Below are 57,671 nucleotides of genomic sequence, written 5' to 3'. Positions count from 1 at the left end.
GATTATGTCACAATCGGCCAATACCTACAGCCATCCAAATCACATGCGCCAATTCATCGTTTTGTTACATTGCAAGAGTTTAAACATTATCAAACTCATGGAGAGCACTTAGAGTTTAAGAATATTTGGAGTGCACCATTAGTGCGATCGAGTTATTTTGCTGACCGCCAGTATTATGGTGAGGCTGTACCTGTGCCCTACGTGCGTGAATGACATTTTCATCATTTAAAGGATCCTATTTATCAACATAATGGTTACTTTTATTAACACTTCAGATAAAAATAGTCATTTCCAGTCCATAACAACAATTTTAAAGTAGCTAAAAGGCTGGTAAAACCCAAAAAAGGTTATTTAACGAATCCAAGAAAAAATGATTTGGTACACGTAAGAAAAGATTGAATGAGTATAGATCTGGAAACTGATTTCTGAAGTTTAAAGATATTACAGTCTAATCATAAAGGAATATGATATGAACCTGTTCAATACAGCACCAGCAAAAAAGCTGCAAACAACACATTTAATTAATCAGCACATTGTTCAGGCTGCACCCGTTTTGGCTTTGCCTCAAGAAGATCAGACTTCCCTATTCCGCCGCTCTATTCAGCATAATTATGCCGATTTATTAAGAATTGCTGATGATTCCGATATGGCAATTGGTCTTACAGATCACCATGGTACTCTGTTATGGACCTGGAGTAGTTCCGCGATGCTTTCTTCTGCTGAACAGGTACATTTTATTGAAGGTGGCCATTGGTCAACGCAGGCGGTTGGGACCAATGCGATTGGTATGACATTAAATAGTCAAACATCAAGTTGTGTATATTCTCATGAAAACCAAATGGACAGCGTTCGTGATTGGGTCTGTTATGCAGCACCTATCTGGGATCCGACTTCAGGTCAATTTCATGGCATTATCAATCTTTCCACAAAATATAAAAAACATACCCCTCTAGGCATTCTTGCTGTGGAGCGCTGTGCAGACTTAATACAGCGAGCAATAAAATTTGAACAGAAAAATTTTTTATACATTAAAGCGCTAGGTTCGCCCTGGGTTCAATTTAATGGGCATACTTTGAACTTGACTCACCGTCAAATTGAAATACTTTGCATTTTAGCTTTGTATCCGTACGGGATTGGTTTAGAAGAGTTACACTATGCCCTTTATGGTGAGCGTAATGTGAGCCTAAAAACCTTAAAGGCTGAGCTTTCACAACTTCGTAGCCTATTACCTCATTCAATTGAGGCTCGCATTTATAGGCTTACCTGTGAAGTCCAATGTGATTTTTTACGTGCTGAACAATCATTAAATGCAAATCTTATTTCGAGTACATTCTCGCTATATAAAGGTAGCTTTTTATCTAAATCAGAAAGCCCTTTACTCAGTACTTGGAGACATTGTTTTGATGCCCGTTTAAGCCAGTTGATTTATCAAATAAAGGATACCGATCAATTATTACGGATTATTGGGCAAACACATGATCGTATTGATGCGGTACAGCGTTTATTAGAATTATTACCACAGGACAGCAACTACCGTAATTATTTTTCAAATCTGATTTAAATTTGATTTGTTGCTTCAACTCTAAAGTTTTATTGTGTAGCAGATAGAAATTGCTCATCTAAAGGTCTTTATCATGTTTGAATTGGCGAGTTTGAAATAATGGCTCACTGAAAGCCCTGACTGACCACCATCGACAATAATGATATTAAAATGTGATTTTAAGCATCTTGATTTAAATTTGCGTAGTAAGTTCAGGAATTTAGTACAATAAAAAATCCAGAATGATTTGAATAATATTTTGAAAATATTAGAAATTATTTATAAATAAAATTATGAAGTGAGCTTTAAGTGAACATAAGTTAAATACAAGGTTTTTAGTAAAAATCTGGTTATTTTTATAAACGCAGATTCAAATTACAAGTGTGACAAATTTGTAGTTAGTTGAAAACTTTAGGTATATCCATAGAATCATTAGAGCCTATCCAGTATTAATTTCACTCTTTTTTAGCAATTGAAAAAATAATTTGTTAAATTCCCCTCATGAGAAAACCATATCCAGCAACATTAGTCGAGAAGCTTTTAAAGAAATTGAACCGCCACGATTGAGCGGAAGAAAACAAACACGTCCAAGAGTCATTGATGTCTATGAAGTATTTTGCGCATTGCTCTATATTCTAATAAGTGGATGCTAATGGAGTATGCTTCCTCGAGACTTCCCATCTAAAAGCACTGTGCATTATTACTTCTCGATTTGGAATAAAAAGTCTTCAGAAACTGAACCTAGCATACTTGAGCAAGCTTTAAAAAAATGTGGTTGGCGAGGCCCGTATCAGCAATGGATGGAAAGAACAAACTGGCTTTATCATGATTGATTCACAAAGTGTAAAAAACACAGATACTGCACGTGATAAAGGTTATGACGATGGTAAAAAAGTTTCAGGCATTAAAAGACATATTATTGTTGATACTGAAGGTCTCCCGCATGGAATATTGGCTACGACAGCAGATAAAACAGATCGTCAAGGTGCGTTAGATACTATAACTTTGCTTAAAGATAGCTTACAAAATGTAGAGGTTGTACTTGTTGATGACGGTTATACAGGCGAACCCTTTTCTTTGGCTGTTAATAATTTAATCGGATCCCGATTTGATGTAGCTAAACGAAGTGAATTGCATAAATTTGCAGCCATTCCACAACGCTGGGTTGTGGAAAGATCATTTGCCTGGTTAGAAAAATGTAGAAGGCTCTGGAAAAACTGTGAAAAGTACCTAAATACGAACCTTCAGTTCATTAATTTAGCCTTTTTAAAGCTACTTTTGCATAGAAAATATTCTGGATAGGTTCTAAGTGATCACCTTTAAATTTATGAAAAGCAATTACACAAAATTATTTACAGGCTCTGCAGTTGCATTAGCTTGAAGCCTGTATATATATATTTGGCTACCTTTATCGGGTAAATTCTATACTTGAAATGTCAACAGCCCCAATACAAAATCTGAGAAATATATGAGTGCAGAAGCCATATCTATCAGCCTTTTATCCCCTGTCATATTGCTCACGGCTGCAGTGATCGCAGTCCCCTTAATCAAGCGCCTAGGATTAAGCTCGGTATTGGGATATTTAATTGCAGGATTAATTATTGGTCCATTTGGACTGGCATTTTTCTACGATTCTGCGTCTATTTTGCATATCGCTGAGCTTGGTATTGTGATGTATCTGTTTGTGATTGGACTAGAAATGCGTCCATTGTATTTATGGAGTTTAAGAAAAGAAATTTTTGGATTAGGTACATTACAAATTAGTGCCTGTTCATTGGGGTTAACGGCGGTAGGCTTGATCTATGGCTATTCTTGGCAAGTGAGTTTTGTATGTGCTGCAGGCTTTGTACTCACCTCGACTGCAATTGTGATGCAACTTTTGGGAGATCGTGGAGACATTGCTCAACCACGAGGACAAAAAATTATCTCGATCCTGCTGTTTGAAGATTTATTGATTGTCCCTTTATTGGCAATTGTCGCTTTTATCGCACCGAATCATGTTGTTGAAAGTACTTCTACGCGTTTGCAGAGCATCGGAATTGGTTTAATTTCAATTGCAGGTTTAATCGCTGCAGGCTATTGGTTGCTTAATCCTTTATTTCGCTTATTAGCCGCAGCCAAAGCCCGTGAAGTCATGACTGCAGCAGCACTCTTGGTGGTGCTCGGCGCAGCATTACTGATGCAAGTCACTGGCTTATCGATGGCAATGGGGGCATTCATTGCAGGGGTATTACTCTCCGAATCCACTTTTCGCCATCAGATTGAAGCAGATATTGAACCGTTTCGTGGCATATTGCTCGGATTATTTTTTCTAGGTGTAGGCATGTCACTAGACCTTAACGTCGTAAAAAATAACTGGGTGTTAATCTTAAGTGCTGTACTTCTGCTGATGTTTGTCAAAGCATCCATGATTTACCTAATTGCACGCATGACCAAAAGTTCACACTCCGAAGCACTCGATCGCGCATTACTGATGGCTCAAGGAGGTGAGTTTGCTTTTGTACTCTTTACTGCCGCCATGAGTGCTCAAGTCATTAGTGCTGTTGAACGCTCAAACCTGACTGCGATTGTAGTCTTGTCGATGATTTTGACCCCGATTATTGGCTTTTTATTTAAACGTTTTACCCAAACTACAGAACAAACTTCTTTAGAAAATATCCGTATTGCCGAAGGACTTTCTGGAAAAGTATTGATGATTGGTTTCGGTCGTTTTGGACAAGTCTCCAGTCAATTACTGCTTGCTCGAGGGATTGATGTGACCATCATTGATAATGATATCGACATGATTCAAAATGCTGAAAGATTTGGATTTAAAATTTACTATGGCGATGGTTCTCGTTTAGATATTTTACATGCCTCGGGAGCAGATACGGCTGAAGCAATTGTTGTTTGCGTAGACCACAAAGAAACGACGAATAAGATTGTAGAGTTGGTGCAACATGAATTTCCTTTAACCAAGTTACTGGTTCGCTCTTATGACCGTGAGCATGCGCTGCATTTAGCAAAACAAAATGTGGATTATATGATTCGAGAAACCTTCGAGTCGGCAATGCTATTTGGCGGTGCGATTTTAGAAGAATTGGGTGTTGACCAGAGTGATGTTGAAGAAATTAGCCAAGAAATCCGAGAACGAGACAAAGAACGTTTTGAAACCGAAGTTGCAGCAGATGATGTCTATGCGGGTATCGGCTTGCAATACACAGGACCGCGTCCGACTGCACCTTTAATTACACCAAAGCACACAGGGCAAATTCTGAATGAAGATGACACTAAGCAATAATTTCACGTATTAAACCCAAATAAAAAAGAGGTCTGTGTAGATCTCTTTTTCGGTAAGCATCCGCTGAACCCCACTTTTCTTATTTTCTCAATATCCCAAACCAAACTAAAATTTCTCAAACAATTTCATCACATCATTTTCCGTCAGTTTCGCTTCTCCCTCATGATCTGTGCTTAGAATAGACTGTGCCAGTTCTGCTTTATTCTGCTGCAAGGCAATAATTTTTTCTTCTATGCTTTTATTGGTAATCAGCTTATACACAAATACCGGCTTGTCCTGTCCAATCCGCCATGCACGATCTGAAGCTTGATCTTCAGCAGCAGGGTTCCACCATGGATCATAGTGAATGACCGTATCTGCGGCAGTTAGATTCAGACCTACCCCTCCTGCTTTCAGACTGATTAAAAATACCGGCACTTGTCCAGACTGAAATGCTGTAATGACTTCATCTCGCTTTTTGGTCTTTCCAGTCAGCTTCACATAGCCAATTTCTGCGTGATAGAGCTGTTGTTCAATCAGTTCCAACATTGAGGTAAACTGAGAGAAAATAAGAATTTTTCGTCCCTCTTCTACCATTGGAACAACCATATCCATCAACTGTTCAAGTTTGGCAGAATACGCCTGCCCGGTTTTAACTGAATCCAGTTTCAGCAAGCTAGGATGACAACAGACCTGACGCAGCTTCAGCAAGGCATCTAAAATTTGGATTTGACTACGCTTAAAGCCTTTTTCTGCCACAATTTTCTGAATATTTGCCTGCATCGTGGCGCGAACAGCCTCGTATAGCTTGGATTGCTGCTCATTCATGTCAATATTGACTTCAATCGTGGTTTTTTCAGGCAATTCCTTGGCAACGTCAGTTTTCAAACGACGTAAAATAAAGGGTTTAATGCGGTTTACCAACTTTTGCCTTAGCTGCTGATCACCGCGTTTTTCAATAGGATAGCGGTACTTTTTATTAAAGATTTCTTGTGAATATAAAAATCCTGGCATTAGAAAATAAAATAGTGCCCACAGCTCACCCAAATGATTTTCCATAGGTGTACCAGTTAGACATAGACGATGTCGCGCTGTTAATTGCCGTACTACCTGTGCAGCTTTGGCACGCGGATTTTTAATATTCTGCGCTTCATCCAGAATGAGTTGATGATATTCATATTGCTTCAGTTGCTCTTCATCTCTCGCCAAGAGCGGGTAGGTGGTTAACACAATGTCATAGTGTGAAATCTGCTCAAAATACTGATGGCGGTCGGGGCCTTGTAGCAGCAGTACCTTGAGCTCAGGGGTAAATTTTTCCGCTTCTTTGAACCAGTTATGCATCAGCGATGTGGGTGCAACAATTAAGGCGGGTCTGTCCTGCAAATGACCAGCCTGCTTTTCCATGAGTAAGTGGGCTAAAGTTTGTGCTGTTTTACCCAAACCCATATCATCCGCCAGAATCCCGCCATGCTGGGTTTCCCTTAAAAACTGTAACCAGCCTAGGCCCTGCTGCTGGTATGGACGTAATTCCCCCTGAAAACCTTGTGGTGTCGGCAGTTGTTGCTGATAGCCTTGTTTGAATTTCTGCGCAAATTGCTGCAGGCGATTACTGACCTGCCCCACCATCCCCAGATGATGCTGTAATTCTAATAGTTGACTCGCATCATAGCGATCAATACTGCGCTCTTCTTGCTGTAAAATGCTCTGCAGATGCAACAATACCGGCTTAATGTCCTTTGCGGATAAAGCCAAATCTGGTTGATCCGCTGCAGTTTTCAGGGTGAAAATGTAACTGTCATTCAGATGACCAAAAATCCGTGGATCAAGTAAATCAGGCTGTTCTTTCACCAAAGCCACAAGTGCATCGAGTAAATCATAGCTATTGCCTGCACTGTCCTGAACGGTCGCCCCGATATTGAACCAGTCTTGTTGGCTTTCAGATTCAGTGATGGAAATATTTAAATTTTCAACATATTGCAGCTTAAATGGGCTGTGTTCCAGATGCTCTATCTGCCATCCAATCAATTCAATTTGATTGATGGGCATCAGCTGTTTGATCCAGTCTCCATAGAACGCAAAAACCATAGAATCAAGACGTTGTTTATCCAGTTTTAATTGCTGGTAATAATTAAGATCTTTCACCCACTTCAGTGATTCGACCAATAGCTGTAAACGCTGGATTGACTGTTGTTCCTGAACGAAGTCCCGAAGCTGTCGCACCATTTTGCCATGCTGCTCACCAATAAAACTGTCACCTGATGTACCTGCTTTTATTCGTCCGCCTACATAGGAGAATTCAATTTCGGCACAAACAGACTCTTCCCATTTCCAATCAAATTTATCTAAAACACCGAAGCGTAAAATTGGCTGGGGACTTCCCTCAAGGACATCAATATGCTGAATAAACTCGGGCTGAGGCAGATTTTTCACGTCTGAATATTGATGAGTCAGTTTCTCAAACTCTGGCAAGAGCATAGATGGAAGATCAGGCATCTGTAAAAAATGGTACAGAAGATTTGCCGTATATTCACCATATAACTGGCCCACCGTGTTCTGTTGAATATCCACATAACATGGGGGATGGCTCGCGAGAATCTGAATATGTGGATTTGATTTCAAATCGAGTCGAATATCACCATTGACCAATTCAATGTTTAAATGCTCTGTCTGTTTGTTTACACCTTGTTGCCAGATCAGTTCGATGTGATAGCCTTGTTCTGACCATTGAAGTGCAGTATGGCTCTTTTTTTGCCAGTACACATCGCCACTTTGAATAAAAGATTTGAAATGCTCCAATAAAATTCTGGAGATATCAAGATTGCTTTGATAAAAGCGTTCGTCACTGTTTATTTTGGCATAATAATAAATCTGGTTAAATAATTGTCGTTTTTGTTCAGGTAAAGTCAGATGCTTTCTGGTGATATTTTCATATTGGGTATAATAACTTTCCCCCGCAATTGAGCCGTTTTTATTGCGTCTGGCCTTCTGAACGTCAACTGTCAATTTCTTTAAGCTGACCGACTGATCTAGCAGGTAAATTAAATAATTGTTTGTTTTGACAGATTGCTCTGGTTCAGTCTGTTGTAAATACCGTTTAAAATCATTCAACCAGCGCTGCGCCTGATCATCCCCCCGTTGACGTTTTGTGATTCCCTGCGGGGATTGAGAGTCAGCATAACGCTGCTGAAATTCCTGGCGATATTCCTGAAAGAATAACCGCGCTAAAGCAGCAGCATGTTTACAGTTATATCCAACCGGACAAGTGCAGTCGTCATCGATTAAACGGTCTTTTTGGGGATTATAGGTAATTGCGGTATCGTAATAATCTGTTCCTTCAATTTGGGCATACATCGTAACCCCGTCTTTTTCCTCAAAGAACTCAATCGTTTCCCTATCAATGTGTTTAGCATAGCTCAGACTGCGCTGAAGAGTTGCAGTACTAAAGCGAGATAGAAAATTGATCAATGAGGACATAATTACCAGAAACCAAAAATGTTTATACAATAATAACGGACAAAGCTGTCATTTCAGAACAGTAGGGATCGCTAACGTATCAGAAGGAAATAAATCCATGCTCAAAAACTTAATGTTTACTACAATGGATGGGGTGAATATTGGCTTTGGGGTACATTGGTCTCCTCAACCGCAATCACAGGTCGGCCATTAATCGCCTTTGAATACAGTGCAGAAGCGATCAGTAAAGGTTTAGAACTTTCCTGCACATCAAATGGATATCATGGGTGAGGCACTGGATATTCCTCGACAAGCTCTTGTGAAACTTGGTACTCAGGAAGCGGAACTTTGTGTCCAAGAAGTCGATGAAATTATTGGCTCGATTTGTAAGGTTGCAATCCGATTCAGCAATATCGCTCATGACCTATTACCTGGACAAATTCAAGCAGAGACTCTCCAACTGATCCAAAATAGGATTGAGCATAATATTCATTTATTGCACTAAATAGCCTTCACAAAGCTTCTATGAAGGGCTTATTCTAACCGTTGTTTTATCACGGCATAAGCTACACCAGTCACCACACTTCCAATCGCAATCGCCAATAAATATTTTAATGGATAATTCATCGCATTCGGGATGATCAGTACCATTACACCGCCATGCGGAGTGACTAGTTCACATTTAAATAATGCAACCAAAGCCCCTGTTACAGCACCACCTGCGATCGCGCATGGAAGCACTCGAATCGGGTCTTTGGCAGCAAACGGAATAGCCCCTTCCGAAATGAAACATAGGCCCAGAACTACAGCAGCCTTCCCTGCATCTTGCTCAGGTTTGGCAAATTTATGCTTTGCCAGAAAAGTTGCAATTGCCATACCCAATGGCGGTACCATACCCGCAGCCATGGTAATCGCCATCGGTCCGTATGTTTGTGACGTAAGTAAGCCCACCGTAAAGGCATAAGCCGCTTTATTTATTGGCCCCCCAACATCAATACACATCATACTCCCAAGGATAATCCCCATGATCATGGCATTGGTCGTCCCCATATTGGCAAGGAAGTGTGTGAGTAATTCAAACAATTGTGCAACAGGCTGTCCAACCACATAAATCATGATTAAACCAACAGCTAAACTGGCCAATAGTGGAATAATCAAAATTGGTTTTAATGCTTCTAGGCTACTTGGGAGTTTAAGCTGTTTCGATAAAAATAACGCAATATAACCTGCAATAAAACCTGCAACTAATCCACCGAGAAAGCCTGCCTCTAATTGTGTTGCAAGTAAACCGCCAATCAAACCTGGAGTTAAACCCGGACGATCCGCAATAGAATAAGCAATGTAACCTGCCAGCATAGGTACCATAAGAGTAAATGCTGCAGCACCTATTTGCTTTAAGGATGCGGCAAAGCTTCCTTCAACAGGATTGAGGCCAAACATAAACGAGATGGCAATGATCAAACCGCCCGCCACCACCATCGGCAGCATGAAAGACACCCCTGTTAAAAGGTGTTTATAAATTCCAGTTTTTTCTTTGTTTTCATTTTCTGTCTTAGTGGCTGTTTGCTTACCCGTTTCAAGCACTTTGGCTTCAGCAATTGCGTTTGCAAAAGTCTTATCCGTTTGCTTAAGGGCAAATCCTGTACTGCAGCGATATACACGTTTGCCTACAAAGCGATCTGTATTGACCTCAATATCCGTTGCTAAGATCACGACATCTGCTTTGGCAATACTTTCTGCCGATAAAACATTTTTAGCCCCAACCGATCCTTGGGTTTCAACATCAATCTGATAACCGTGCTTTACTGCACCTTGTTGTAAGGCTTCGGCCGCCATAAACGTATGCGCAACGCCAGTTGGACATGCTGTAATGGCGACAAACCGTGTAACTCCTACATTGGCTGCAATAGTTTCATCTAAAGCATCTGAATGCTCAAGAACTTGTTGCAAAAGCATGATCGCATCGTGTTGTGCGTTATTCAAACCAATGACTTTCACAACCTTGTCACGCAGTTGATCTGCATCTGCCGACTTCTGTCCAACAAAAACAACCGTATCAATAACATTTGATAAATCAAGATGCTCGACTGATGTCGCCACATCATTGGAAATACCAAGTGCTGTTGCTGCTTTGGACAGTTTTTTAGCCAAAATCACTGCATTAATCGGCTGCTCGGGACTATGTGGCACAAATAAAATATGTTTTATCTCTTGCATCGTATTAACTCAATGATTGGACTGAGATTTGCGATTTCAAATCTTCAATAACAGCAAAGTCTGGAAGGGCAAACCCAATTTGGGTCACAGCGTTGCTCGCAATTGCGGTTGCTGTTTTTAATGTTTCTTCTGGGGAAGTTGAACTCAACAAGCCATGAATCATACCTGCCAGCAAGGAATCTCCCGCACCCACCGTACTTTGGACGGTGACTTTCGGTGCAGTAGCATGCAGGGGTTGCGTGCGGTGAAGCCAGTTCACTCCGTTTTCACCCATCGAGACCACAATATGTTCGATCTGACTATTTAAACTGGCAAAAAGATACTGCTGTTCTGCAAACTTTTCTGCCGGCAAATGGTAGGTTTCAGTCAACTCATCTGTATTAGGCTTAATCAACCAAGGATGGGCAGCAATTGCTGCTTTCAACGCAACACCACTGGTATCTACTGCGACTTTTTTACCCACAGACTGTAACCATAGAATCAGTGTTGAAAGCTCTTCTGCAGAAAAACCTTGTGGCAAACTACCTGCAATCACAATCACATCAATCCCTAAAATCAGTTGAGATAGGCGTTGACGTAGTTGTTGTTTTGCTGAGGTATCTACAAAAAAGCCCTTACCATTGATGTCAGTCATTCGACCAGAAGCTTCTGCAACTTTAATGTTTTGTCGTGTTTCACCTGCAACATAAATAAATTGGTTATCAAATTGCTCTTGCTGGATATGATGGTCAAAAATTTGACGGTTTTCTTGCCCCAAAAAGCCACTCACAATCAGTTCATGACCCAAATCCTTAAGGACCTGAGCCACGTTTAAGCCTTTACCGGCTGCATGGCTTTGGGCCGTTAACTGACGATTGACCTCGCCAACTTTTAGTTGATCCAATTGCACGGTGAGGTCAATTGCAGGATTCAGAGTAATGCTTAATATCTTAGCCATTCGGTAATTACTCCACCAATGCACGTACGGCAGTTGCACTGTCACAACTTAAGGCTTGCTGTGCAACCTGTTGGCAATTTATATAGTTCAAACTACGAATTTGCGCCTTCACCAATGGAATACTGGTACTCGACATACTCAACTCATCCACGCCCAAGCCCATCAATACAGGCACAGCTTTTGGATCAGCAGCCAATTCACCACAAATGCCCACCCATTTACCATGCTGATGTGCTGCCCGAACCGTTTGATCAATCAATAACAAAATACTCGGATGTAAGCCATCAGCTTCGGCAGACAACAGTGGATGACCACGGTCAATCGCCAGAGTATATTGAGTCAAGTCATTGGTTCCAATACTAAAAAAATCAACTTCTTGAGCAAGAATTGGAGCCAACAATGCTGCCGCAGGAACCTCAATCATAATACCGACTTGTAAGTTTTCACATGGATGCTGTATGCGAACCTCATCCAAAATTGCTTTTGCTGCTCGCCATTCTTCAACCCGCCCAATCATAGGAAACATAATTCTTAATGGGCGATTATCTGCTGCTTTAAGTAAAGCAACCAATTGCTGACGTAATAACTCTGGCTTACGTAAAGTCAGACGAATACCACGTAAGCCCAAGAATGGATTTTCTTCCTTTTCAATCGGCAAATACGGCAAAGGTTTGTCCCCGCCCACATCAAGTGTACGTACCACCAATGGACGACCCGCCAAAGCATCTAACACCACCCGATAATCGGCTTCTTGTGTAGCCTCATCAGGGGCACTGCTGTGTGACATAAAGACCAATTCTGTGCGTAGCAAACCAATTGCTTCTGCCCCATCGGCCACAGCCTGTATCGTAGCGCCCACTTTGCCAATATTGGCTGCGATTTCAACTTGATGTTGATCCAGTGTGATGGCGGGTTCTAAACAATGCTGTTCCGCTTGTTCTCGTAACTCGCGCTGGCGTTGGCGCTCTGCAATGGCATGATCAATCTGACTTTGCTCGGGTGAGACCACATACTCACCAGTATCTCCATTAATTAGCACGGTGGCATGGTTCTCAATATTTAAAACAGCTACACCCGCACCTACGACTGCTGGAATAGCCAGAGCACGTGCCACAATAGCACTATGGGCACTCGCTCCACCAACCGCGGTCAAAATGCCTGCAACACGATCCTTATTGAGACGCGCTACATCACTCGGACCAACATCATGCATAATTAAGATATAAGGTTGCTCGGGTTCTGTGACATCGGCCACACCGCACAAAGCAGCCAAAACACGCTCGCCAATATCCCTTAAATCAGCCGCACGCTCTGCCAGTAAACGATCGCTAAGTGCAGCCTGTGCGGTAGCAGCCACTTCAATATGATCATGCCAAGCTGCAGCAGCAGACAACCCTTGTTTTAAACCGCGTTGTACACTTTGGAGGAGGTCTGGATCATCCAGCATTTCCAAATGTGCCATGAATATCTGCTTAATGGCAGTAGATTCAGTATGTGCAATGAATTGACGTAAGCTATTTTTCACCTGATGAAGCGCAATTTCAAGCTTTTCATTCTCAGCTTTAAAACTCTGTCCGCGACGTTCATAACTAAATTCACGTGGCTTCACCACATGTGCAGGACCAAAAGCAAGGCCAGTTGATGCCGCAATACCGCAGCTACCCGTATCGCCATGTGATTCAAAAGGCATTAATTCCAAAGTATTTACGACTGGGTCACTACTGCTGTGCTGATGAGATACAAGGTCAACAGCTTCAACCTCTTCTCCTAAGCCCTGTTGAACTGCATCAATAATCTGTTCTAAGCCTGCTACAGCATCGGTATCAGGTTGTGCAATAAAAGTCAGAGTTTGACCACGACGACATCCCATGGCTAATAATTTGGTTAAACTTTTTGCCGAAACGTAAGCCCCCTCATCTACAGCAACGAGAATATCCCCTGCAAATTTCTTGGTCATATTGACCAAGTGTGTTGCGGGACGCGCATGTAGACCATGAGCGTTAGCTAAGACAATACGACGAGATGGCCAATCAGGAATCAGTTCAGCACCAATTAACTGCGCCAACTGGTGACTATCTTGTTCTTGGTTAAGGGTATGAACTTGTTCAGTATCAAACAAAATATCCATTAACCGTTGAAACCGTTGCATATCCAGTTGCTCATTACTGGCAATACACACCAAAGTCTTGAGCATTTCCTGCTGATGGCTTAAAACCTGTTCCGCTTTTACCAAACTTACAGCTGGGCTCAAAACATGCTGGTTAGAAGTGATCGACCACACTCCCTCCCCTAAATGAATCATGCTGTTTAGGTTTAAACCCGACAGAAAACCACACTCCACCATTTTTTGCTGTTTCAGCAACTGTGTTGCCTGCCAAATCAAATCTTCTACATCAAGTGCGGGAACTTGAGTGGCGATTAAATTTTCATGCAATGCCAAAGATGCGGGTTGGGCTTGTAATAATGCAATAATTTGCTCTGCGGATTGAGCCTGTTTCACTTGATCAGCGACATCATTAATTAAAGCCCGCGTCAAAATTTGTAAGACTTGCAAATGCTCATCTGATTTCGCAGCAATCACTACTGCTAAATAAATTTTATTTTCACCGTCCCAAACAACTCCTTCAGGAAAGTGCGCCAGACGAATACCAGTTTTTAAAATAGATTGGCGAGACTGAGGCGTCCCATGCGGAATGGCAATTCCTTGCCCTAAATACGTTGCACTTTGTTGTTCGCGCCCGGTCAACCCATGAATATAATCAGGTGTAACCAATTGGTCTTCGACCAAGATATCGACTAGACATTGCAACGCTTGTGCTTTATCAGTGGCGTGTTGTTTCATTCGAATATGTTGTATATCTAGCGCGAGCATAAAGCGTCCTTGCAAAATAGCATAGTGAAAAGCTATGCCTTTTTACTGGAGAAAAAATAAAAGTCGAATTCTACTCAGGATTTACACAAAAATCTGTATATTTTGATTTTATCTTGATAATCATTATTACGACGCAATTAAGAAACGACGAGATTCTCCAAAGCCCAGTGTTGCGATAGTTGGGTTTAGTTCTAATTGAACCGTACCGGGTTTGTCGGAGACCAACTTTCCTGAGATGAGAAGTATCGCTTCGCAAGGGAACATCGAGCAAAACGAGATCTGCATGACCTGCATCATGCTGAGCAAATCAAACGAATTTGGAAAGAAAGTTCGGGGCGGTATGGCGTTCGTAAAGTCTGGCAAAAACTGAAACGTGAAGGTTATATTATTGCACGCTGTACAGTTGCTCGATTGATGCAGAAGCTAGGTATACAAGGTGTTTGGTGTGGTAAGAATAAACAAACCACCCGTAGCCGAGATGATCAAAAAAGAGCAGATGATTTAGTGAAACGTAATTTTAGTGCTGATCATCCAGATCAGCTGTGGGTCGCTAACTTTACGTATATTCAAACTCAGGCTGGTGGGTCTATACCGCCTTTATTATTGCTGTATTTTCACGAGCAATTGTTGGCTAGAAAGTATCGACACGTAAGAATACAGATATGGTGCTTGATACACTGGCTGAAACGGTGAATGGCTGATACAAAACAGAGGTGATTGAATATTTAAATGCAGATTGGCAAGGTTTAGTAGATGTACAACTTATGACATTAAATTGGGTGGATTGGTTTAATAAAGAACGTGTACCTAGTGCGCTAGGTTATGTGCCACCTTTTGAGTTTGAAACAATGTTCGATGATAAGATTAACCTGTTAGGTCAGGTGGCTTAACTTAAATAAAAAGTCTCCGACAAACCCGGTACGGTTCAAGTTGAAATGATCCCTGTTTGTTACACGATTAATTAAGCAGGTTGCATCGCATCTACAGCCAATTCTTTAGCTGTTTTCTTGGCAGCTTCAGCTTTTAAGCCTAATTTAGCAAACAAGGCTTTGTCTTTACCTTCACCACTATTCGGGGCAGTAAGCAATTTATCACCTGAAAATAATGAGTTAGCTCCAGCCATAAATGCCAGTGCCTGATCAGAGTCAGAGAGAGATTCACGACCTGCCGACAAGCGGATATAACTCTTCGGCATAATAATCCGTGCTACCGCAATAGTACGAATCCAGTCAATCACATCCAGTTTTTCAACATCGGCCAGTGGTGTGCCTTCAATAGGAACCAGCATATTTATGGGCACCGAACCCGGGTGAATCGGCATAGTCGCTAGTTCAAATAACAAACCGACTCGGTCTTGTACGCCTTCGCCCAAGCCGACAATACCGCCACTACAGACATTAATTCCGGCATTACGCACATGATCAAGCGTATTTAAGCGGTCATCAAAGCTACGTGTACTGATGACATTGGCATAATATTCACGTGAGGTATCAAGGTTGTGGTTGTAATAATCTAGCCCTGCATCTTTCAGACGTTCCGCTTGTGAGGCATTCAGCATCCCTAGGGTCATACAGGTTTCCATGCCCAGTTTCTTGATTTCCTGCACCAATTCCAGCACATACGGCATATCGCGTTCATGCGGGTTACGCCATGCTGCGCCCATGCAAAAACGGGTCGAACCGGAAGCTTTGGCCTGTTTGGCTTCAGCAATCGCCTTTTGTACTTCTACGCGTTTTTCAATTTCCAGATCAGTATCATAATGTGCAGATTGCGAACAGTATTTACAATCTTCCGGACAACGGCCCGTTTTAATTGAAAGCAGAGTACTGACCTGAACAGTATTCGGTTCAAAGTTTTGGCGATGAATTTGCTGTGCCTGAAACAGTAAATCCATTAAAGGCAAGTCATAAATTTCTTGTATTTCGGCACGTGACCAATCATTACGGATCATCTTGTCTGCATCATCTAAAATTCCATTGAGTAAATCATACGCTGTTTTTTTTATTTTTCTTTAGCGTTTTCTTTCATATTCATTGCCTGCTTAAAATAGCTTTAGTGTATCAAGCTATTTTGAAAGCTTATTTAACTCGAATCCTGCTTAAGCCGATGATTCCTTAATTTGAATTGTTGGCTTATTTTGATGAGTGAGTTGATATGCACATAGTGAGGCGTAAATTCCACTCAGAAACCCATGAAGACTACGTGCTTTACTCGTCACTAAATTGTATTGCCCCTTCAATAAACTGAATAATGTTTCTATCTTATTGCGTTGTCTTAGGTGATATTCATCTGATGCACAAAGTTGAATAGCCTGCATATTCTTTCGACGATAAATAATTAAATCAATACCTTGATATTTCAATCTAATTTTTAATTCTTGGCTGATGTAACCTCGATCCCCGTAAAGTTTTGCTTCTATACCAGCAACCAATTGCTCAACCATTTTCATGTCAGCAACATGTCCATTCGATAAAGCAGAACAGGCAATTTCACCAAACTGATTCATCGCAATATGTAATTTACAGCCATAAAACCAGCCCATTGAGCTTCTACCACGTGATGCAATTTGGACTAATGATTTATGACGCTGAATACGTTGATTTTTACAAACTGGCAGAGTTGTTGAATCAATCCATAAATATTGTGTACCTTGGCCTTTCATCAGTGCCACATGTAAAGCGTGTAGAGCTAATTCATGCATATTGATCAGATGAATCATCCTTTGATAGCAAGGCAAGTACTTAAATAAATGGCTTTTATCTTCTTTTAGCCAGGTGAAAAAGGCTTTGAAATTATTGAAATGAGAGCATTTGTACTAAATGGCAATAAAGCAGATTTCTGAAATTGTAAGTTGAGCAGTTCTGATTCTTAAGGAACCACGGTTTTGTTTGAGAAACTCCCAATAAGTTGATTCAAATTTAAGAAAAAATCATCAATTACGCTGAATAATTCGGTACTATTGAACATCAGGACTAGAGTTGTGAGTTTGGTGTGGTAACTCAACTGGTGGCTCTAGTCCTCTTATTTTTCAAGTCAATTTCTTATCCGCGATTCGGGTTAATTAAGGATGCATAAGCTTCCTTTTTTATAGACAAATGTACAAGAAACAATACTATAACTTTACACTAGTTCTATCTACGAACTTTTAATCTATACTAGCGGGATAACATCACCGGCTTTAAATCAGTTTAGCGACTTTATGAACTCAAAGAAAAATAAAAGACAGCTTGTCTGGGGGTTAAATTTGCTTGCATCGATGATGTATGGCAGCTTTGCTCATGCGCAGAGCATCAGCTTTCAGGACGCTGAACGTCATTTGTTGCAAAATTCTTATAGCAGCCAAGCCTATCAAAGTCTGGAACAGGCCTCAAAACTTGAAGCTGAAGCAGTGAAAGGTATAGGCCTGCCGAGAGTCGATCTGAATGTTCGTGCTTATGCCTTTCATAATGAACTCGATCTGCCTTTAGGTGCATTAAAAAATAATTTAGAGCAATCCTTAACGAATGGTGTCAATAATAGAATTGATGAACTGAACTTAGGTGATCTGGCTGACCCGCTAAAAAATAGTTTAAGACAACCTATTCAAAATGGAGTTGGCTTAATTCCTGATAGTTCGCATGTCGTGCTGGATGATCAGGTCATTCGCCCGACGGTTTCAGTCATGATGCCGCTTTATACCGGTGGACTGACAAGCAACGCTAAAGAAATCGCCAATATTCAGGTCGGTCGTAGTCAGCTCAGCAACAAACAGCAGCAAGACACGCAGCGTTTTGAACTGATTCAAAGTTATTTTAATGTACAGCTCCAAAAGCAACTGCATGCAGCTGCGCTGTTTAATCTGAATGCCATGCAGCAGCATTATCGCAATGCCTTAAAGATGGAACAGCAAGGTTTTATCAGTAAAGGCCACCGCATGCAGTTTGAAGTGGCACGCAATAATGCCGAGCGCAGCCAGCAAAATACGCAGGCCAATTTGAATGCTGCCCTGTTCCAGCTCAATAATCTGCTTCAGGAAAGTAGCATCACCGAACTTTCGACGCCTTTATTTGTCAATAAAACCGAGCCACAGGCCTTAAATCATCTGCTGAAAACCTTTAGTCAGAACTCTGCGCTGATTCAAAAAATGCAGCTGGATACTCAATTAGCTCAAGCCAATGTCAAAGCCCAGCAAGCAGCGAAAAAACCGAATGTTTTTGCTTTTGGCGAATATAGTCTGGATCAAAATGAAAACTGGATTGTCGGGATTGCCGCACGCTATAACCTGTTTTCCGGGATCGATAAAAACAAAAATATTCAGGCTGCCGAACTCAAACGCTCTGCCACAGAACTTCTCACTGCACGCACCCAGCAGGAAATTGAAAATCTGATTTATAAATCTTATAGCGAAGCACTCAGTGCACAGCAAAGTGATGCGCTTCTGGCACAAAACTTGAAAGCCGCACAGGAAAATTTACGCATCCAAGAATTGTCCTTTAAAGAAGATATGGGCACCGCCATACAGGTCATCGATGCACAAAATATGCTGAGCGGACTACGAGCCGAAACTGCCTTGAATGCTTACAAATATGTGATGTCACTGGCCACACTATTACAAAGCCATGGCTCGATTGCAGAATTTCCGAACTACATCCAACATACCAACACTCACTATATTCGCTAATGGAGCCGAACATGAACGAAGATCAAAAGCCCAATGATCCTGTGAATGAAGCGGCTTCATCCAGCGATACAGAAAAATCGCCTGCGCAACAGGTAGAAACAAAAACTGAAATAGAAAACAACGCGACGACTTCGACCGAGCAACAACAAGCTCCTGAAATCGCTAAAAAGAAAAAATATTTATTGCTCGCCCTGATTCCAGTTCTGCTGGCAGTCATCGCATTTGGATTATGGAAAAGCTACCAACCGGCTCCGCTGGAATTGCAGGGTCGTGTAGAAGCTGAAACGGTTCAGGTAGCGACCAAAGTGCCAAGCCGTATTGAAGAAATTTATGTAGAAGAAGGTCAGCAGGTCAAAAAAGGTGATGTACTGGTGCGCTTAAACAGCCCGGAGATTCAAGCAAAAAAACAGCAAGCCGTAGCGGCTTTACAATCTGCGCTGGCCTTACAATCGACTGCTGAACGTGGCTCGCAGGAAGAAAATATCGCCAGTCTGTATGCCAACTGGCAATCGCTGAAAGCACAGCAAAATTTAGCCAAAGTTTCTTATGAGCGTGGTGCAAATTTATTTAAGGAAGGTGTGATTTCACGCCAGCGCCGTGATGAATTGTATGCAGCCAGTCAATCAGCGGCGCAAATGACAGAGGCGGCGTATCAGCAATATGCACGTGCCAAACGTGGCAGCACTTCGCAGCAAAAGAGTTCTGCCGATGCACAAGTAGATATTGCCCAGGCTGCGCTGGATGAAGCCAATGCATTAGAGGCAGAAACCCAATTAGTAGCACCTGTAAACGGAACGGTGTCTAAAACCTATGGCAAAGTCTCGGAGCTGGTAGCCACCGCAGTCCCTGTGGTCAGCCTGATTGAAGATCAAATGTGGGTGAGCCTGAATATTCGTGAAGACCAATATGCCCCATTTCAGAAAATGAGCAGTATTGAAGGTTATATTCCCGCCCTAGATAAAACCGCCACTTTTCAAATTAGACAGATCAGTGCTGAAGGTGAATTTGCCACCATTAAGACCACACGTCAAACCGGCGGTTATGATGTGCGCAGTTTTAAGCTGCATCTTGTACCCACACCAGCGATTTCTGAACTGAAAGTCGGGATGAGCGTGTTATTTAAACTGAAAGAGACCCGATAATGTGGACGGGTATATGGCGCGAACTGCGCTATCTGCTCCGCGAAAAATGGGATCTGTGTCTGGTCACGCTGGCACCTGCACTGGTGATTATTTTATTCAGCAGCATGTTTGCTCAAGGGAAACCGGATCATTTACCGATTGCGATTATTGATCAAGACCAGAGTGCGCTGAGTCAAAGCATTTATCAGCATGTGGCGCTGAATCATACTCTTAAAATTGCTACGGTGTCGGAACAAACAGCTGAAATTGAGCGCCTGTTAAATCAAAATAAAATTTGGGGTTATATCCATATTCCCAGCGGTGCCGAGCAACGTCTGGTTCGTGCCCGGGATGCTGACATCAGTATTGCCTTTAACCAGAGTTATTTCAGTATCGGAAATACCATTTCCTCTGCCATGCTGGTCAGTACCCTGCAAGCACTGGCTGAATTTAGCGGACAGCAATATCTGGGCAACCGGCTGCCTTCTCTCGAAGCACCGTCACCGCATATCAAAATATCGCCGCTGTATAATCCGCAGCTGAATTATGAATTCTATCTGGAACTCTATGTCATTCCGGCAATTCTGCATTTACTGCTGTGTTGTTGTGTGGCATTTTCCGTCGGTCAGGAACTGAAGCGGCAGACCTTAACAAGCTGGATTAGCAACTCATCCATCTGGATGGCATTGCTGTCTAAGAACCTGGTCTATGTGGCTATTTTTAGTCTATGGACCTGGATCTGGATGTTCTGGCTGATTGAAATTCGCGGCTGGTTTGTTGCCGGCTCGCTCGCTCTGATTCTATCGGCACAATTTCTGCTATATAGCGCTTATGCATTTTTAAGCAGTGCAGTGGTTCTGGCAACCAAAGATTTAAGTAAATCTTTTGGCATCATTGCGGTCTATGGTGGTTCATCTTTAAGTTTTGCCGGTGTGACTTTACCTTTAAATAATGCGCCCCTATTCACCCAATTTTGGTCCAATATTATTCCGTTCACGCCCTATGCCAAATTACAAACTGAACAATGGGTGATTGGTAGTCCATTGCATATTTCATTGCAAGCTGGATTAATGCTGCTGATCTATGCCCTAGTCTACGCTCTGCTGGCTTATCTGTTTCTTAAAAAAATCGCCAAAGGAGCAACACCATGAAATCCCTTTGGTTTTACTATCTACAAAGCTTTAAAGATATCGTCAGTCACGGCACGATCTTTACCACGCTGATTCTATCCGTCTTGTTTTACAGCTTTTTTTATCCAACCGCTTATCAGGCACAGCAGGCTGAAGCCTTACCGATTATTATTGTCGATGAAGAACAAAGTAGCTTAAGTACCCGCATTATTGGTCAGGTGGCACAAAGCCCCAATGTCGAAATTCAGGCGATTACCGGAAATTTTGCCGAAGCCAAACAATGGATGGAATCTCAAAAAGCCGATGGTATCTTGTTACTACCGGACAATTTATCGCAAAGCTTAAGGCATGGTGAAACAGGCGGAATTGGACTGTATTTAAGCACGGCCAACTTTTTAGTGACCAAACAAATTGGTCTGGGCTTAGCTACATCAGTTGAGCAAACTTTGGCAGATTATACTGAACGCTTTGGCAAGGTCTCGGATTTTTCACCTGCCCTTTCTGTGCATCAAATTCCTTTATTTAATCCGCTGTCCGGCTATGGCAGCTATGTCTTTCCTGCGGTTGCACCTTTAATTATTCACCAAACCATTCTTTTGGGTTTGAGTATGCTGATTTTGGTATATCGGGAAAGAAAAGTAGAATTAAACGCAAATGCATTGATTGGGATGTGTTTAGCGGTCTTTACTATTGGCTGTCTGGGATGTTTCTATTTATTCGGTTTTAGCTTCTGGCTATTTGATTATCCGCGCGGTGGCAACCTGCTTGGGATGCTGCTGGCTGTTCCGGTTTTTATCTATACAATAATTGGCATGACCTGCCTATTCGCCAGTTTTCTGGATCTGCCGGAACGTGCGGGGCATGTTATTGTATTCACTTCCATTCCACTATTCTTTTTATCTGGTGCGGCCTGGCCGCATGCCGCCATGCCCACCTGGATGCAAGTCGTTGGCGAAATCCTGCCTTCCACCCAAATTGTGCAGATGTTTATTCAACTCAATCAGATGGGTGTGCCTACAACACTGATCTTGCCTAAACTGCTCTATCTTGGAATGATCGGTAGCTTGTGCTTTTTTTTGGCTTATCGACGTTTAATTTCAAACTGTGGAACTTTCTAGCTAGATGTTTAGTCCCAGATTTTAATAGTGCAACATTCTTAGAGAAATGGAAGGAAGCACTATGGGACAAGTTCTACACAGCAGCGTCACAACGACACAGACAGTGCGTCGAGCAATACAAAATAGTCAAGAGAGCTTAAGAACGCTAGCCAAGCGTTACCGCATCAATCAAAAAACCGTCGCAAAATGGAAGAAACGTACTTCAGTAGATGATCTTACAACGGGGCCAAAGAATCCTCGCTCAAGCGTGTTATCGCCTGAAGATGAGGCGGCAATTGTTGCTTTTCAAAAACGCACCTTGTTGCCGCTAGACGATTGCCTTTATGCATTGCAGCCGAGTATTCCTTATCTGACACGCTCGTCGTTACACCGCTGCTTGCAGCGGCATGGTATTTCATGACTGCCTAAGGTACAAGGTGATCGCCCTGTCAGGAAGCGCTTCAATGGTTACTTTCATATCGACATCGCTGAGATGCAAACAGCACAGGATAAGCTTTATCTCTTCGTGGCGTTATTGCATAAATATTTTGCAAAATACTGATTTTTAAGGGTTTTATAAAATTTTAATAAAAAATAAATATAATAAAATCATAGTGTTAGGTATTCGTGCAGCAAAGCCGTTCAGGAGCACAAAGGTAAGGTAATAACATCTTTTTAATAGTGATATTTATTACTCCCTATCCTTACATTAAAGTTTTATTTGGAGATTTACCTATCATTAACCCATTTTTCATTCATATTTCCTGTTATATTGAGATTGCTTTAAGAGATATTAAACAATAACATTACTGATAATTATTATCATTTACATTAACTAAAATGTTTTATACCGTTCCTCCATCATTTAAGCTTTCTCTTCTTAGTCTTGCAATTTTAGTGTCCCAGCAAAGTTTTGCCGATGATACTCAGCAATTACCGACGATTACAGTTACAGCGGAATCAGAACAGAGTGAGCTCAGCTCTGAACAGAGTAAAGCCTATATCATCCAAAACTCGTCAACCGCCTCAAAACTGAATATTCCACTTAAGGAAACGCCGCAAACAGTCAATGTCCTTACCCGCCAGCAACTGGATGACTTTGCCTTGGATAATACCCGGGACGTACTGCGCAATACCCCTGGCATTATCGTCAGCAATCAGGAAACGGAACGGACCTCCTACCTTGCCCGAGGTTTCGAGATTTCAAATGTTTTAGTCGATGGCGTTGGTATTCCACTCGAAGGCTATAATTATAATAATGATAATCCAGACAGTTTTTTGTTTGACCGTGTAGAAGTGGTCAAAGGCGCGAATGCCTTAAATAATGGAATTGGCGATCCCGGCGCAACTATTAATATGATTCGCAAACGCCCGACATCCGACCTTCAAACAGCCTTTAATGCCAGTTATGGCTCATGGAATACGCAGCGCTATGAAGTAGATGTATCCTCTCCTCTCACCCAAGATGGAAAAGTCAGAGGTCGTGTATTTGGCTATCAACAAACAGGCGACAGTTATCTGGATCGTTATGAACTGGAAAAAAACGGCATAGGTGCTGTTGTGGAGGCAGATATTACTGACACAACTCTATTGACTGCTGGCTATACCGAAACCAATCACAAGCCGAATGGTGTCAATTGGGGTTCTAATCCACTGATCAATACTGAAGGCGAGCAGCTCAGTTACTCACGGAATTATAATTACAGTCCAAGCTGGGCCCACTGGGATAGCAATATTAAAAGTTACTTTGCCGAGCTTGAACAAAAACTGGGTGGCGACTGGACAGCCAAACTGACCTATGATGAAAAACGTACACAACGCGATTCAAAGCTCTTGTTTCTGTCCGGCAAACCTGGCGCAAATGGCACTTCAGGCATCTTCCTCTACCCAGGCATGTATATTGATGACAATAAAGAACAACAAGCCAGCCTGAGTTTTAGCGGCACCTATCCGCTTTGGGGACAACGCCATGAAGCCTCATTGGGCTATGTCTGGGCCAAAAATCGTCTGGATGAATTGGGTTATGCTGGCAGCTTTGTCAATCCGCTGACCACAGATTTAGCCAGCTTTACACCCGAAGAACCAAGCTGGGATATGTCGAAAACCAGTGGTGAAATGCATATCCGGCAGAAGAACCAGAGCCTTTATGCTGCGACCCGACTGCATCTGAATGATGATCTGAAACTGCTTTTAGGTGCGAACTACGTTCAGGCTGAAAGCAGTGGCAGTAGTTATGGAAAAGATACTGTTTATGATGAAGATAAAGTTTTACCCTATGCCGGTCTGACCTATAACTTTAGCCCTGAATATACAGGCTATCTGAGTTATACCTCGATTTTCCGTCCGCAAACCACCAAAGCAGATGATGGCAGCATTAACAAACCGATCGAAGGTGAAAGCTATGAAGTCGGAGTCAAAGGTTCTTGGCTAGATGACAAGCTTACCGCCACCATGGCTGTGTTCAGAACGGAGCAAAGTAATTATCCGCTTCGTGATTCTGATGGTATCCCGACTTTACGCACAACTCAGGTCAGTGACCTGCGTTCCCAAGGCTACGAGTTTGGCTTGGCGGGACAACTGACCGACCATTTTAACTTAAGCTTTGGTTATACCCAGTTTAGCCTGAAAGATCTGATCAATGGCGGTGATGCGCGTACCTTCAATCCAACCCAGTCTTTTAATCTTTTAACGACCTATCAGGTGCCACAACTTCCAAAACTGAAACTGGGCCTTGGTGTGCAGTGGCAAGATCAGACCTATCTAGATGTGCCTGAAGCAACCGCCAATGGAGTGATTGCCCAGAAAGCTGGAATCATTGAGCAGGATGCTTATGCGCTCGTGAACTTAATGGCCAGCTATGAGCTGAATGAGCATATGACCTTGCAAGCCAATGGTAATAACCTGACCAATGAAAAATATCTGTTCAATTTCCCCAATCAGCAAGGTTTTTATGGTGCACCAGCGAATTACAGCGTTGCCGTGAAATTTAAATACTGATTTTCAAGCTTAGCCTTAATGACATGTTCAGGGCTAAATCATCACTACATACACAAAAATAGGTAAAACAAATGAAAAAAATGATCGCTTTGACCCTTGGACTGTCTATGACACTTTCAGCTCAGGCGCATATGCTTTGGCTGGAACGTGGCACAAATCAGCAGACTCATGCGTTCTTTGGTGAATATAGTGAACAGCTCAAAGAAACGCAGCAAGGTGCCCTCAAGTCTTTCAATCAGGCAAAGGCTGTTCAGGCCAAAAAAACATTTAGTCCTCAAATGCAACAGGATCATTTGCTCTATGCAACCCAAGGCCAGACCGATGTCCAGCTCAGTCATGAATTGATCTATGGAGAATCATTGCTGAGCTATCATGCCAAATCCGGCAGACAAAACTTGAAAGCAGAGTCCGAACTGGATATTGTCCCGACCCAGATCAACAGCAATACATTTACGGTACTGTATCAGGGTAAAGCTGCTGCGGATGTTGAAGTCACAGTCTTTTCCCCGCAATTCTGGCTAAAAAAATACACCACCAACGGCCAAGGCCAGATTACCATTGCCACGCCATGGAAAGGTCAATATGTCATTGAAGTTGGCAAAGAAGCAGACAAGGCCGGAAAATTGAATCAGCAGGCCTATAAAAAACAGTATCTGGTAACGACTTTAAGTTTTATTTATTAAGTTTTTAGATTTTCATCAGTATAGATTTATTCAAGGCCAAATATGATGTCTGTTGTAGTGCAGCCACTCGCCATTTTCTATCGCTTAGGCATGAGCTTTGGGATGGGCTACTTGTGCAGTTATTTGATCGCACTCGATCTGGCTTACTTTCTACAGGCTTTTCTGCCCAAAGCAGAATCCGTCTATTTGGCCGCCGTTATTGCCCTGATTTTTTATGTCTGTTTTGTGATTGGCATCTTCTGTATACAGAGTTTAAAAAAGCTTTCGGTCTATAGCCTGCTTCCTTTCCTTAGCTTATTTACCATCTCCCGCTTCATAGGTTAAACCATGTATAAATCTGTCCGTCAATCTATGGCATGGCTACATTCATGGTTAGGTTTAAGCTTTGGCTGGTTACTCTTCGCGATCTTTTTAACAGGCGCGGTCACCTATTACCGATCTGAAATCAGTATATGGATGCAGCCTGAATTTGCCACAATGCAAGTCAATCAGGAAACTGCCTTAAAATCTGCTTACAGCTATTTACAGCAGCATGCACCGGACGCCCAAAACTGGTATATCGGAGTCGCCAATCAAGACTCACCTGTGAATAAAGTCTACTGGCAAAAAGCGGATGGTGGCTATGAAGTCAAAACCCTGGATGCTTCGACAGGAAAAGAATTAAACCTCTCGGCCACCCAAGGGGGAGATTTTTTCTATAATTTTCATTTTCAGCTCTATGGTATGCCCTACACCATTGGTCGGCTGATTGTGACGATTGCTGCCTTTATCATGTTATTGACTCTGATTTCAGGAATTATTACCCATAAAAAAATCCTGACAGACTTTTTTACCCTAAGAGCCTTTAAAGGACAGCGATCTTATCTGGATTTTCATAATGTCAGTTCAGTGATTGCCCTGCCGTTCTTTTTGACCATGACATTTACCGGGCTGGCGATTTTCTTTTATATCGTGCTGCCTTCCGGCATGAAAAAACTCTATCCAGACAATCCCTTTCAGTATTTTGAAGAAATTCGCACAGTCAATATATTGGCCAACTCTGTGGTTCCGGTAAAAACCGAGATGCTGCCAATTCAACATTTTATTAGCACGGCGCAGCAACACTGGGGACATGCGGAATTTGACAATATCACGGTCAAGCAGCCCAATACCCAGCTGGCACACATAACCTTAACTCAGCTCCAAGATCATTCCATTACCAGAAATCAGGCACAGCTCATTTTAAATGCTGCTACCGGAAAATTGCTTGAAAATACACGCAATGAAAGTGCAATTGCCACACTCAATGCCGGCATGTATGGTTTGCATATGGCACGTTTTGCTGAACCTGCTTTACGTTTAGGATTGTTTTTCTCTGGCATATTGGGCTGCGCCATGATTGCCTCCGGTCTGCTGCTGTGGAGTCTGAAACGCCAGATGCAGAAAAAATCAGCGCGGTTTCATCTCGGACATTATTTGGTGAACCGCTTGAATATCACCATGATACTTGGCTTGCCGATTGCCATGCTGGCTTATCTCTATGCGAATCGTTTTATCAGCATCCCTGTAGGTGCACCAAATTATGAGATTTATAGTTTTTTCTCTATCTGGCTTGGCAGTTTTATCCTGGCATGTGTAACCCCACAGCAAGATATATGGAGAATGCAGCTTAAACTTCTGATTTGTGCTGCCTTCATACTTCCCCTGATTGATATTTATTATTTAGTTTCTCAGCAATATGTTGATTCTTTTGCGACTTATTGGCCTTTTTTGCGTATTGATCTGATGTTATGGACCTTGGCACTTCTCGCCCTATTGTTACACCAGAAAATTACCCCTATTCAGCAAAAGGCGGTCAATAAAATTCACGCCAAACTAAAAATTACGCAACAGGAATCATCAACATGATATGGATTGCAGTGATCGGTCTGCTTTGGCTGAGCTGTTTTGGTTTTTATGTGGTAAGTACAAAGCAGATCCTAAAAACCCGAAAATCTCGGTACGCTTTTTTAGCGAATTTTCCTACGTACACTAAATTCGCAGCAGGTATTTTCTTATTCGTCGCAATGGTTCTATTAGGGACCCGGTTTAGCTACAGTATCAGCTTTGTGGCTCTATGGGTATTTCTAAGCCCTGTACTGTTTATCTTTATCTTAAAAATGAATAAAGCATTTTAGTATTTATTTAAAATCAGAAAGTAGCAAACAGCCTAGTGCGCTACTTACATGCCCTCTATTGAACCAATCTACCCAGTATCTGCTAAACCTTGCCAACCTACTTTTAAATATTTCAGATTCATTATTTTGGCTAGAATCAAAAATTTAAATTGGTAGGTATTTGGTAGGTAGGATTCTTTTTAACTTCATCCAATACTCATATTACGGTGAGGGTCACCGATAAAATAATCAATGAATGGTAGAAGGAATCACGCCATGGCTTTTAAAAATATTTCAGATCAAACTAACGGTTTTTATATTCCCTGTGTTTCACTTTTTGGTCCGGGCTGTGCTAAAGAAATCGGGATAAAAGCACAAAATTTAGGTGCCAAGAAAGCGCTGATTGTAACTGATGCGGGGCTGTTTAAATTTGGTGTTGCAGATGATATTGCCAATTATTTGAAAGAGGCAGGTGTTGACAGTTATATTTTCCCAGGCGCGGAACCCAATCCAACTGATATTAACGTGCATCATGGAGTTACAGCTTATAATGAAAATGCCTGTGATTTTATTGTATCGTTAGGTGGGGGTTCATCACATGACTGTGCCAAAGGCATTGGCCTAGTCACTGCAGGTGGCGGACATATCCGTGATTATGAAGGGATTGATAAAAGTACCGTCCCGATGACACCACTGATTGCAATCAATACTACGGCAGGGACAGCTTCGGAGATGACACGTTTCTGTATCATTACCAATACCGATACCCATGTGAAAATGGCGATTGTAGATTGGCGTTGTACACCACTCATTGCGATTGATGACCCTAAACTTATGTTGGCCAAACCTGCAGGGCTGACTGCGGCAACAGGTATGGATGCCTTGACGCATGCAGTAGAAGCTTATGTGTCTACGGCAGCAAATCCAATCACTGATGCCTGTGCAGAAAAGGCGATTACCATGATCAGCGAATGGCTTAGCCCGGCAGTGGCGAATGGGGATAATTTAGAAGCACGGGATGCCATGAGCTATGCCCAATATCTTGCCGGAATGGCCTTTAACAACGCCTCTTTAGGATATGTGCATGCGATGGCACATCAGCTCGGAGGCTTCTACAACTTGCCGCATGGTGTTTGTAATGCAATTCTGCTCCCCCATGTTTGTGAATTTAACCTGATTGCTTGTCCTGAACGTTATGCCAAAATTGCCCAATTGATGGGGGTGAATACAGAAGGCTTAACCGTAATTGAAGCAGCTTATGAAGCGATTGGCGCCATTCGTCAGCTTTCGGCTTCAATTGGTATTCCATCTGGGCTGACGGAATTGAATGTAAAAGAAGCTGACTTGGCCATCATGGCGGAAAATGCACAAAAAGATGCCTGCATGCTGACCAATCCACGTAAAGCCAGCCATGCCCAAGTGGTAGATATTTTTAAAGCGGCGATGTAGTGCCTCAATGTAAGTCTTCTCTCCAAGCATCTGACTTACATTTTTAACAGCCCCTGTTTCACTTTCTGAGGAAGTGTGCCAAGAGCAGACATGCATTTTCTTGTTCCTGGCTGATCCTTTTGCCTTCATAAGAGGATAAAAACGGGGGGGTGTTTCTTTTTTATCAAGCCCCTTTCATTATGAATATCGTCATTAATCCCATGGTAGAAAAATGCCAAGATTTTTTTAGCCCGTTTCAGCCACAAATAAAATTTCATAGCGTATTATCTTACGATTATATTTGATCCCTGAGGAATAAACTGCGCGTCCTTCAAATGACATGAAGGTGAGCGTAGCTGATTTTAATGAAGAGCATCCCATCAAGCAGCTAGGCAAACTGGGTAGCCACTGATAAAAATTTTAGGATCAGGTTCAGTCTAAATTAATAAGTAAACCCACAGTAAGCAAGGATAATACTTAATATTCCAGAATTTTCCTATTTTAACTGTTTAGCTTTGTACCGACAGTTACATCAGCTTTAAAGATTTTTATATTTTAACAGAGTCTGATGAACGGGATGGTTTTTGGGCATCAGTTCGATCAGGCGTTCTATAGCATCAATCGCTTCAGGAAAATGTGCTACATGTTTTAGCAGGACATCGATTTCATTAGCCTTGAAAATGGCATCGCTCAGGCGTGATTCCAGACAATCTCTCCAAGCGCATAGAAATGGACTTTCTGTTCTAGCCAGAAATACGCCGGTACATAATTTCAAGGCTGAATCAATATATCCAGCATCTAGGGATTGCTCCATCATTAAAAAGTCAGCCTCTACATCCGCCAATAAACGATAGGGTCTGGAACCCAGCATACCACCTAGTACATCGCGTAACTGTGACATTTCTGCTTTTAAAGTCCCCATACTGACCTTGCGTTCGCCATATAAGGCCTGATGCAAGGTATCTAGACTCAGGCCCTGCGGACATAAGGCCAGAATGGCTAGAATTTCAATCTGTCGAGGGGTCAGAACTAGCACCTTGCCATTAAACAGCACTTGAGGTACTGAAAAAGCCCGAATAAACAGGCGCTGCTTCTGGCATTCTAGTAGAGCCGACTGGATGATCGTAGCACAGCGCTCCGCAGCTAGTAGTGCTAAACTGTTATGCTTTGGCCAGGTAGTTGACAGATCAATGACACCTAAGACCTGTTTTGAATAGGGATCAATAATCGGAGCAGCGTAACAAACCCAATCATGAATAGAGGACATGTAATGTTCACTGGAAAAGACACAGCTGGATTGTTGAGTTTTTAAGGATAATGCCAATGCATTGGTTCCGACTAGCTCTTCGCGCCATTGTCCACCTTCAATAAAATGTACACTTTCTGCGGCACTTTGCATTTGCGGGCTGGACGCTGTCCAGATGATGGTGCTGCCTATATCACCGACTGCCAACACCATCGATGACTGCTCTGCAATATGTTTCAAGTCTTGTGCACAATGGCGTAGAGCATAGGCTAAAGTTAAAGAAGAAGTGGTCTTTTTTATATCTGTCAGCGGTGCTGCTAAACGATTCTTAGGGATTTCAGCCGAGGATGAGCGCTGCCAAGAGCTGGCAATACTCTGTCCCAGCTGTTCTGCATGCAGGGGAGATAAACTGCTACTTTGCCGAAGCTGATCGATATTGTGCCTTTTTTGCGCCAAATCTTGTTTTGTCATCATTCCTTATTCTCACAACAATTCATGATTTACATCCATTGTAATCTTTATTCTTTTAAGACAGATCGAAAAGAGTGTAAACCTGCTTAGCTCCAACCTTTCTCCAACCTTATACCAGTTATGTTAATTAAATAGCGTACAGAAGTACCTTATACCAAAGCTGTAGAAGCAGTTTAGTCACACGAAAATAAGCAAAGGAAATACATATGCGTTACGTCGATCCTAATCAACCTGATTCAAAAGTTCATTTTAAAGCACAATACGATAATTTCATTGGTGGCGAATGGGTCACTCCGGTCAAAGGTGAATACTTTGACAACATCTCTCCGGTAGATGGCAAAGTCTTTACCAAGGTTCCGCGTTCTTCTGTAGAAGACATTGAATTAGCCCTGGATGCAGCGCACAAAGCCAAAGAACAATGGAACAGAGCATCGCCGACCACCCGCTCCAATATTCTGTTGAAAATTGCCGACCGTCTGGAACAAAATCTGGAAATGTTGGCGGTGGCAGAAACCTGGGACAATGGAAAACCGATCCGTGAAACGCTGGCTGCCGATATTCCACTGGCCATTGACCATTTCCGTTATTTTGCCGGCTGTATCCGGGCTCAGGAAGGTAGCATTTCCGAAATTGATGAAGATACCATTGCCTACCATTTCCATGAACCGCTTGGTGTAGTCGGACAAATCATTCCCTGGAATTTCCCGATTCTGATGGCCGCCTGGAAACTGGCACCCGCCCTGGCTGCGGGCAACTGCATTGTGTTGAAACCTGCAGAACAGACTCCGGTCAGCATTCTGGTGCTGGCTGAACTGATTCAGGATATTTTACCACCGGGCGTATTGAATATCGTCAATGGCTATGGGGTCGAAGTCGGCCGTCCACTGGCGACCAACCCACGCATTGCCAAGATTGCCTTTACCGGTTCAACCGCAGTGGGTCAGCTGATCATGCAATATGCGACTGAAAATATTATTCCGGTGACGCTGGAACTTGGCGGTAAATCACCAAACTTGTTCTTTGCCGACATTATGGATCAGGAAGACGATTATCTGGACAAAGCTCTGGAAGGCTTTGCCATGTTTGCCCTGAACCAGGGTGAAATCTGTACCTGCCCTTCCCGGGCCTTGGTACAGGAAAGTATTGCCGATGAGTTTTTAGCGCGTGCAGTAGAACGGGTACAACGCATTAAAACCGGTCATCCACTGGATACTGATACTATGATTGGCGCGCAAGCTTCTCAGGAACAGCAGGACAAGATTCTGGGCTGTATTGCCACTGGCCGTGAAGAAGGTGCACAGATCCTGACCGGTGGTGAAGCACGTCAGGAGGTGGGTCAAGGTTTCTATATTGAACCGACCATCTTTAAAGGCACCAATGACATGAAGACCTTCCAGGAAGAAATCTTCGGGCCTGTACTGGCCGTAACCACCTTTAAAGACTTTGATGATGCGATCAAGATCGCCAACGATACGATTTACGGACTCGGTGCCGGTGTCTGGTCACGCTCAGCGCATACTTCCTATCGTGCTGGCCGTGCCATTCAGGCCGGTCGGGTCTGGACCAACTGTTATCACATCTACCCTGCCCATGCGGCTTTCGGTGGTTATAAAAAATCAGGTATTGGTCGTGAAAATCACAAGATGATGCTGGATCATTATCAGCAGACTAAAAACTTGCTAGTCAGCTATTCGACCAAACCAGCCGGGTTCTTTTAAGAAGTGAAATCCATTCAAAGCGAACTTCGGTTCGCTTTGAATGGATAGTTGCTAGCTTTCACAAAATATCAGCAACATCTTCAAGCTGCAGCCAATTCAAATAAAGTTTTTAGTCTATAAACACTTTTTTTAAAGGAAAGAGCATCACCTCAAATTTCTATTTGCAATAGTGTCATTTCAAGATAATTTCACTCTATAAAGATTTCGCCACATTCTCCAGCCATTCAGCGCTAAGAGAATAAAGAGAAAATAGAGCACGGCGGTTAAATACAGTGACTTATAGCTATACATGCCAACATAAATCATATCTAAAACACACCACAAGCCCCAGCTTTCAATATATTTTTTTGCCGCCCAATAACTTGCCACCAAGCTAAAAGAAGCCAACATGGAATCCAACCAAGGGAGTGATGCTGTGGTGAAATGAGCAAATAAGGCGCCAATCACCAGACCGGCGACAATACCCACAATCAGGCTATATACCCAGATTTTTTTATTCAAATAGCCAATCTGCACGGTGATAGCCTGGTCATGATTTTTCTTCGACCAGCTATACCAGCCATACAGTTGCATCAAGATAAATACGGCTTGTAATGCTGCGTCTGCAAATAAATTGACACGATAAAAAATAATCATATATAAAAATACAGCGACAATATTCACCAACCAGCAGACTTTATATTGTTTGGAGGTCAACCAGACACCTAAAACGTTTAAAATGAACGCTGCAATTTCTATATTTTCCATAGCAATATAACCTGATTAAGCAGCCAATTTAGAAGTTCAGATTGAATGACAAGGTTGCTGTACGCGGCGAACCCAAGAATAAATAATCGTCACCCAAAAATTCACCTGCATCACGCCAGTATTTCTTGTTGAACAGATTATTAATATTCAAGCGCAGCAATGCATCGGTCGTATTTAGCTTAAATTGATAAGCAGCGCCTAAATCAACCACACTATAACCTGCAACTTTCGCAGCACCCTCTTTGTTGGCATATTTGCTGGAACTGTATTGACCACCTGCCAGAATAGTGAAACCTGCAATGCTCGGTACGTTATAGTGAAGATGTGTTGCGAAACGAGCTTTTGGCACGTTTTGCGCCTGATGATTACCATATTCAACCGCTTCTACATTTTCTAAACGGGCTTTAGTCAAGGCAAAAGATGAAGTTAAGGCCAGATGATCGGTTAATGCACCATTCAGTCCGAGCTCCAGACCCTGACTATGTTGTTCGCCTTCCGCAACAAAATAGCGAAGTCCTGAAATCGGCTTGCTATATTGGTTGTCTTGGCGTAAATCAAATAGCGAGGCAGTCAATAAAAACTGCTTGATCTGTTGTTTGAAACCAACTTCATATTGCTCTGAGTAGATCGGTGCTAGGGTTTCAGCAGCATTCTCTGCAAACCAAGGTGCTGATTTTCCATCTGACAAGCCTTTGGCATACGAGGCATAGACGGTAGTCGATTCCAAGGGGCTATAGCTGATTGCGAATTGCGGTAAAAATTTAGCTAAATCGGTATCGCGGACTTTTATTACCTGCTTACCCTCTGCATCATAAGCATGTGCTTGCTCATCAAGCTCGATCCATTTTCCGCCAATTAAAGTGGTCCAATGTTCATTCCATTCAATACGGTCTAATGCTGTAAATGCAGTTTTTTTACTTTTAAGTGCTTGATATTTTGGTCCAGCATTCGCTGTTACTGGGGAAAAATCTATGGTTTCTGTATAAATATTACCTACACCAATCCATTCATTGACACCAGCAAAACGATCTCGCGATTTATTGGTTTGTGTAATATCAAAATTTAGATAATGTTGCGCCCAATTGGTATCAATCACCCCATCTAGTTTGACTTTAAATTGGTTGGTTTTAAAGGTTTCATCTGGATTCTGATAATCGTAAATATCATACTCGCCAGCTTTACCAAACGTGTTACAGGAATACGCTTCCAGACAGCCTTCCCGATAATAACCATAAGCAAAGCTTGAATAGTCATCAACTCTGGATTTACTGTGTGCTGCAACGAGTCCCAGATTCCAGTCACTATTCAAAGCATAGCTATATTTTAAACTGCTATTCAGACTATCGATCGTGACCGGTTTGCCCCAAGTCTGGTAACCCAGCAATCGATCCCATTTCACATTTTCTGGGACTTTGCCATCGAGTAATTGATAGCCTGGCACTGATCTTTGTTCGGAACGCTGTGCTTCAAGATCAAATTCCAATTTAGATTGCTCAGATGTTTTCCAATCTAAGGCCAATGCCGCTAAATAGCGTTCACCATCCACATGATCGACATAAGACTCAATCTGTTCATTCACCAGATTGATGCGATATCCGAATTGTTGCTCATCACCCCAAAAACCACCTAGATCAGTTGCCACTGAAAACTGTCCATGTTGATCAGCAGAGAATGTCAGGGCCTGGATATCTTTAGGTCGCTTGGTGACATAATTGACCACACCACCCGGGGTCGACATACCACTTTGAATCGCGGAAATGCCTTTTAAAATTTCCACACGTTCTTTGTTTTCAAGTGCAACATTTTGTTCACCACGAATCACATTGCCATTAATGAGGTAGCTTGATGCCAAATCGAGTGCAAAGCCACGCGAGACAAAGTTTGGATAATAGCCAATTGCAGCATAGCCCTCACCGATGGCTGCATCATTTTTTACCACATCGCTCAGCACACGAGCATGTTGTTCAGCAATGAGATCGGCAGTCAAGATAGAGACCGATGCAGGGAGTTTTTGCAGACTGTTCGTAGCAAATCCTTCAACATTCACTTTGGCACTCGAGTAAGGAATGCTTTGATCGGCGGTGATAACAATCGTGTCAAGCTGTTGCACAGCGTCTTCAGCATAAGTCAGCGGGGCTAAACACAGCTGCGACAGAATGATCATATTTAAAGATCGAGTTAATACATTCTGTTTGAGTTGACGAGTGTTCATACGAAACCTTATGTCTGTGAAGTGGGTGATGATGCTGGGTTTAGAGAGAGCATTGAGAAGCTTGCAATTCATGTTGAATGAGCCGAGTTAAAGTCTGGGTAAATTGTTGACCTTGTTCGCCAAAGAACCAGTCCACATGACCGATAATCCAGTCGTAATAAGCCGCATCTGCATGGTTTAGGTTGTGGGTAATACCCACAAAATACTCAAGCTCTGAAAAAGCGAAATCCAGATGCACGATTTTCAGTAGTTCTGGCAAAATACTAAAATCTTCTTGTGGATGTACTTCAGAAAAATAAGCATGTAGAAAGGCGGTTAAACCAGCTTCATCAATCTGAATATGTGGGCTCTGCTCTAATTCCAACCAATCAATAAAATTACGTTCAATCGTCACAGCCAGATCATAAAGTGCAGAGTTTCGGTCAGATAAACCAAAATCAATTACGGCAGTAATTTCAGCTTTGGCATCCGGCGCTGACCAAAACAGATTAGAAGCGTGTAAATCGTTATGGGTCCAAATTTTGCTTGCCTGTTGCAATACAGGCTGAATACGCTGGTGAACCTGTAAGATTCGATCTAAAAAGTAAGGATCTAAATTTTTGTCGGCAAAATAACGGCTTAATTCTGGACTGTTTACAATGCGCCGTTGAATGGCTGTAACGATATTTTCACTGTCTAAAAGCTGCTGATTGGACAATAAATAAGATGCTGATCGACCTTGCTGCTCAGGAAAATCCTGCATGGCCATATGTAACCTTGCCAGTAATTGCCCCGCTTTCGCAGCATGTTCAGCATAGAAAAAAGGTTTCCAGGATTGCTGATCTGCATACAGATCTAAGCCGACTGCTTTTGCATAGACTTCATAGGTCCAGTCACCTAGCTCTAAAGCAGTCAAACCTTGATTTGAGCTAATCAATGCTGCAACAGGAACTTCTTTGCTAGCTAAATGCTGAAGAACAGCATGCTCCTGTAAAATATCGCGGGCACGACGAAAGGAACAATGGCTGCGCTTAATCAAATACTGATGCGCGACTGCTTCATCCCTGATCACAAAATCCTGCTCCACCTTGACCAGAGCCGCAGATGAAAATGGCCGGGGACTATACCACAAAATCTCAAAATGACCTTGTAAACAGGAATATTGCTGCTGCAGGCTTTGTAATTCTGGATCAGAAATATGTGCCCAGTCTTTATTTTCCCAGGCATTGCCCATACCATGACCTAAATCATTGGTAATTATGGTCATCATCACTATTCCTGAGCTAGATCATTATCTAATAATGGAAAATCATCGTTTAGGCGAACATGCAAACAGTATTTTTAAATACATTTAATATTGAAGACACGCCCTAAAATTAAGTGGTACATACCAGTATTAAATTGAAGGCAAGTTTAGCCTTATAAATATAAAAATAGAATAGATCTCTCGCATAAATCAAAAAATGATCTTCTTTTTGGTTAATATTCGAACTCCAGATTTCTTAGCATTCGCGCATAATCTGCGGATGAAATATATCGATTCAAACAAGCTTTCTTATCCTCAGTTCAAGCGATAACGTAGTTTTGAAATGTACCGTAATTCATTTTCATGACTTCACTAAGTAGCTCTTTAAATCCCTGTTTATCAGCAGCAAATTCTACCAGTGATTCATTGTTCAGATCAGTAACACATGCCATGGTCGAAATGACCTGTACACTATGAGCGTTGAATTCGCCCAGGTATATTTTGTTGAATTACGTTTTTTTTATTAAGATATTTAAGGGAAAATTCTCACGGAAAAAATGTTTTTTATCACTGAACCATATACAAGTAGCTAAATTATCCTGCAATTTTTCAACCATCATTGGATGACTACCGTAAACTAGGTAAACAATATCACCAATATAGATATTATTCATCTTTGTATAAAATCAAAATTCTGAAACTTCTGATAAATAAATTAATGCCATCAATTGAGGACTTTTTTTAAACTGAGAAAGCGTTTATAAAGTCCAATTAAGTCCTTGTCCCATTTCATAAATAATGAGTATTAATGCAATTACCATTAGTAAAATCACAATGGCTTCGACCTTGGTGAGCATCTTAAATTATCCACCTTTTATCTTTTATATAATAAACAAAGTGAACAATAAATAACAATAAGGTTACAAGAAATTACTAGATGTTACAGAAACAGGGCTGGTAAAGAAAAATATCTCAGAGGAGGTGTTAATTCTTTTCAAACTTAACCTTATGTACTGGGCGATGTCCTGTATAAGACTCATGACATACTGCGATTAATCAACACCACCTTCTTCTTCTAAACTTAATAAGAAAGTATGGACACCCTGCATGTCATTTAACTCAATATTATTGCCGATCCATTTCATCGTAGTTGGTTTCATATTGTTTATGTCTTCTTGGATTTTATTGTAGGGGGGATTACCGCAGTTGACCATTGCTATGCTCTTTTTATAATTTGCCATTAAATTATCTTCCCTATATGCGTATTCTTATTTTAATGAACACTAAATCTCGCAGAGAAGTGAACAAGATTCCTATCTTACTTGGACGCTTTAGAGTTGGCATAACAACCATTAAGTTAAATGGTATCAATATTCGAGAAATTTTCTTTTATACTAAATGAAAATTTATGATATTTAACTCAACTTATGAATCCAACAATAGATACGATTTTAAGAAAAGTAGATGGTTTAAAGCTTACCCAAGATTTCTTCTTTATTATGAATAAAACCATTCATTTAAGGTATGCAATTGTTTATGAAACAGATGGAGTAGGATTCAGAAATCTAGGAAATGCTGAAGATATATTTCAAGAAATACATGATCTTATGGATAATGATGAATTAGATAATGGCATCTACAGTTATTATTCTATTGATAAAAAAATAATCCACCACACCAACTACAATCCTGAATTATTTTGGGATGATGCAATGGAGTTGATTCTATATCAAACTTATGGGGTAACACCATTTGATACAGAACGACAAGCTCAATTAAAAGATAGTCTTTTACAAGAAAAAATCAAGAAAACGCTTGTATATGCTTGCCATCTTAATTTAATAGATCAGATAGATTTTTTATTATCAAAAAAAATAAGTAAAGGTGAGTTAAATAGAGGTCTTAAAGGTGTAGGAACTCCTTTAGGATTGAGCATTCAAGAAAATAATACTGATTTAGCTAAGAAGTTATTAGAACTTGGTGCAGACCCAAAGAAAAAATCGTTTGCTTATACACCACTTGAATTGGCATTTAGATATTCAGATGAAATGGTTTTTTATTTTTTTGAGAATTTTAAAGAGTATTTTATTAAGACTGTGACACAAAAAGGGTTGGCTATTGCTGGACTCAATCAGAATGCTGAAATTTATAAATTACTAATAGATTTAGGTTGTGATCCATTAGGTAAAGACCCAGTTTTCCAAATGCCCCATGTTTTCGTAGATTATAATAATTTATACGGATTACAATTTTTAGCTGAATATGGAATAGATATGAAGCATAAAAATAAATACAAGGAAACAGCATTTGAAAGAGCACAAAAACAAGGGAAAACCGAATTAATGAACTATTTAGAAGCATTTAATTAGTTTTCTAAAATTAACATAATACACCTTATACGAAACTATATTTGTTTCCTTTTCTAAATCATAATTTTACCGTATAACAAAAAGCTCAATCATCACAGATTGGGCTTTTTTTATGATTCCCCTTGTTTCACGCCCAATAAATAAGCAATGTTCCACGATTTTATGTAGTCTAATTTAACCCTAAAGCAGAAAAAAATGTCCAAATGAAATAAGAATCGCTGTCCAAGTAGTTATTGATTTTGCACTATAAAAGATTTTCAAGAAAATCGGTCTGTATTTGGCCAGTCAATGCTACAAAAAAACTCATCCGATAAGTATTCTTACATAAACCCGAGGTTCTATAACTTGGATCCTGAATATCTTACATATGCAGACATAGCTCATACATCGGAATTTAAACTTACCCTCTACACTGAAATTAAGTTTTAGAAACGCAGAGGAAATTCAGATGGAAAAGTATTCAAAGATTCTAATCCTGAGCTTATTTGGATTTACTGGAACAGTAGCTATTGCAGATGAATCCATCCCAATAGAAGCAACTGCCGCCGCCGAAGCGCAACAGGCTGCTTTAGATTATGGAAATGAGAAAGACAAAAAATCTGAATCATCTGAAAGCCCTTAATTAAAGTGATGCCGGTCAGTTAAGAAATTGACTGGCATTTTCTTGGGTATTTCTGTGGTGTTCCTTTCACAACTCGTGGGCAACTCCTCACTCCCCTCTCAGGCAAAACATATCTCTTAGATTTTTCCAGTAAACTTTCTAAATGTTTAGGTAAATTACCTGCGGAGTCTAAAGAGTCGAATCTTAATATATTCAGAATGCCAATAGATGCAATATGAAAGCTGATTCTCAAAGGACTGACTTTTGCACGTTGAGCCATATGTTTCATTTGTCTTCTTAGAATATTGTAGGCAATAAAGCCCCCCATAATTATTGACAAACTAAATCAGGTTGCTTGTTCCTCAAATGCTTGCCCTCCTGTAAATCACTTTTGATTTCTGGGTAACACATTTCTATTTCCCAGCGCTGAGCATAAAGCTTCGCCAAGCCTATCAGTGGCTGTGTCTTTGGGTTCATTAATGAAGTGATATAACGTCTAATTTTCCCTTTCTGCTCAACTTCAATCAAACGCACTTCCCAATACCCCCTAATGTTGGATTAAGTTTCTTGGCATTTGCTGATATTGGCATCCTGATATGAAAGTCATGCTGAGAATTCCGCTTGATTTAGAATTGTTCAAACACAATTTAAACCAGATCCCTTCAGGAACCTTTGTTCTTACAGATAGAGGTTATTAAAGGATTTATACTTTGTATCCCAATACCCTGTTGCCATTAGAGGCCAAAAGCCGCTGTAAACTGGATCCTGAACTAAAAATCTATAATCAGGAAATCAATAAAGAAGAATAGAAATTAAGTATGTATTTGGCAGTCTAAAAACTTTCAAAATGCTTTCAGAACGTTATCGCAATAGAGCTAAAAGCCCCCCTCTTTTGAGATTCAATCTAGTTGCTGGAATTTATAATTTGCAACTGAGTAAGAATGATTTATGAAGGAGGTCTAATCTAAGAAAATAAAAAAAATCCTAAAACCATTTAACTTCTTAGGATTTGAATAGGCAGGATATAAATATAAGCTTATGCTTGAATATCTAAGGTCATTTCAATTTTGTCCTGTGACCAGATTTCGATGTCATATTCAATCACTAGATCATCTGATTTTGAAATACGTTCAATATAAGTGGCGGTTTGACTTAAAGGAATACCTAAGTGCTGGCTCTCAAAATGAGACACACCGGTATTTTTAATTTTTAACTGACTACTCGTGTAATTATAATGAAAGTGATTTTTAATGACGTCTTGGACCGAAGTAATCACATTATAATTCAGCACATCTAGAAACAGCGCAACAGGTAAATAATTATATTCTAGAAGTACTGGTACATCATCAGCATAACGTAAACGGATAATTTCAATAAAGCCCAATTTACGATTTTCTTCACTAAAAAGATGACTGTGATCAAATCGCTCCAGCTGTCTGGTCGAGATTAGTTCAGTTTTGGCATTAAAACCCTGTGCCTTCATATAAGAACGAAAATTTTCAATTGAGTTTGGATAGTATTGAATTTTTTTATTACTCACAAACCAGCCGAGATTTTGCCGTTTGAAAATTTTATCTTCGGCACGAAGCTGTTCATAGGCCTTACGCACTGTTTCCCTTGAACAGTCAAACTTTAATGCCAAGTACCGTTCGGATGGAATCATTTGATTAGAACTGTAATTTTTTAATTCAGCCTCAATCAAATCTCTGATTTCCATATACTTCATTTAAGGAATCCAGTGAGTGCTTATAAGTGATACAGATAATACTAAATTAAAGAGTAGAGAAAAACTAAAAACAAGGTACAGATCAGTAAAAAGATGCACTCACCTGTCTTAATGAGAAGCTTTAGCAGCATGATTGATACGTGATTCTGAGAGAATATCGTTGTCCATTCATAATGTTATCATTTATGCAAAAAGAATAGACTAAATTTGTCTAGAAGAGTGGTAACGGTTCAATCTAATTAAAAGGCATCTACAAAACGGCGGCTATTCGTAATAGTCGACTGAGAAAATCATGTACCTTGATTCTAAGCAGTATTGCCCACTTCTATACTAGCACGTTTCCTATCTGTACACTTGAATGTCTTTGACTATCTAAAGGTGATCTTTAAGAAAATGGCCTTTATAGGGCAATATACTAAGATCTCTAGACTGTTGAATCCGGCAAGCTCACTGAGTGTGGTTCCGTAACGTGACACTAGGTAACGTCTTGGGCTGCTGTCTGTAGACAAAAATTAAAGCTGTAGTTTAAGGCTGGCATCCTTTAAGATTTATTTTAATTTACCACTGATGTCTGGATTTTTAGCTAATTATACCATATCCAAAAAACATCTATTTACTAATAATTGCTTAGGCTATTTATTATAAAAAACAACCATACATCATTGATATATGAAAATTTATTTCTATTTTTTCATAGACATAAATTAATTAATTTTTTAGGCCCCCATACACTATAGCTAAATTCCAAATAAGTTACTGCAATGTTCTTTGAATAATAAATCTATATCCTTAATTCTAAGTCTTTTCCTAACTGATTTTATTTGAGCCTACATTTTTTCTATAAGATTTAAGTCAGGGCTATATTTGGGTAACCATACAAGGTAATGGCCTGCCTCTTGGATTAATTTTTTAAGACTTTTACCTTTATGGAACGTCGCATTATCCATGATGAGAACACTTTTCTCTTTTAATTTCGGCAATAGATCATGCTCAATCCAACCCTCAAATACTTCTGTCGTGATAGAGCAGTTGAATAAACTCACAGTCAGTAACTTATTTTTAATCAAGGCTCCAATGGCATTACAACTGTTCTTAATTTGCCAATTAAATGTACCTTCTGCTCGTGTACCTTTATGACTATAGCTGTGGGAGCGGGTATCATCACTCTGAAACCCACTTTCATCAATATAAGTTAAGGGAAGTTCAGGTTCTAAATCTTCAATTAAATTTTTAAATTGTTCTCGTTAACGAGCATCTGATTTTGGAGGAGTTAACGTCTTTTTTACGTGATATTCCTGCTTTATGTAATGCATTAAATACAGCATGAGTACTTACTCCCAAACGTTCAGCTCGTTCATACTGATAATCATCAGGATATTTTTCAATATCTGCCAATATTTGTGCTTCAATAATTTTAGCTGGACGCCCAGGAATAGGTTTTCGCTCTGTGGACTTTTGCCACAGTTGGATCGTACGTGTAGAAACACTGAAATGCTGTGCTGTTTTTCGCACAGACATTTTATCTCTAGTCATAATCTCAATGACTTTGTCTTTAAAATCTTTTGAATATCCCATAGTTTGCATTGTAGTTAATATTTTAGAACTTGGCTATATAAGCCAGCATTTCATTTACTGCGATTTGTTCGCTACTAAAAAGTGTAGCAAGTTGCTACACTTTTTAATTCCTATATTGATTTAAATGAATAGGTAGTGTTCCAAAAAGTATGCTGAGATTAAATGAAGCCATTATTGATATAAAATAAGGTTAAGTCGAAAGCTTTAAAGTGGTTTTCAAGCTTTTTTGAAAAATTACAACTTCTCCTAAAGCAACATCTAATCTGATGCCTTATTTTGCAATTATTTCCTTCAATACCTACAGTGAAAAAACTTACCAATACTTTACTCACAATCTTTAAATGCAGTGATAAAACTATCCCATTGATCACTTGAAATTCGGGTATAATGAATACCTAACTGCTTCCACTTTTCCTTCAGTCGTTGGACTGTAGCTAGATCTCTTTATCCCAAAAATAAGTCACAATCTCTCCTGTTTCTCTATGGTAAGCGTAAATAAGTAATTATTTATTCTTTTATTCCCTACAAAAGTCCAAAACTCATCAACTTCCAGACATTCATAATATTTTTGCTCAAGAGGAATTTGATAAGTGGATTTACTCAATGCCTACAATATGCCTTAAACCACTACCTCTAACTATCAGGTGTAGTATTTTATTTGTTATACCAGAATGACAACCTCGATAACTAAGAGCATGATCACCAATAAAGTGACGCTTGCAGTTTTTGCATTGATATTTTTGCTTACCATATAGTTTGAGGCCATTTTTCTTTATACTGTCACTTAGACAGGTTGGACATTTGATTTCTAGTGTTATTTGTATCTCACTATCTTATCAAAAGCTAACCTGTTTTTTTCAGCATAATTTTTGAGACACCACCAAATGAATATAAGGATTGAACTTTAATCAAAGAAAAATTATTTAATTCATTCGAACTTACCAGCTAAATGAACTAAAACCTGAACTTCAACAACTATATATTATTAGTTGCTATTTTATTCTCATTAAATCTCTAGCCGAATTTAAAGTGGATTCAAGCCATCTTTCTTATCAAATTTACTACGACTCGATCCTGTAAGCTTTTTCCGGGTAGTCTGTTATCTAACATGGTTCTTGGCTTAACTGGTCCTCCAGCTGACATTAATAACTTAAATTTAAAGACCTCCATCAAGCGAATTTAAATTATTTGTGTTCGACCAGCATATAAATTTATCCATCAAAAACCTGATATTGATTGATCATTCTCATATAAAAACGTGAAAGTAGGGAGTGAATATGTAGGATATAAAAACATTTCCGGATAACTATAAAATTAAAATTGGTCGGCTAGAAGAACATCAGAATTTAATATCTGGCCGCAGCAATAGTCTCTCAAAGATCAAATACAAATGAGTGTACTGAAGAAAATAAATTTCAATAATGCATGAGAATGTAATTGGTTTGAGGTTATTAAAAAAAAGTGTAGCAACTTGCTACACTTTTTCGCTTTTTTGAATCAGCTGTTTTAAAAAATCTTCTAGTTGTAATAAACTGGCTTCGTCAATTTCCGAGATATTCAGAGAAACCTTAAGCTGTTTTTGATTCAGTTTAATATTCCCCGCAATCTTACCCGCATATTCAATTTTTCTGACCACTGATGTCGTGGTCAGTTTTTCTGGATCCTGACTCAATAATTTTTCAGCATAGGCAGTAACTTTGCTTTGCTCAAGTTTTTTGTCTTTTACTTTTTCCCAAGCCCCGAGTAAAGCCGTTTCGGCCTCAGAAAGTTGTTCCAGATGATCCGATAAAAATTTTTTGAATGCAGTTGCAGCAGTACGACCTAGCAGGCCTGGTTCCACATCAAGGTCATTTAAAATTGCTTGAGGCAGCTTTTCGTACGCTAGATACTTGTACATATCTTCGCGATTTAAACCCAGTGAATTGGCTAAACGTTGCTTGTTTTTCTTTAATTTCTCATCGAGAGAGATCAGGCCAATAAAAATTTCATAATCTGTTAGATCCTGACGCTCTAAATTTTCTGCCAAGGTTAACAAAGATGCTTCTACATTATCTGCATCAATGATAATGGCTTCAATCACAGACTTACCGAGTAACTGATGCGCCCGTAAGCGTCGCTCGCCTGCAATCAGTTCATATTTCAGATTATCCAGTTTACGCACTGTAATGGGCTGCAAGAGGCCGATTTCATTAATAGAATCCGCCAGTTCCTTTAACTGTGACTCTTCAAAGACTTTACGCGGCTGGTTTGGACTGCGGCTGATATCCTCAATAGGGACATTACGTCTAAACTCTTTTAGCTCTTTAATATTGTCTTTCTGTGCTTGCTGGTGTTTTTCTGTATTCTGTTTCAGTTTCTGAGCTAAAAGCTCCTTGGTGCTTGCCATAATGCTCTCAGGTTTAAACTTTCGCTACAATTTCATTGGCAAGGCTTTCAAAAGCCTTACGTACTTTTGAATTTTTTTCTACTTTCAAAAGTGATTGTTGCAGAATCGCTGCTTGATTGACTTTAGTACTTTGAGGAATGGTGGTTTCTAAAATTTTGCCCACCTGTTTCAATGCTTCATCACGAATCAGTTTACAAACATTCTGACGCTCATCATGCTTAATCAATAAAGCGCCTAAAAGCTCTAAATCTGGATTAATACGTTTGATCTTTTCAAGATGGTTTAAAAGATCTGTTACCCCATACAGTCCATATTGTGATCCAGATTCGATAGGGATAATGACATGTGTTGAAGATGCCAGGGCATTGCTGGTTAATAATTTAAGACTAGGTGGACAGTCGATCAATATAAAATCATAAAGATCTTTTAACAGTTCTAACTTGATATTTAACTCTTCAGAAGGACGGGGAGCTTCTTCTTTTAGTTGGTCTTCAGTTTTTCCTAAATTCAAGGAACCATAAATTAATGATACTTTTTCAAAGTTCGTTTCTTCTTGTAATGCATCTGCCAACAACGAAATATCGCCCACCAGTAATTCTGCTGTAGTCACAACAATTTCGCTTGGATGTTGGATCCCAATATGTAAACTTGCGTTTGCTTGAGGATCTAAATCAATGACTAAAACTTTATTGCCCAGATTGGCAAGTTCTGAGGCGAGGTGCACAACAGTCGTTGTTTTGCCACATCCGCCTTTATGGTTAGCAACAGTAATAATTTTTGCAGACATGCGTGTCAGATGCTTCCGTATTTGAATGTCTAGTAATATAAATAACTTTCACTCATCTTACTATAGTTTTTAAATTTATAAATCCTATTTGTTCAGATGTAAAACAGCTTAAAAAATAAATCTTTAACTAGGCTAGCTTAATTAATAATTAGAATAATTAGTTATTTAGCTAATTAATAATTAAGAGCATATTTTTATTATATAAAACAAATACTTATTTCTTTAAAAGTGGAAGGTTTGTCACCGTAAAGTGGAAGGTTTGTCACCGTAAGGTGGAAGGTCTGTCACTCTAAGGTGGAAGGTTTGTCATCGTAAAGTGGAAGGTCTGTCACTGTAAAGTGGAAGGTCTGTCACTAGGGTGGAAGGTTTGTCACTGCTACTTTTTAAACTGCTGTTTTTTAAAAAAATATATTAAAAAAACAATAACTTAGATTGTTAATAAAGTCCCGTAAATAAGCTTTAAAGGTGGAAAGGTTGTCACTGTGTATTTTTGACCTGTGGATAATCTGTTTTTATTGGATATTTCCTGATGATTATATGTGCAGTTATACCTTTCAAATCTAACTGAAAGGTGGAAGGCTTGTCACTTTATGGTGTAAAAACTATATTCAATTCCACCTTAATGGTGGAAAAAGACTAAAACACTTTTTTTTTGATGACAAACCTTCCACTTTTAGAATTTTGTGGTGAAAGTCTTGAAAGTTTTTCCACTTTTGTATATAAAAAATAGAGTTAAATTATAAATATCACTGTTATGACAGAATCTGAACCATTGCAAGAGGAATCGAATTATATCCCTTACTGTATAGGCAACATTCGCCATAATGGCGTTGTCAGTACCAGTAACCGCTTAATTCGCCCAATCGAGTTATCAGCTAATGAATATAAGGCACTCCTATATGCAATGGCTGTTGCAAATTATAGTGAGAAAAATAGGATAAATGGTGAAATCACCGAACAAACCTATATTTATTTGTATAAGGATGATCTAGCAGATTTACTAGGATTGAATAAACGCAATTCAATTAATGTTGCAATAGACCGGATCTATAAAGAACTTTCATCTAGGGTAGCTCATTTTATTATTGAGGAGCCTGCTGATGATAGGAAGAGAAAAACGAAAAAAGTGCATTCTGTTGTTCCCATCATCCGTGAATTAAGATGGGAAGATGACTCTAAAAATGCAATTCAGATTCGTTTTACCAGTGAAGTATTACCGTATTTTACTCAACTAGCTGGGGGAAATTTTACTACCTATCAGCTAAAACATCTTTTCGCCCTTGATTCTGTTGCCAGTATGAGTCTTTATACGTATTTCATTAAAAACGAATTCAAGTATGCCAACCAGAATAGTTATGAAGTTCCATTACTTTTAGAAAATTTGAAAGCACTGATTGATATTAATGAAACAAAATATGATCGTTGGGTAGATTTCAGGCGCTATGTATTAGACAAAATAGTGGCAGAAATTAATGAAAATACAGATCTACAATTAGAGTATGAAACTGTTAAGAAAGGCCGTCCAATTGTAGGTGTGAATTTTAAACTGCATCATCGGATTGCTGATAAAGCACCGGATGAAATGGCAGTAATTGAAAAAATCTATCTTGATGTTCCATTTGAAGACAATGCATTCGTAAAAGAGTTAGGTGCTAAATTCGATATGAATGTACGTTCCTGGTATATTTTTAATAATGATGAAAATTATCAGCAGTTCAAGAAGTGGTTTAAAAAAGTAGGGTGTCTCACTGACTCTCAAGCAAATATTGTCATTAATGACACTTTATTCCAAATGGATTTTGCTGAAATTGGTATAGGGCTGAATGACTTTAAACGAAACATGAAGCATAAACTTAAAAATAATCCGGAATTCGTTCAAAGTATTCGTGAAAGACTGAATGATATTTTTGGTAAAGACCTTATTTAGAAAAAAGTGTAGCAACTTGCTACACTTTTGGAGATATATATTCTTAAACAATACAAGTGGTAAGGACTATAGAAGAAAAACGGCTCTATTGCATATAGGCTTTAGAGATAGATCCTTCCTAAGTTAGGCAAATTAGGTATAAAGTTTGCCTAATTTCGTAAATCTATCCAAAACTGCTACCCATAGATGAATCTCATACCTGACTTTAAAAATGTTTTTCCGTCAACTCATCTCCTAATAATTTAATGCAATGCGTCTTGGTTTTAATCAAACTGCATCGGTGATAACCTGGCTTTTTTCCCAAACAGCTCTACCTAGACATTTGACTGTTTTTAATAATTCGTTTTTCTCTAAAGATTCTGTTGTTTGATCTTTTTAGAATTTTGCATTTTTTTTCTGGAGTAATGACAGTATGTGCTCATCGGTCTGAAATCACTTCTCTGCAGCATTTTATGTCTTACGCCCCATCGGTATAGACAGAATCTATTCGCTCATCTGACTGAATTTGGTCCAGCAAACTCCTGAGTAATTGTGAATCACTGATATTATTTGTCGTAAGGTGAACGGCTCCAATTTGCATGGTTTCAACATCTATACAAGAAGTTTATCTCATTCGACGGTATTCTGGGTGATGTTTCTTACGCTTCCATTCACCTTCACCTAAAGATCTTGAGCCCGTAGAGTCGATGAATAGGTGTAACTTATCAGTAACCTATCACGAATTTTTTAATAGCTTATCGCAATATCAATATGCTTTTGTCATCTACAGAGGACAGAGTAATCTAGTACTCTCCAATTCAAGCTACAGAGTTTAATTAGACTTCGAACAAAGCCTGTGGCCATGAATAAAAAAAGATGGAAAAAGGATTTGATCATTAAATAGCATTTAATGGCTTTATCGGAATAAGTTTGATTTCGTTCGTGCTTGCCTTGTGGTTGTGCATACCATTGGGTCTTAGGGTCAAACCAGATTGATATATTTCCTCGCTTGATTAAAGTTTAGTTATACGAGGACCAATTGGTTATACGGTGGATTCTAGATGTAGGCGTCCTGGAAACTATATTGCTAAAGAAGCCTTTAAGAGTAAAGTAGTTTCGTGCAACAAAATCGTTTTAGAACTTTTAATCTTATCTGTAAATTTATTTCTAAAATTACTAGGGCGTGTCATCAATTAAGCCAGATGATTGTTGAAGCCAGGTAGATCGCTGATAAGAAGTTTTGAGCCAATTTATCATAGCGTGTGGCGATTACTTTAAATTGCTTTAGCCTTGCAAAGGTATTCTCAATTAAATGCCTGATTTTATAAAAATAACAACCCATATGATCATTATTTGAAAGCGTATTAGATTTTTTGGAAATATTGGTTTTATTACCAGTATTTTCTATCTGTTTTCTCAATGACTCAGAGTCATACCTTTTATCAGCATAGAGAATTTTTGTCTTATTTAGGTCTATGTTGTTAACTAAGTTCTATGCCACTTTTATATCGTGTATTGTGCCATCCTTTATTAGAAACTAAACAGGATTCCCATTAGAATCACCCCCAAATGAATTTTAGAACTGTTTCCACTGATACTTTTTGAGATTGCTTGATCCTTGATTCCTGTAGCGTGCTGCAGAGCCCTCACATTACGGGCATCACTAGACACCTATTCCGAATCAGCATCAGATCAAATTAACTTTAATATTTTTTAATAAGTTATTGTCTTTTGACTATGGGGAAAGCTTCTTGAATATGGAATTTGGTTCTCCAAAGGCAGCAGGTAAATCCCTGCATGGACAGCCCGTACGAATCTTAAAAAGAATAACTTCAATAAAATTTTCAAGATTTTTTTATTCTTAACCACACCCAACACCTTGTATACCTAGCTTCTGCATAAAGCGAACCACAATACAACGTGCAATAACATAGCTTTCACGTTCCAACTTTTGCCAGACTTTACGTACACCATATCGACCTGAACTTTCCTTCCAAATTCGTTTGATTTGTTCAGCATGATGCACATCGTGTAAATCTCGTTTCGCTCGATGTTCTGGATTGTCGGCGAGATCTAGTGTTCGATAATAGGTTGAAGGTGCGATAGGTAAAATTCTACAAATCGCTTCAATACCATATCGATCTTTATTGTTATGGATAAAATCTACCATTACTTGTGTGGGCGGTCGAGCTCCGCCTGGGCGAAAAAAGCGGCTGCTTTACGTAAAATTTCATTGGCACGCTTTAATTCTTTGATTTCACGTTCCATTTGCTTCATTTTTTCTTGATCAGATATCTGTTGTACTTTGACAGGATTTTGTTGATCTAAATATTTCTGATACCAAATACGAAGTGTTTCAGGAGTGCAACCCTTGCGCAGTATTGCTCAGGTGCAATAGCTGTGATTGTGGCCCAATTCGATGTATAATCTTTTTCGAATTCAATCAATAATTGAACCGCTCTTTCTCTGATTTCAGGGGTATATTTGGGTTCTTTCATCGGAACACTACACTTTATACTAGAATGACAACCTCGATAACTAAGAGCATGATCACCAATAAAGTGACGCTTGCAGTTTTTGCATTGATATTTTTGCTTGCCATATAGTTTGAGGCCATTTTTCTTTATACTGTCACTTAGACAGGTTGGACATTTGATTTCTAGTGTTGTTTTCATCTCACTATCTTATCAAAAGCCAACCTGTTTTTTTCAGCATATTGAAACACCACCGAAGATGATTAGGTAGTTATCTTGCTGAAAACCGTTAGAAAACGAGCTGATAGCATAGTTTATGACGAAGCGAAAAAGTGAATTAAAGACTAAAAGGGGAGGTATAAGCTCGCATTTTTGCATTCATATAATCACCACTATCTTGAATATAGCTAAATTCCTTAATACGACAGAACCAAACTATACAAGCAGATGAACCAGAAAAGGACCTACCAAAACCATAAAAATACCAGCAAGTACCATTGTTAAGCTGGCAATCACCCCTTCTTCTTTATCACGACTATAGGCTTTAGTCGTTCCAAATCCATGTGCTGCGTTGCCCAAAGATGCACCCATGACAAAATGAGATTTTAACGGTAAGGCGGCTAGCACAATATCACCAATGATCATACCTATAACACCAGTAATCATGGTAAACAAAATAACCAGTTCGACAGAGCCACCTATATGATTGCTCAACTCCATTGCAAAAGGTGTAGAAATGGAACGCGCCATTAAGCTATAGGTCGTTGACTGATCAAAATTAAACAGCTTAGCCAAATAAAATGAACTGATCATTCCTGCTAGCATCCCTATCACCACGCCCATACTGATAGAAAGTAGATGTGTTTTGATTATTTCACGGTATTCATAAATTGGAATGGCAAAGGCGACTGTTGCAGGGCCTAACATCCAGACAATCCATTGGTTATCTTGCATATACGTATCATAGGATATATTCAAAGATAAGATTAAAATAATCAGAAGGATAGGGGATAGTATCGCTGGTGATAAAATGAGATAAGGATATTTTTGATGGATTTTTTTTACGACAGTATAAAAAAGTAAAGTTGAAATTAGACAAACAATGGCGATTAAAGTCATGATTATTTTCCATCCTGATCTATATTACGCAGAGATTGGGAGCGATTATTCTTGATTTTATTTTCAAACTGAAAGCCAAGATGTACACTATATGCTGTAACCACCATGACACAAATGGTGCCCAGAATAACAGCAAAGATTAATTGCCAGCCTTCTGTTAAAAAAAGATGTTTATATTTAATTAGTCCAACAAAACAGGGAATAAAGAATAAAACCAATTCACCCAAAATAAAATCGGAGCCACTCTTGATCCATTCAAGTTTAAAAAATCCAGTCAATAAACCTGTTAAAACAATAAAAAGCCCGATTACTGCACCAGATACTGGAAGTTTAAATAAGGATTGAAGTATGCTGCCAATCCACCAGAAAGCAAGTAATAAGCTGATTTGCAAAATGATTTTACTGATATATTTGAATCGGGTCGGATGTTCGATTTGTACAGGCATTAATATCACAGCTTGATTTTGAAGATAAGGTAATTTTATATGCTGTACATATGCGAAATAATGAATAATTTTATAAATATTATTCTATATTGGAATAATTTATGGATCTAAAATCACTTAAAATTTTTGTTGAAACTGTTAATAGCCAGAGTTTTAGTTTAGCTGCAGTACGCTTGTTTATGACGCAACCGACTTTAAGCAAGATCATTAAAAGCTTAGAAGAAGAGTTGGGAACAGCACTATTTAAAAAAGGTGAAGCAGGAAGAAAACGTGAAGTCGTACTGACTTATACAGGCGAACTGATTTATCAGCATGCATTAAACATACTGTCAGAACATGAAAAAATATATAACACGATTGAGCAAGTTAAGTTACTTAAAAAGGGTAAACTGACTTTAGGTTTACCACCATTAGGTTCTGTCTTATTTAGTTCACTTATTGCCTTATTTCATAAGCAACATCCGGATATACAGCTTAGTTTTTTAGAGGTAGGCTCGAATAGTATTGAGGAAGCAATTGCAGATAAACGTATTGATGTTGGTATTTTACTTGGTAATTTTCGACCGACTTTTGCGTCAATCCCAGTTGTTGATTCAGCAATGTGCTTACTATCCATAAAAGATTCACAGTGGAGAAATAGGAAAACTGTAAATTTGGTCGAATTAAAAGAAGAATCCTTTCTATTATTTTCTGATACCTTTACTTTGAATAGTATGATTATTAAAGCAGCAAATACAGTAGGTTTTGAACCTAAAGTTGTCTGTAAAAGCAGTCAATGGGACTTTATTGCAAAAATGGTTGAATCAAATATGGGAATCGCATTACTTCCTCAAATATATTGCCAGCAATTAGATCAGGAAAAATTCAACACTGCCGTATTGGAAAATCCAGGTTTAAATTGGACTTTAAGTATGGCCTGGAATACGACTATAGCAATGAGTCCTGCAACTAGAGCATGGCTAAATATTGTAAAAGATCATAAACAGAAAATTCACTTTTAGTTCAATGCTTTTACAACCAGTTTTTGATTGTCGTTACAATCAGTTTTGGCTGTTTAATTCATCGGTTCTATCGCATTAAGGAATTTAGGTCCATTTAACTTATGTTTACCTAAAATCTAGTTTATAAATCATTTTTACAATATATTTATTAATTTCAATATTTTGAAGAAAAATAATAGAAATTTATAAAAAATTAGTTCATGAACTTATAGGATTTTTAAGAGCATTTATATGAATGACTAAGTACTGTGAAAAAAGAGAACTAGATGACGTTTAGATAAAATTTTCAATCAAATAATCTTATTGTTGTTATTTCTAGTCACATAGTCTATTTTTATTATATGAATTATTCTTCCTCACCCAAAAGACCACGTGGTCGACCAACCAAACACGGTTGTAACTATGCAGACACTAAAGAAGTTTTAATCCACCGAGGTATCGAGTTACTGACCGAACGTGGAATGAATGCTATGAGCTTGGACGATCTCATGAAATCAGTCCAAGTTCCTAAAGGGTCTTTCTACCATTATTTTGTAAATAAAGAGGCTTTTATTCTAGAAGTCTTAGATGCTTATGAACTTTATTTTGTGAAGCGATTGAATAAGTTTTTAAGTCAAACTGATCTTTCCCCACTAGAAAAGCTGCAAAATTTTGTAAAAGATGCGGGTGAAAAAATGCAAAAATATGATTTTAAACGAGGTTGTATTTTAGGTAACTTAGGACAAGAAGTGTCGTATTTGCCACAAGAAATCATTGCCCGAATCGAAAGTATCTTTAAGGTATGGGAGAAATTAGTTTCTGATTGCCTACATCAGTCAAATTCACAATATAGCCTAGCTGATTGCGATGAAGCTGCTTATCAGTTTTGGATTGGGTGGGAAGGTGCAGTTCTAAGAGCACGTTTGGTCAAATCAACAAGTCCCTTAGATGCATTTTATCGCTTGTTTACTTTAGCTGTAAAACAACAAAATCACGTAAAAAGTTAATTAAAAAATAAATGCAGACGTCTGTATTTATTTTTTAATTAATTCTAGACAAGCAGTCTAATTAAATGGAGAGGAAGTTCTATGTACAAAGGTATTGTAATTACTAAAGATGAAGCAGGTTACACATCGCAAATTACTGAGATTGCATCAAAGCCTTTACAAGAAGGAGAGGTTAGAGTCGAAGTCAAATATTCAACACTCAATTATAAAGATGCTTTAGCCATTACTGGGCGTTCACCAGTGGTGCGTAGTTTTCCTTTGACCCCAGGCATCGATTTTTCGGGTGTTGTGATTGAATCAAAACATCCAGCATGGAAAGAAAGAGATGAAGTTCTACTGAATGGTTGGGGAGTGGGTGAAAAGTATTTTGGAGGGCTAGCCGAGCAAGTCACTGTTTCTGGTGATTGGCTCATACAAAAACCTTCTGCTTTTTCTTTTAAAGATACGATGGTTATTGGTACAGCAGGTTATACCGCAATGTTGTGTGTCATGGCTTTACAAAAACATGGTATTAAACCAAGTGATGGAAAAATTTTAGTGACAGGTGCAAATGGTGGAGTAGGTAGTATTGCCATTATTATTTTGAATCATCTTGGTTATGAAATTACAGCTTCAACTGGTCGACCTCAAGAGTCAGAATATTTAACCTATCTAGGTGCGAGTGAAATTATTGATCGTATTGAATTATCTTCCCCAGGAAAGCCATTAAACAAAGAAGTTTGGGCTGGCGTAATTGATACTGTTGGAAGCCATACTTTAGCCAATGCATGTGCTAGTACAAAATATCGTGGTGCAGTTGCTGCGTGTGGTTTGGCAGGCGGAATGGATTTTCCAGCAACAGTTGCTCCATTTATTCTAAGAGGGATTACCTTATATGGAATTGATAGCGTGATGGCACCAATCGAATTAAGAAAAGAAGCATGGGAACGTTTGGCTACAGAATTAGATCAAACAAAATTAGAAACAGTAACGACTGAAATTCAGTTAACAGATGCTTTAAATATTTCAAATGAAATTTTAGATGGAAAAATTCGAGGTAGAGTTGTTGTACAGATATAGTTCAACAAAATGAGTTGTGGGACTGTTCTAAATTTTGTGTAAGTACTTAATTTTTATTTATCCTACTGAGGATAATAAAAAGAAGTACTTAACATGGATGAAGCTACAATCAAAAGTATGGCAGCTGAATTAGCTAAAGGTTTAAAAACTCCTGAAGATTTAAACCAAATGACAGCCATATTTAAAGGTATTAGTTTAGCAATGAATTGTTTTACGATTCAGTTCGATGATCGATTAAAAGATCATTTATAAAAAATGGGACTTACACAAAATAATTTACAGGCTCGTAGAAACATGAAAATACATTCTTTTGGTGAACACAATAACATTACTTTATCTAATAATTGTATTGAAGTTCGAGGTGCACGTGAGCATAACCTTAAGGATGTAGATGTTTCTATCCCAAGAAATGCACTTGTTGTTTTCTCAGGTGTATCGGGTTCAGGAAAATCATCACTTGCTTTTGGAACTATTTTTGCTGAAGCACAAAGAAGATATTTCGAATCTGTTGCACCTTATGCAAGACGCTTAATAGATCAGGCCGGAGTACCAGATGTTGATGCTATTGATGGTCTACCACCAGCAGTAGCATTGCAACAACAACGTGGTGCAAGTAATACCCGTTCTTCTGTTGGAAGTGTAACAACTTTATCAAGTCTCGTGCGAATGATTTATTCACGTGCTGGTGCATATCCTGCCGATCAGCCAATGTTATATGCCGAGGACTTTTCACCGAACACTCCTCAAGGTGCTTGTCCTACCTGTCATGGCTTAGGTCACATTTATGAAGTTACAGAATCGACAATGGTTCCTGACCCAACACTCAGTATTCGTGAGAGAGCTATCGCATCATGGCCACCTGCTTGGCACGGGCAAAACTTACGCGATATCCTAGTAACCCTAGGGTATGATGTTGATCGACCATGGAAAGATTTACCGCAATCGGATAGAGACTGGATTTTATTTACTGAAGAAACCCCAACAGTTCCTGTCTATGCTGGTTTAAGCCCCGCTGAGACTCAATCTGCACTTAAACGTAAACTAGAACCCAGCTATATGGGCACTTTCACTGGTGCTCGTCGCTATGTCCTTCATACTTTTGCTAATACCCAAAGTACGTTGATGAAAAAACGTGTTTCACGTTTTATGGAAGGAAAAATATGCCCTTCCTGTCATGGTAAACGCCTTAAACCAGAAGCCTTATCTATTACCTTTGCTGGAGTAGATATTGGTGAGTTTATGCAACTTTCTTTGGATAAGTTAACTTGCCTGCTTGAGCCGATTGTTCTTGGCAATTTCGACGCTCATGATGCTGGAGAAAAGACTAATAATAAAGTAACCCAACTTGATAGATCTGAACGAGCAACAACAGGTAGAGCAGTGCATTCTGTATCTCCAGATGTAAGACGTACGTCAGCACTTTCAGATGAAAAGAAAATTGCTGCCCAGCGTTTAGCAAATGGTGTGGTGGGGCGTTTAAATCAATTACGCCAGTTAGGTCTTGGTTATCTAACATTAGATAGAGCCACACCGACTCTTTCAGCGGGAGAGTTACAACGTTTGCGGTTAGCAACACAATTAAGTTCTATGCTATTTGGTGTAGTTTATGTACTGGATGAACCGTCTGCTGGATTACATCCTTCAGATAGTCAGTCATTATATGATTCTCTCGATAAATTAAGAGACGCTGGAAACTCCGTATTTGTTGTAGAGCATGATTTAGAGCTCATGCGTCGTGCTCAATGGTTAGTGGATGTTGGACCAGATGCAGGAGAGCAAGGTGGTAATATTTTATATAGTGGAGTACCTCAGGGTTTAAGTGAGATTTCAGCTTCACGTACTGCAAGTTATTTATTTAATAAAATCCCAGTTACTCAAAGTTATGGACGTACACCCTCTGGTTGGCTTGAACTTAACAATATTTACCGACATAACCTGCATAATATTGATGCTCGTATACCTCTTAGTGTACTTACAGCAGTTACAGGTATTTCAGGTTCAGGTAAATCTAGTCTCGTTTCTCAAGCTTTACCCGAGTTAGTACTTTCATATTTAGGCAATGAATCTGAAACTGAAAACAATAATGAA

The 57,671-nt window shown here is 39.6% G+C and carries 40 protein-coding genes, 11 pseudogenes and 1 other annotated feature (2 of these 52 cut by a window edge); of the genes and pseudogenes, 27 read left to right on the top strand and 24 right to left on the bottom strand.

Annotated elements, in window-relative coordinates; genetic code table 11:
• The 4 genes and pseudogenes from lipA to ACS72_RS09160 all read left to right on the top strand — a co-directional run.
• Positions 1-213 carry the 3' end of a lipoyl synthase gene (gene lipA / locus ACS72_RS09175; protein WP_048881926.1) on the top strand. Its footprint begins 762 nt before the window's first position, so only the last 213 of its 975 coding nucleotides appear in the window; its start codon lies off the left edge, out of view; its stop codon occupies positions 211-213.
• Between the two features lie 256 nt (positions 214-469).
• Entirely contained in the window at positions 470-1,561 is a 1,092-nt protein-coding gene (locus ACS72_RS09170; protein ID WP_048881925.1) for a hypothetical protein, read from the top strand.
• A gap of 480 nt (positions 1,562-2,041) precedes the next feature.
• Positions 2,042-2,842 (top strand): annotated as a pseudogene (locus tag ACS72_RS09165) (IS5 family transposase).
• 166 nt (positions 2,843-3,008) lie between these two features.
• The gene (locus ACS72_RS09160; RefSeq protein WP_048881923.1) at positions 3,009-4,820 is read left to right on the top strand and encodes a monovalent cation:proton antiporter-2 (CPA2) family protein; all 1,812 of its coding nucleotides are present in this window, start codon (positions 3,009-3,011) and stop codon (positions 4,818-4,820) included.
• Positions 4,821-4,925: 105 nt separating this feature from the next.
• Here ACS72_RS09160 and ACS72_RS09155 read toward each other — a convergent pair whose 3' ends face one another.
• On the bottom strand, positions 4,926-8,273 hold the full coding sequence (locus ACS72_RS09155) for a DEAD/DEAH box helicase (RefSeq protein ID WP_048881922.1): 3,348 nt from the start codon (positions 8,271-8,273) through the stop codon (positions 4,926-4,928).
• A gap of 262 nt (positions 8,274-8,535) precedes the next feature.
• Between ACS72_RS09155 and ACS72_RS09150 the strand changes: the two genes are divergently transcribed.
• Positions 8,536-8,757: a hypothetical protein gene (locus tag ACS72_RS09150; protein WP_048881921.1), complete on the top strand. Its 222-nt coding sequence runs from the start codon at positions 8,536-8,538 to the stop codon at positions 8,755-8,757.
• A gap of 29 nt (positions 8,758-8,786) precedes the next feature.
• Here ACS72_RS09150 and ACS72_RS09145 read toward each other — a convergent pair whose 3' ends face one another.
• The 3 genes from ACS72_RS09145 to ptsP are packed head-to-tail and all read right to left on the bottom strand — an operon-like array spanning position 8,787 to position 14,278.
• On the bottom strand, positions 8,787-10,469 hold the full coding sequence (locus tag ACS72_RS09145; RefSeq protein WP_048881920.1) for a fructose-specific PTS transporter subunit EIIC: 1,683 nt from the start codon (positions 10,467-10,469) through the stop codon (positions 8,787-8,789).
• Between the two features lie 4 nt (positions 10,470-10,473).
• Positions 10,474-11,406, bottom strand: a complete 933-nt coding sequence (pfkB, locus tag ACS72_RS09140; protein ID WP_048881919.1) for a 1-phosphofructokinase — start codon at positions 11,404-11,406, stop codon at positions 10,474-10,476.
• Between the two features lie 7 nt (positions 11,407-11,413).
• Complete coding sequence (gene ptsP, locus ACS72_RS09135) at positions 11,414-14,278, bottom strand: phosphoenolpyruvate--protein phosphotransferase (protein ID WP_048881918.1); 2,865 nt, start codon at positions 14,276-14,278, stop codon at positions 11,414-11,416.
• A gap of 258 nt (positions 14,279-14,536) precedes the next feature.
• Here ptsP and ACS72_RS09130 point away from each other — a divergent pair.
• Positions 14,537-15,168 (top strand): annotated as a pseudogene (locus ACS72_RS09130) (IS3 family transposase); the annotation flags it as partial.
• A gap of 71 nt (positions 15,169-15,239) precedes the next feature.
• Here the strand turns inward: ACS72_RS09130 and bioB are convergent.
• Both bioB and ACS72_RS09115 read right to left on the bottom strand, forming a co-directional pair.
• Complete coding sequence (gene bioB, locus ACS72_RS09120) at positions 15,240-16,229, bottom strand: biotin synthase BioB (protein ID WP_048881917.1); 990 nt, start codon at positions 16,227-16,229, stop codon at positions 15,240-15,242.
• Between the two features lie 147 nt (positions 16,230-16,376).
• Positions 16,377-17,245: pseudogene (locus tag ACS72_RS09115) on the bottom strand (IS982 family transposase).
• Positions 17,246-17,477: 232 nt separating this feature from the next.
• On the opposite strand from ACS72_RS09115, the gene ACS72_RS09110 reads away from it, so the two are divergent.
• The 11 genes and pseudogenes from ACS72_RS09110 (at position 17,478) to ACS72_RS09065 (ending at position 29,550) form a co-directional block, all read left to right on the top strand.
• On the top strand, positions 17,478-18,938 hold the full coding sequence (locus ACS72_RS09110; protein ID WP_048881916.1) for a TolC family protein: 1,461 nt from the start codon (positions 17,478-17,480) through the stop codon (positions 18,936-18,938).
• 11 nt (positions 18,939-18,949) lie between these two features.
• Positions 18,950-20,080, top strand: coding sequence for an HlyD family secretion protein (locus tag ACS72_RS09105; protein ID WP_048881915.1), 1,131 nt, complete (start codon positions 18,950-18,952; stop codon positions 20,078-20,080).
• A complete protein-coding gene (locus ACS72_RS09100) occupies positions 20,080-21,210 on the top strand; it encodes an ABC transporter permease (protein ID WP_048881914.1) in 1,131 nt (376 codons plus the stop codon). Before ACS72_RS09105 ends, ACS72_RS09100 begins: the two co-directional genes overlap by 1 nt.
• Positions 21,207-22,307, top strand: coding sequence for an ABC transporter permease (locus tag ACS72_RS09095; protein WP_048881913.1), 1,101 nt, complete (start codon positions 21,207-21,209; stop codon positions 22,305-22,307). The genes ACS72_RS09100 and ACS72_RS09095 overlap by 4 nt, the downstream gene beginning before the upstream one ends.
• 61 nt (positions 22,308-22,368) lie before the next feature.
• Positions 22,369-22,821: pseudogene (locus tag ACS72_RS17460) on the top strand (IS481 family transposase); the annotation flags it as partial.
• 305 nt (positions 22,822-23,126) lie between these two features.
• Entirely contained in the window at positions 23,127-25,283 is a 2,157-nt protein-coding gene (locus ACS72_RS09090) for a TonB-dependent siderophore receptor (RefSeq protein ID WP_048881912.1), read from the top strand.
• Between the two features lie 71 nt (positions 25,284-25,354).
• Positions 25,355-25,966 (top strand): DUF4198 domain-containing protein, encoded by a 612-nt coding sequence (locus ACS72_RS09085; protein ID WP_048881911.1) that lies wholly within the window; start codon positions 25,355-25,357, stop codon positions 25,964-25,966.
• Between the two features lie 42 nt (positions 25,967-26,008).
• Positions 26,009-26,290 (top strand): hypothetical protein, encoded by a 282-nt coding sequence (locus ACS72_RS09080; RefSeq protein ID WP_004647796.1) that lies wholly within the window; start codon positions 26,009-26,011, stop codon positions 26,288-26,290.
• A gap of 3 nt (positions 26,291-26,293) precedes the next feature.
• Positions 26,294-27,853, top strand: a complete 1,560-nt coding sequence (locus ACS72_RS09075) for a PepSY domain-containing protein (protein ID WP_048881910.1) — start codon at positions 26,294-26,296, stop codon at positions 27,851-27,853.
• Positions 27,850-28,122, top strand: coding sequence for a hypothetical protein (locus tag ACS72_RS19000; protein WP_048881909.1), 273 nt, complete (start codon positions 27,850-27,852; stop codon positions 28,120-28,122). The genes ACS72_RS09075 and ACS72_RS19000 overlap by 4 nt, the downstream gene beginning before the upstream one ends.
• A gap of 255 nt (positions 28,123-28,377) precedes the next feature.
• The gene (locus tag ACS72_RS09065; protein ID WP_048881908.1) at positions 28,378-29,550 is read left to right on the top strand and encodes an iron-containing alcohol dehydrogenase; all 1,173 of its coding nucleotides are present in this window, start codon (positions 28,378-28,380) and stop codon (positions 29,548-29,550) included.
• Between the two features lie 517 nt (positions 29,551-30,067).
• Here the strand turns inward: ACS72_RS09065 and ACS72_RS09060 are convergent.
• Positions 30,068-31,249 (bottom strand): transcriptional regulator, encoded by a 1,182-nt coding sequence (locus tag ACS72_RS09060; RefSeq protein ID WP_048881907.1) that lies wholly within the window; start codon positions 31,247-31,249, stop codon positions 30,068-30,070.
• Between the two features lie 203 nt (positions 31,250-31,452).
• Between ACS72_RS09060 and ACS72_RS09055 the strand changes: the two genes are divergently transcribed.
• Complete coding sequence (locus ACS72_RS09055; RefSeq protein WP_048881906.1) at positions 31,453-32,964, top strand: aldehyde dehydrogenase family protein; 1,512 nt, start codon at positions 31,453-31,455, stop codon at positions 32,962-32,964.
• Between the two features lie 177 nt (positions 32,965-33,141).
• Here the strand turns inward: ACS72_RS09055 and pnuC are convergent, their stop codons facing one another.
• From pnuC to ACS72_RS18195, 4 genes are all read right to left on the bottom strand, one after another.
• On the bottom strand, positions 33,142-33,711 hold the full coding sequence (gene pnuC / locus ACS72_RS09050) for a nicotinamide riboside transporter PnuC (protein WP_048881905.1): 570 nt from the start codon (positions 33,709-33,711) through the stop codon (positions 33,142-33,144).
• A 28-nt stretch (positions 33,712-33,739) separates the two neighbouring features.
• On the bottom strand, positions 33,740-35,923 hold the full coding sequence (locus tag ACS72_RS09045) for a TonB-dependent siderophore receptor (protein ID WP_048881904.1): 2,184 nt from the start codon (positions 35,921-35,923) through the stop codon (positions 33,740-33,742).
• A gap of 40 nt (positions 35,924-35,963) precedes the next feature.
• Positions 35,964-37,169: a phosphotransferase enzyme family protein gene (locus ACS72_RS09040; RefSeq protein WP_048881954.1), complete on the bottom strand. Its 1,206-nt coding sequence runs from the start codon at positions 37,167-37,169 to the stop codon at positions 35,964-35,966.
• A gap of 1,031 nt (positions 37,170-38,200) precedes the next feature.
• Positions 38,201-38,389, bottom strand: coding sequence for a hypothetical protein (locus ACS72_RS18195; protein ID WP_167367475.1), 189 nt, complete (start codon positions 38,387-38,389; stop codon positions 38,201-38,203).
• A gap of 186 nt (positions 38,390-38,575) precedes the next feature.
• On the opposite strand from ACS72_RS18195, the gene ACS72_RS09030 reads away from it, so the two are divergent.
• The gene (locus ACS72_RS09030) at positions 38,576-39,517 is read left to right on the top strand and encodes an ankyrin repeat domain-containing protein (protein ID WP_048881903.1); all 942 of its coding nucleotides are present in this window, start codon (positions 38,576-38,578) and stop codon (positions 39,515-39,517) included.
• Between the two features lie 448 nt (positions 39,518-39,965).
• Complete coding sequence (locus ACS72_RS18190; protein ID WP_167367476.1) at positions 39,966-40,139, top strand: hypothetical protein; 174 nt, start codon at positions 39,966-39,968, stop codon at positions 40,137-40,139.
• A 19-nt stretch (positions 40,140-40,158) separates the two neighbouring features.
• Here the strand turns inward: ACS72_RS18190 and ACS72_RS18995 are convergent.
• The 7 genes and pseudogenes from ACS72_RS18995 to ACS72_RS08990 form a co-directional block, all read right to left on the bottom strand.
• Positions 40,159-40,744, bottom strand: a pseudogene (locus ACS72_RS18995) (DDE transposase); the annotation flags it as partial.
• Positions 40,745-41,154: 410 nt separating this feature from the next.
• A complete protein-coding gene (locus tag ACS72_RS09010) occupies positions 41,155-41,844 on the bottom strand; it encodes a GntR family transcriptional regulator (protein WP_048881900.1) in 690 nt (229 codons plus the stop codon).
• Between the two features lie 827 nt (positions 41,845-42,671).
• Positions 42,672-43,031 carry a transposase gene (locus ACS72_RS19580; protein ID WP_368677447.1) on the bottom strand — a complete coding sequence of 120 codons (360 nt, stop codon included), beginning with the start codon at positions 43,029-43,031 and terminating at the stop codon, positions 42,672-42,674.
• Between the two features lie 43 nt (positions 43,032-43,074).
• A complete protein-coding gene (locus ACS72_RS09000) occupies positions 43,075-43,419 on the bottom strand; it encodes an IS630 transposase-related protein (RefSeq protein WP_048881953.1) in 345 nt (114 codons plus the stop codon).
• A gap of 158 nt (positions 43,420-43,577) precedes the next feature.
• Positions 43,578-44,243 (bottom strand): annotated as a pseudogene (locus ACS72_RS17445) (IS1 family transposase).
• 650 nt (positions 44,244-44,893) lie between these two features.
• Positions 44,894-45,805 carry a ParB/RepB/Spo0J family partition protein gene (locus tag ACS72_RS08995; RefSeq protein WP_048881899.1) on the bottom strand — a complete coding sequence of 304 codons (912 nt, stop codon included), beginning with the start codon at positions 45,803-45,805 and terminating at the stop codon, positions 44,894-44,896.
• A 13-nt stretch (positions 45,806-45,818) separates the two neighbouring features.
• On the bottom strand, positions 45,819-46,592 hold the full coding sequence (locus tag ACS72_RS08990; protein WP_001274705.1) for a ParA family protein: 774 nt from the start codon (positions 46,590-46,592) through the stop codon (positions 45,819-45,821).
• A 754-nt stretch (positions 46,593-47,346) separates the two neighbouring features.
• On the opposite strand from ACS72_RS08990, the gene ACS72_RS08985 reads away from it, so the two are divergent.
• Positions 47,347-48,519 carry a replication initiation protein gene (locus ACS72_RS08985; protein WP_048881898.1) on the top strand — a complete coding sequence of 391 codons (1,173 nt, stop codon included), beginning with the start codon at positions 47,347-47,349 and terminating at the stop codon, positions 48,517-48,519.
• A gap of 132 nt (positions 48,520-48,651) precedes the next feature.
• Here the strand turns inward: ACS72_RS08985 and ACS72_RS17440 are convergent.
• The 4 pseudogenes from ACS72_RS17440 to ACS72_RS17985 form a co-directional block, all read right to left on the bottom strand.
• Positions 48,652-49,581, bottom strand: a pseudogene (locus ACS72_RS17440) (IS5 family transposase).
• A 106-nt stretch (positions 49,582-49,687) separates the two neighbouring features.
• A pseudogene (locus tag ACS72_RS17435) lies at positions 49,688-50,350 on the bottom strand (IS5 family transposase); the annotation flags it as partial.
• A gap of 21 nt (positions 50,351-50,371) precedes the next feature.
• Positions 50,372-50,996: pseudogene (locus ACS72_RS17430) on the bottom strand (IS3 family transposase); the annotation flags it as partial.
• Positions 50,594-50,710: a sequence feature (AL1L pseudoknot), on the bottom strand. It overlaps the preceding pseudogene by 117 nt.
• Before the next feature lie 21 nt (positions 50,997-51,017).
• A pseudogene (locus ACS72_RS17985) lies at positions 51,018-51,173 on the bottom strand (IS1 family transposase); the annotation flags it as partial.
• A 54-nt stretch (positions 51,174-51,227) separates the two neighbouring features.
• Here ACS72_RS17985 and ACS72_RS17980 point away from each other — a divergent pair.
• Positions 51,228-51,308: pseudogene (locus ACS72_RS17980) on the top strand (type II toxin-antitoxin system RelE/ParE family toxin); the annotation flags it as partial.
• A gap of 99 nt (positions 51,309-51,407) precedes the next feature.
• Here ACS72_RS17980 and ACS72_RS08965 read toward each other — a convergent pair.
• Both ACS72_RS08965 and ACS72_RS08960 read right to left on the bottom strand, forming a co-directional pair.
• A complete protein-coding gene (locus ACS72_RS08965) occupies positions 51,408-52,091 on the bottom strand; it encodes an LrgB family protein (RefSeq protein ID WP_048881896.1) in 684 nt (227 codons plus the stop codon).
• A 2-nt stretch (positions 52,092-52,093) separates the two neighbouring features.
• On the bottom strand, positions 52,094-52,537 hold the full coding sequence (locus ACS72_RS08960) for a CidA/LrgA family protein (RefSeq protein ID WP_034706843.1): 444 nt from the start codon (positions 52,535-52,537) through the stop codon (positions 52,094-52,096).
• Between the two features lie 101 nt (positions 52,538-52,638).
• Between ACS72_RS08960 and ACS72_RS08955 the strand changes: the two genes are divergently transcribed.
• From ACS72_RS08955 to ACS72_RS08940, 5 genes are all read left to right on the top strand, one after another.
• Positions 52,639-53,538, top strand: coding sequence for a LysR family transcriptional regulator (locus ACS72_RS08955; RefSeq protein ID WP_048881895.1), 900 nt, complete (start codon positions 52,639-52,641; stop codon positions 53,536-53,538).
• A 341-nt stretch (positions 53,539-53,879) separates the two neighbouring features.
• Complete coding sequence (locus ACS72_RS08950; protein WP_004779976.1) at positions 53,880-54,524, top strand: TetR/AcrR family transcriptional regulator; 645 nt, start codon at positions 53,880-53,882, stop codon at positions 54,522-54,524.
• 81 nt (positions 54,525-54,605) lie between these two features.
• Positions 54,606-55,583, top strand: a complete 978-nt coding sequence (locus ACS72_RS08945) for an MDR family oxidoreductase (protein ID WP_004647831.1) — start codon at positions 54,606-54,608, stop codon at positions 55,581-55,583.
• 93 nt (positions 55,584-55,676) lie between these two features.
• Positions 55,677-55,835, top strand: coding sequence for a hypothetical protein (locus ACS72_RS17975; RefSeq protein WP_155768697.1), 159 nt, complete (start codon positions 55,677-55,679; stop codon positions 55,833-55,835).
• Positions 55,836-55,877: 42 nt separating this feature from the next.
• Positions 55,878-57,671, top strand: partial view of an excinuclease ABC subunit UvrA gene (locus ACS72_RS08940; RefSeq protein WP_048881894.1) — the 5' portion only. The gene runs 873 nt beyond the window's last position; the window shows 1,794 of its 2,667 coding nt (coding positions 1-1,794); it begins with the start codon at positions 55,878-55,880; its stop codon lies beyond the right edge, outside the window.

Origin of the sequence: Acinetobacter sp. VT 511, assembly GCF_001077515.1 — a bacterium.
Taxonomy (GTDB): domain Bacteria; phylum Pseudomonadota; class Gammaproteobacteria; order Pseudomonadales; family Moraxellaceae; genus Acinetobacter; species Acinetobacter schindleri.
The sequence above is the reverse complement of the archived record's forward strand: the minus strand, read 5'-3'. Positions and strand labels throughout refer to the sequence as shown.

Bases quoted from the DNA above. Each gene is read 5' to 3' on its own strand.
- ACS72_RS09090 (WP_048881912.1), top strand. From the start codon at position 23,127: ATGTTTTATACCGTTCCTCCATCATTTAAGCTTTCTCTTCTTAGTCTT.
- ACS72_RS08990 (WP_001274705.1), bottom strand. From the start codon at position 46,592: ATGTCTGCAAAAATTATTACTGTTGCTAACCATAAAGGCGGATGTGGC.
- pfkB (WP_048881919.1), bottom strand. From the start codon at position 11,406: ATGGCTAAGATATTAAGCATTACTCTGAATCCTGCAATTGACCTCACC.
- ACS72_RS09085 (WP_048881911.1), top strand. From the start codon at position 25,355: ATGAAAAAAATGATCGCTTTGACCCTTGGACTGTCTATGACACTTTCA.
- ACS72_RS09155 (WP_048881922.1), bottom strand. From the start codon at position 8,273: ATGTCCTCATTGATCAATTTTCTATCTCGCTTTAGTACTGCAACTCTT.
- ACS72_RS09045 (WP_048881904.1), bottom strand. From the start codon at position 35,923: ATGAACACTCGTCAACTCAAACAGAATGTATTAACTCGATCTTTAAAT.
- ACS72_RS09030 (WP_048881903.1), top strand. From the start codon at position 38,576: ATGAATCCAACAATAGATACGATTTTAAGAAAAGTAGATGGTTTAAAG.
- ACS72_RS09170 (WP_048881925.1), top strand. From the start codon at position 470: ATGAACCTGTTCAATACAGCACCAGCAAAAAAGCTGCAAACAACACAT.
- ACS72_RS09000 (WP_048881953.1), bottom strand. From the start codon at position 43,419: ATGGGATATTCAAAAGATTTTAAAGACAAAGTCATTGAGATTATGACT.
- ACS72_RS09095 (WP_048881913.1), top strand. From the start codon at position 21,207: ATGAAATCCCTTTGGTTTTACTATCTACAAAGCTTTAAAGATATCGTC.
- ACS72_RS09105 (WP_048881915.1), top strand. From the start codon at position 18,950: ATGAACGAAGATCAAAAGCCCAATGATCCTGTGAATGAAGCGGCTTCA.
- ACS72_RS09150 (WP_048881921.1), top strand. From the start codon at position 8,536: ATGGGTGAGGCACTGGATATTCCTCGACAAGCTCTTGTGAAACTTGGT.
- ACS72_RS18195 (WP_167367475.1), bottom strand. From the start codon at position 38,389: ATGGCAAATTATAAAAAGAGCATAGCAATGGTCAACTGCGGTAATCCC.
- ACS72_RS08955 (WP_048881895.1), top strand. From the start codon at position 52,639: ATGGATCTAAAATCACTTAAAATTTTTGTTGAAACTGTTAATAGCCAG.
- ACS72_RS09160 (WP_048881923.1), top strand. From the start codon at position 3,009: ATGAGTGCAGAAGCCATATCTATCAGCCTTTTATCCCCTGTCATATTG.
- ACS72_RS09080 (WP_004647796.1), top strand. From the start codon at position 26,009: ATGATGTCTGTTGTAGTGCAGCCACTCGCCATTTTCTATCGCTTAGGC.
- ACS72_RS09060 (WP_048881907.1), bottom strand. From the start codon at position 31,249: ATGATGACAAAACAAGATTTGGCGCAAAAAAGGCACAATATCGATCAG.
- ACS72_RS08960 (WP_034706843.1), bottom strand. From the start codon at position 52,537: ATGCCTGTACAAATCGAACATCCGACCCGATTCAAATATATCAGTAAA.
- ACS72_RS17975 (WP_155768697.1), top strand. From the start codon at position 55,677: ATGGATGAAGCTACAATCAAAAGTATGGCAGCTGAATTAGCTAAAGGT.
- ACS72_RS09040 (WP_048881954.1), bottom strand. From the start codon at position 37,169: ATGACCATAATTACCAATGATTTAGGTCATGGTATGGGCAATGCCTGG.
- pnuC (WP_048881905.1), bottom strand. From the start codon at position 33,711: ATGGAAAATATAGAAATTGCAGCGTTCATTTTAAACGTTTTAGGTGTC.
- ACS72_RS08950 (WP_004779976.1), top strand. From the start codon at position 53,880: ATGAATTATTCTTCCTCACCCAAAAGACCACGTGGTCGACCAACCAAA.
- ACS72_RS08995 (WP_048881899.1), bottom strand. From the start codon at position 45,805: ATGGCAAGCACCAAGGAGCTTTTAGCTCAGAAACTGAAACAGAATACA.
- ACS72_RS09075 (WP_048881910.1), top strand. From the start codon at position 26,294: ATGTATAAATCTGTCCGTCAATCTATGGCATGGCTACATTCATGGTTA.
- ACS72_RS08965 (WP_048881896.1), bottom strand. From the start codon at position 52,091: ATGACTTTAATCGCCATTGTTTGTCTAATTTCAACTTTACTTTTTTAT.
- ACS72_RS09110 (WP_048881916.1), top strand. From the start codon at position 17,478: ATGAACTCAAAGAAAAATAAAAGACAGCTTGTCTGGGGGTTAAATTTG.
- ACS72_RS09055 (WP_048881906.1), top strand. From the start codon at position 31,453: ATGCGTTACGTCGATCCTAATCAACCTGATTCAAAAGTTCATTTTAAA.
- ACS72_RS09145 (WP_048881920.1), bottom strand. From the start codon at position 10,469: ATGCAAGAGATAAAACATATTTTATTTGTGCCACATAGTCCCGAGCAG.
- ptsP (WP_048881918.1), bottom strand. From the start codon at position 14,278: ATGCTCGCGCTAGATATACAACATATTCGAATGAAACAACACGCCACT.
- ACS72_RS08985 (WP_048881898.1), top strand. From the start codon at position 47,347: ATGACAGAATCTGAACCATTGCAAGAGGAATCGAATTATATCCCTTAC.
- ACS72_RS09065 (WP_048881908.1), top strand. From the start codon at position 28,378: ATGGCTTTTAAAAATATTTCAGATCAAACTAACGGTTTTTATATTCCC.
- ACS72_RS09010 (WP_048881900.1), bottom strand. From the start codon at position 41,844: ATGAAGTATATGGAAATCAGAGATTTGATTGAGGCTGAATTAAAAAAT.
- ACS72_RS08945 (WP_004647831.1), top strand. From the start codon at position 54,606: ATGTACAAAGGTATTGTAATTACTAAAGATGAAGCAGGTTACACATCG.
- ACS72_RS09100 (WP_048881914.1), top strand. From the start codon at position 20,080: ATGTGGACGGGTATATGGCGCGAACTGCGCTATCTGCTCCGCGAAAAA.
- ACS72_RS18190 (WP_167367476.1), top strand. From the start codon at position 39,966: ATGGAAAAGTATTCAAAGATTCTAATCCTGAGCTTATTTGGATTTACT.
- ACS72_RS19000 (WP_048881909.1), top strand. From the start codon at position 27,850: ATGATATGGATTGCAGTGATCGGTCTGCTTTGGCTGAGCTGTTTTGGT.
- bioB (WP_048881917.1), bottom strand. From the start codon at position 16,229: ATGATCCGTAATGATTGGTCACGTGCCGAAATACAAGAAATTTATGAC.